A 57,671-nucleotide genomic window follows, 5' to 3' on the forward strand; every position below is an offset into this window, starting at 1 on the left:
GAAGATTAATTTTCTGGATTTAGTTTCATCATTTTTCACTTCATCAAAATGAAGATATAAACAGCAGAATTATTATAGCACATATGCTATAATTTATATATTTGTATTTATAATCTAAAAATGACCTTCAAATTAACTCAACCTACATTGCATGAAAAAAACTATAACAATAGGGATTCTTAGTATTGTTTTCGGCTGTAAAAAAATAGAACAGCAAACACCAAAAAATCAAAACATCACCAGAAAAGAAATAAAAAAAATAAGTAACGACGAAAACACAAAATCTAATATTGGAAGTGAGATAATAACTTTTAAGAAAATTGAATGTGTAGATGATTGTTACTACTTGTTTACGAACGAAAAAGGAAACGATGTTATAATTTACCTTCCAGACTATTGCAAGTATAATTTTGATGATGGCAATTATATTGGTCAAAAATTTAAAATAACCTACGAATTACCAAAAGTTTCCGAAGAAGATGTTTTGGCAAAATCGATAGAGCTGGTAAAAACTAGTGAAAATATTACCAATAATTCGAATTCTTCCAAAAAAACATTTGGAGAAATAAGAAGCCTTATTATTTCTGGGAATGAAAAGAATATGATTCGTCACTTAGGAAAGCCAGATGAAGAATACTCAGCTCACAATTTTCTTGAAAAATATTACAATTGGAAACCAATTAGCGTTTATACCTCCCAAAGACCAATTGGAATTGATGTATTTGTGTATCATGGAATTGACAATACGAACAGTACAATTTTGGTAATTTACAATTTTGAAAAGGGTCGTGTAACCGATTTGCTCTACAAATCTGATGTCAAATCATTTGAGGATGTCTGCGTCCATTAATATAACAATACTATCAAACTTTAATCATTATGAAATCATTAGTAATCTTGTTTTTATTTGGGAACGTCCTGTTATATTCTCAAAACAATAATGAAATATCAGAAATCGATGAATCTACACAGTTTAAAACTGCAATGGATGCAATGACAATAGACTCAATGGATAATTTTATAAAACTGTATCCAGAAAGTAAATTAAAAGAAAAAGCTGTCGAAATTAGAGATTCTTTGGCACTCCCTGAAAAAGGAGCGAGTTACTATAAATTTTCAGCTTATGTATCGAAATATCCAAATTCAAGATATTCTCCATCGATTGTAGAAAAACTTCCCGATTTGCTCGATAGGGATGTCCGATTTCAAGACTCCTATCAATCTACAATTGCAATATTAAAACATTTTGTTACTTTATATCCTAATGCACCAAACATAAAAAAGATTAAAAGAAATTTAGAATTGTACTATGCACGTTCATTAAGCTATAAATTCAATATTGAGGAGTATAAAGAGTTTAGAAAGTTATTTCCAGAAAGCAGAATTTACTATAACAAGACCACAAAAAAGATGGCTGAAAGAAATGACCCAAGAGAATCACCAGCCGCTACATATTAACGTACTTAATGCCCCTAGAGTAGCACGTGTGTACTCTATAAAGCCTGATAAATTTTTATTCAATTTTTCCACTCCCTCCCCCGTTAATGTCGGCTTTTTTAGATGTAAAATCGCTGATTTTGATTTCTCTGTTACTTCTCTTACATATGAAATCTAAGCATATTCAAGAGCTTCCTTTGATGGTGCAGATGAAATTTTTAGAAATTTTCACAATAATAAAAATTTGCTGTTTCAGATTGATACAGCATTTCTGTTGTAAAAATGAAAATATTTGCCAGAAAAAGTGCCAAAAAGCTACACTTTTAAATTATCTGTAGTATTTATTATTCAAGATACTTGATTTAGCCCCTTGTACGGAGTTCTTGTATCTGGTCAATAACATGAATACTAACAGATAATTTAAAATGGAATATGAAAATATAATAGAGTTTGAAAAAAGTACTAAAGCCAGCAAAAGCAAGATATACAGATTCTATAAAAAAAATGAAGAATTGTTTTCGGAAACTAAACTAAAAGGCGGTAAAAGATTATTCCCAATTGGTCACACAAGATACTTTGACAGTGAAGTGATGTTTGATGAAAACAAAAGCTTAAGGCAAGAGAATCATTCAATGCGAAATCTGATTGATTGTTTGTCGGATAAAGAAAGTTTGATACATACATTCTGGCAAATGGATTGGAGTTTTTTCTTTACTGTGGCTTACAAACTGGAACGCCAGAAAAAAAGCTGTTTTAAACAGATGCATGGTCTCTATAATTTTTTGCTTGAAAAACATGGAGATTCAACAGGGTTAAGAATGTTTTTCACTACTGAATCTTTCACGAATAGAAAGGGTTATCACAACCATTTTGTTATCCATATCGAGAACAGAAGATTATACGAACAAATCACTGCTGACATTCAAGAATATTTCAGCTATGACAGAATTGATTTTGGATTATATGACCGCTATAAGGCAGGGTTGTTTTATATGACAAAAGAAGGTCTTTCTGGGGAGGATTGGGATTTTTTAAGTGATTCTAACAAATAGTAACCATGAAAGTAATACTGACCTTATCTCAATTGAAAATGATTCTTAAAACAGAAACGTTAAAATTTCCAATAAGTTACAAAGGAAGAAACTTTAAAAGCAATGAACTGGAAGAACTTTCCCAATTATTACTATCACAAGAACGAGGCTAACAACCTCGTTTTTTTATTACAGAAATATCCAAAAACTTGTGAGCCCAGGAAAACCAGGATTTTTCTTGTTTAATCCAAAATAGACCTGGACATTTGTTTCACTTTCAGGAAGAAGTGAAAGCAATCATGTAAACGCAATAAAATCAATGGTTTACATTAAATAGAAAAAGAACCAGTTTCAGATACATATATTGAGTTATAAAAGTGAAACAAAAATCAAGAATTATGGCATTAAAAGGACAAAAGACGACAAGTGATTTTTTAGAGTGGGAAAAGATGCAGAGCATCGTTTTGAAGCTGGAGCGTGATAACGACCTGAAATTTGCGTTACTTATAGCAACAGGTTCTTATATCGGACTGAGAATCTCTGACCTGCTCCAGCTTCGTTGGAATCAGGTTTTGAATCAGGATTACTTCACGATTACGGAGAAGAAAACTAAAAAGACGAGAAAAGTGACCATCAACCCAGAGTTGCGGACTATTCTGAGCCGTCTTTTTGTTCAGCTCAAAGTCAGCGAAACTGATTTGATGTTCGCCAACCGTTCTGGAGATAAGCCGTTCAGCATCCAATACGTGAACAGCAAGCTGAAAGAAATTTTTGCTAAATACAGCGTTAGAGGTCAATATTCTAGCCACTTTATGAGAAAAACCTTGGGCAGGAGAGTTTGGGAAGTAAACAAGTACAGTGACCAAGCTCTATTATTATTGTCTCAGCTTTTCAACCATTCAAGCGTTTCGACCACTAAAATCTATCTTGGAATCAGGGAACAGGAAATAAGTAATCTATATTTGAGTGTATAAGCAAAAAATTATTCGCAAAAATTCAGTACGTTTTGTAGCGTTTTTGACTAAATATTTGTAAAAAATTGAGAGTCTATATCTAAGATAAGATTTAGAAATTATTTCACTGATAATCAAGTGTTTGAAAATCTATTAAAAAACACTGCTTGAGAATTCTATAATTGTAAGATTTTACTCTTTTTTTTGTTTTAATTAATCTCTATATCTTTGTAAAAGGAAATCAAAAAAGAAAATTCTTGCAAGAATTTATTCATCATTCTAATAGCTAAAGAATGAGGAAAGAGTGAGTTGTAAAGCTGAATAACCAAGCTCAAAAAATCACATTTAAATCCCAAATTTTCAATTCGGCGAAATACCCGAAGCGGGATTTCTATGTCCAAAAATTATCGTTTAATCAAAGAAAATCAAGTTTATGGAAAATTTAGAAACCTTATTCCAATCTTTTGAGACAGGCATTAGAAGTATTAAAGCAATAAAACCAAAAAACTATTTGAAAAATATAGGACTGGATTATGCAGAGCTGAGAATCGGTTTTAATTCTGGACAGTTTCATCATTCCAAAGACCAAGAGTACAAAGATAAATTTGAAGCATTAGGAGTGCTTAAAAAAAGTGATGCAGGTGTACGTGAAGATACATTGACCGCTTATACAGTTTTTGGCAGATATGGACTTATTTTTCCGCTGATGGATAAAGAGAATACCATTGTAAATTATTTCGCAGTACGTTTTGATTTGGATACTCCTAAAGAAGAATATCTCAATGAAAAAGGTATTTATCCAGCTTATCCAAACGCTTTGACCAAACGGCTTTATATCGTGCCGACAGTTATTGACTGTGCCAGTCTAATGCAATCCAAAACGCTTGAGAATAAAGAATCGGTTATAGCTCTGCATAACGGAGAACTCTTACCTCAACACCTAGAAATTATTAAATCATTGTACGAACTAGAAGAAGTTATAGTCATTAAACGTTAAGACCATGCAAAATATAAAAACACACATACAAAATATAAGACCAGAACTACCCGTAAGCACTATTCAACTTCCAGATGGACACAGTATGAATAATATGTGGCTTAACTACGGAGCAGATGGAATTTTAGAATTATTAAAAAATCCTACAAAGGAAAAGATAGCTCCAAGCTTAGAAATTCTTAACGATTATAAAATCAGTTATAAAGGAAGAACAGGAACTTTCTTTGTCATTGGAAATCTGCCGATGGATTTAGGGAATCTTAGGATTTCACTCCAAATTCAGGAAAAAGAAACCCAGATAAAACACCGATTAAAAATTGATTTATTTGATTTTGTCAATGTACAAAATCAGTGTACAGAGTTATCAGAGAAACAAGGCTTTGAATATCACTCTCTGCAAGCCGATATTATCCAACTGACGGATTTATTGGAACAGTATCGTGAATCATTGTTTGAAGCAGAATTAAACCCTATAACAGACCTTTATTCTGAAAAAGAACTGACGCCTCAAGCAGGAGAAAAAGCGGTCGAATTCCTCTCAAAAGCATCATTATTTGAGAGCATCGATATACTGCTGGAACAAAGCGGTATTGTGGGAGAGGAAGATAATAGACTGCTTCTTTTTATTCTGGCATCCAGTTATAAAATGCCGTATGAGATGCATGGGTTAATACAAGGTTCTAGTGGAGAAGGAAAAAGTCATCTCATCAATGGTATAGCGCAATGTATGCCTCAGGAAGATGTAATGAACATGACCAGAATTACAAGTAAGTCATTATACCATTACAGGGATAAGGAACTTATGAACAAGCTGATACTGATTCAAGATTTTGATGGCTTGGAAGAAGAAGCCCAGTTTGCCTTTAGAGAAATGCAGTCGGCAAAAATGCTAAGTAGTTCCACAGTGGTCAAAGATGTGTTTGGCAATACCAGAGGAAAAATGAAGAAAGTTGAAGCTCATTTTGCCAGCCTAACCGCCACAACCAAAGCAGAGGTGTATTATGATAATATGAGCCGTTCAGTAGTTCTCGGAGTTGATGAAAGTCTATCACAAACCATTAGGATTATCAACCTTCAAAACAAGAAGAATGCAGGGTTATATGATGATGATAAGGAGCAAGAAGCGAAACAACTTCTAAGAAATTCGATTCGTGTTTTAAAATCCTATAATGTGATTAACCCTTTTGCTGATAAACTCATGTTGCCAGATACCGCTAAGATGCTCAGAAGGTTAAACAGCCAGTTTCAAAATTTTGTTTCCCAAATAACAATCCTTCATCAATACCAGAGAAAAACCGATGATAAAGGACGATTAATAGCGACGAAAGAAGACGTGAGAAAAGCAGTTGAGATATTCTTTAGCTCTATCATCATAAAAGTGGATGAACTCGATAAAAGTACCAGACAATTTTTCGAAAACCTTAAAGGATTTGTAAAAAGCCAGACAGAAGGAACGACCTATCGTTTTACGACTAGAGAAGTGCGTCAGACACTAAATATCAGCAAAACATCGGCTTTTAAATATATTCAGCTTTTACATGAACTGGAATACATTCAAGCAATTGATGGTAATGTAAATAGGGGTTTTCGATACATAATCAGCTATTGGGATAATCTAGAAAAAATGAAAGCCAAGATTAAGGCAGACCTCAACAGACAGCTTGATGCATTGTAATTCGATAAAAGAACACCCCAAGCCCCGAAAACACAGCCAATATAACGCTGGTGTTCGCATTTTTGGAAAATGCACATAAGGAAGATTTTGAAATGATGATTTAAAGACCAGAATAAAGATGAAAAAAACAATTAATACGACAGCCTTTCAAGACCTGATAAAAGATTTTGAAAGTTACGTGAAAGTTAGGAATTACAAACAGGGAAAAGGAAGAATGTATCAGAATGCAGTATCGGAATTTCTTATCTGGCTGGAAGAATCAAGAGTAACCAAAATAAAGGATGTGACAAGCAGAGAGTTCGTAAATTATCTGGATTATCTAACTGTTAGACCAAAGAAATTAGGAAGCGGAACTCTAAGCGGTAAAACCATCAAATTCCATCTTTATGTTTTAGGGGTGTTTATGGGGAATCTGCTGGAAAACAAACAGATTGAAAGGGACTATTACATTCCAAGTTATTCCGATGACAGCGGAAAATCCAGAAATACACTGACAGTGGATGAAATTAAGATAGTTTACGAGAACTGCGAAAATGATTTGGAACGGGCTTTATTATCTGTTGCTTACGGATGCGGACTAAGACGTTCTGAAATTGAAGCCTTAAATGTAATGGATGTTCAGTTTTCTAGTGGAATGCTAATTGTCCGTTCTGGTAAGGGAAGTAAAAGACGTGAAGTGCCTATGTGTAATCTGGTTTTGGAACATTTAAAGAAATATGTAATTGACCAGAGACACCAGAAACTATTGGGTAAAAATCATATTGAAGATGCTTTTTTTATCTATGATAATGGAAAGCGAATGACAGGAGAATACCTCAACAAAACACTAAAAAAAATAATAGAACAGACGAGTAGATACGAACTCATCCAGCGAGGAATAACGCTCCATTGCCTGCGTCACAGTATTGCACATCATTTAATGGAAAATAACGCAGGAATTGACTTTATAAGAGGTTTCTTGGGACACTTGGAAATCAATACGACTTATATCTACGCCATACGAAACAAGAGATTAACGCCAAGAGTAACATTTTAAATGAATTGCAATGACAAAATTAACAATTGAACAATTTTTACTTCAAGACTACAGCGGACAGACTGTAAAAAGCTATTTGTTTGCAATCAATCACTTTTTAAAAATGAACCCTAAAGCCAAAAGGTATAAATTCAAAAATATAGTTGATTACATGGAAGAAATCAGTGAGCAACAGCCTAACAGAAAATACAGGGTTGTAATCCTATCAGCAATCAAAAAATATTATGATTATCTGGTCATGAGCGGATACAGAACAGACCACCCTTGCAAGCGGTTGAATATCAAAGTCAACAGCAATCAGGCGATTCAGGTGCAGGATTTGTTCAGTTCAGAGGAATTACAACTGCTCATGACCCGTGAGAACAGATACCAGAATCTGGATACCAGAAATAACGTTTTATTAAGTCTTTTGATTTATCAAGGTCTGACCAGCGATGAAATTGTCAGATTGACTGTAAATGATATTGATTTGGATGCTGGAACAATCTATATCAAAGCATCCCGAAATTTAAAGAATCGAAAACTGGAACTGCTGTCCAAACAGATAATCTTATTCTCAAAATACATCAACGAAATAAGACCACAGATGCTCAGAAGCACTACAGATAAATTAATCATAACCAAGCTTGGTAAATCTATTGCAGTAAACAGCATCCATGCCATGATTGAGCCGTTAAAGCCATTGTTTCCAGAGAAGAAACTTAATCCACAAACAATACGAATGAGTGTTATCTGCAACTGGCTTAATGAACAGAAACTGGCTCTGGAACACGTTCAGGCATTGGCAGGACATAAGTGGCCTGGAACGACTGAAAAGTATCTCAAAGTTGACAGTCATCAGCAAAGAGAAATGATTAATAAATTCTTTCCATTGTGAATATTTGACAGTGACAAAAAGTTTTAAAAATGAAAAAAGCTGTCAAAAAGACAGCTACTATGCTTTAATTTTATAATATAATAAATTTGGTCTAATTTTTGCGTTAATGAAATGCTAATCTTTCTCTAAGATTAAACGAAAAAGTTGATTTCAAAATTATTGTAAATTAGAGCCTTTGGGAGGGTGCAAAAGTACATTTAATTTTTATAAATCAAAATTTTTTCAAAAAAATATTTTGTTAAATTATAAATTTTAAAAAAGACATGGCAAACAAGAACATACATGTGGTTAAATCGAAGGATGGCGCTAGTTGGTCTGTAAAGACAGAGAACAGCCAAAAAGCTTATAGAAATGTAAGCACGCAACAAGAAGCAATTGAAATTGGAAAAAATGTTGCAAAGAACAACAGTTCTGAACTATTAATACACGGTGTTAATGGTAAAATAAGAGATAAAAATAGTTATGGTAGCGATAGTTATCCACCAAAAGGTTAATGGAAATGAGAGGATGTAATATTTCAATCAATCAGTTAGCCGATTTCTCTAAAAGCACACTTGCTAATAAGAGAAGTATAATAAATCAGCAAAAAATGCCTAATACTTTTAAGACGGCTTGGTACCAATTAGCAAAAGCAAGAATAAAAAAAGTAATAGCCAATAAGGGAGATATTAAACCTGTTTTGGATGGCATTGAAGAGTTAAAACGTAGAACGGTCACAAAAAAGAGGCAGGTTAATGATAGAATCGTTTCTTTGGACGCTTTACAAAGATTTGTTAGTTTTCAAATACCTAGTTTGTTAAAAAATTATGACTACAAGGTTTTGAAAAATGTTGAATCAAAATCAATTTTTATTAAAGGTGTAGAAGTAATAGTATCGCCAGATTTAATTATTGAAATTGACATTGATAATAAAAAATATTTAGGAGCACTCAAAACCCACATATCAAAAGGGAAAAAATTTGATAGAAAGCAACAGTTGTATGTTGCAACAGCTCTTCATAAATATTTGGAATCAGAGGTCGCCAAAAATGGAGAAATTGTTTTACCAGAATTGTGTCTTTCGATAGACATTTTTGGTGAAGGAATTGTAACTTCCCCAGTGAATATTTCCGACAAAATAAAGGATATGGAGGTAATATGTGAGGAAGTTAAAAAAATGTGGGACGCCGCATAATTTTTTTAGAGAAAAGATTAGTAAACCGAATCAATTATGATTCGGTTTTTTTATGCTGTAGAGGGAAAGAATTCAATATTTGTGGACTTGGATTTTAATTAAACTAAACTTACTTTCGTAATAAAAAGCAAGTTCTTTGAATTATGCCATGATGAGCAAAACCCACTAATTACCATTAAGGAAAATTTGTAAATCCCTATAAGTATAAGTTCAATGGAAAAGAGCTCCAAGATGAGCTTGGACTTAACATATACGATTATGATGCACGTAATTATGACCCTGCTCTAGGTCGTTGGATGAACATTGACCCTTTAGCAGAAAAAGGTCGCAGGTGGTCGCCTTATAACTATGCTCTTGATAATCCTGTATATTTTACTGACCCAGATGGAATGCTATCGGAATCCTTTATGAATATTTTAAAGAATTCTGCGAGTGGAACTACTTGGACTAATAATAACAATGGAACGTTTTCAAGTAATAATGGAGAAACAGTAAGTGACGGTGAAAGTGCAGAAAGTGCAGAAATTATTGACCCTCCAGCTTCTTCCATTCCAGCCTCAACTTGGTTTGGACTTGCAAGTTCGATTGCAGGGGGACCCGCAAGTTTCTTGAAATTTGCCATAATTGGTACATTCTCTTCTGCACACACACCAGATTGGAGTAAAGGTCCATTTATAGTAGGTGGGTTTGGAACATTTTCAATTGCAGATGTTAAAGCAGAAGCAAAAACTATAAATGCAACTTCAAAGAAAGGAAAAGAAGGTTCGTATACTATAACATTTAGTAATGGCAAAACTTATCATGGGAAAGGACAAATTGATAGAATGTTTGTGTCAGCATTGGAAAAAATGACATTATATAATGTAACAGTTAAGAAATTTGATTGGAATCCTGCTGAGTCAACTAGAGAAGCTTTTAAAGATGAATACCGAAGAATGCAAACTGAGGCAACAGATGTTTACCCAGAAGGTTATGCAAACCCAGTAAATTACAATATAAGACAATCACCAGGAAAAAACTATATTTTACAAGATGGACTTTAACATATATTTCAACTCCGACAAAAAAGGATTGATAGTGACCAACAATTTTGAAGAAATTCAAAAAAAGATGGATTTAGGTATTTTCCCTAAATCAACATACATAAAAACTGAGATTCATGATTTATCTAAATTTGATTTTCAAACAATTTCCTTAAACTATCTTAATTCTTTTGATTTTGAATCTTTCAAAAGCATATTTTCGAAATATTCATTTCAAATTGTATCAATCCACAATTCGACGATAGATTTGAAAGAAGTAGAAATTAATACTAGACATTTAGTCATTGGAGAGAAAGTGAAAGTAAATTTATTAGAGTGCAATTTTATAGGACTTGATGAGATAACATTCCTATCTGTTAAAACCTTTAAAGGAATGATTCTTGAATCCTTTGGAAATGTTGAAAAAATGATTTTGTGGCATGAAAATAACAAATCAAATGATATTTTAAAGTTGTTTCCAAATCTCTTGGAACTTCAAATTTATAATGGAAACTTAGTCGATTTATTTTTGACAGAAAATAGAAAACTTAAAAAATTGCAATTGCATAATCTTCCTAAATTACAGAAGGTAGAAATAAAACCTGATGATTTAGAGGAATTAATTGTTGAAAGGTGCAAAATGCTTACATCCATTGGATAAGACATCTGGTTAATGCATCAGATGTTTTAGTGGTTAATACCAAATGGATGAACATCAAAATAACAATATGATAAATAGAGAAACAATTATTGATTTTTTTGAAGATTTAAAAGAAGGGAACGATTTCAACATAGATGAAAAATTATTGTGGAGTTACTTTTTTTTGGATGAAAACAAAAATAAGTTGCAAGATTTTACGCTTAAGCTTGAACAACTTGGATATGAATTTGACAGTATTTTTGAAGCTGAAAAAGTAAATGAAGAAGATGATGCAGAGTATTATCTTCAAGTTACCAAAATTGAGCACCATACTATTGATTCGTTGAACGACGTAAATACGATGTTTTACAAATTAGCAGAAGATAATGATATTAATCATTATGATGGTTTTGATGTAGGTAATATCGAATAAATGAAAAATTAGCAAATAATCCTAAGAGCCATTCCTAGCGGAGTGGCTTTTGCTTTTTATAGGACTTTAAAGTGTACCAAACGGTTAAAATAGAATCCAAGTTATCCTGTATCTGCTGGGGAACCTCAATAAATTTGAAAAAACAGTATTCGGAACATCCGTCCTCCCTGTATCGGCTGTCCCGCTCCGCAAAGAGTTCACACAAAAAGCTGCGCAAATGTCTCTGACTTTGCACAATTTTTTTATTCCTTAGAAATTATAATGGTGCTAAAAGTCTCCTGACTTTTTACGATTGCTTTTTAAAAAATAAATAAATCTCTATAATTTGTATTAATTTAGTTTTAAAGTCAGAGACTTTTAGAACTTTACGTTTTTAAGAAGAAGATAAGGTAGCGCAAAGTCAGAGACATTTGCGTAGCGCTTGTCATGAACACTTTGCAGAGCAGGTAAAGAATTTAGATATGAAATTAACAATCGCCCAAATAAATAAAATAATTAGAAATTGTTTTTTTAAGTTGTTGATTATTGACTTTTTGTTATTATTGTCTTATCGATACTATCAACCTTTTTGTGAACCTTGTTTAGATGTAAATGATTGTCCACCATGTTTATCAGAAGAACAATATTTTATAATTTATTTAGGAATAGCATTAAATTTAATATTAGGTACATATTGTCTTTTTAAAAATAATATGAAAAAGAAAATGGATAATGCCCACTCCGCAAAGAGTTCTTATAAAAAGCTGCGCAAATGTCTCTGACTTTGCGTTTTTTTTTTATTTCTTAGAAATTATAATGATGTTAAAAGTCTCCCGACTTTTTACGATTGCTTTTTAAAAAATAAATAAATCTCTATAATTTGTATTAATTTAGTTTTAAAGTCAGAGACATTTGCGCAGCAGGGAAATTTGTATATTATGAATAAAAATAGGTTTTTAAAACTTTTAATAGCTTGTATTGCTTCTGTAGGAATTCGATACGTATTTAATTCTAGTAATTTTGACACAAGTGATTTTGTGTTCTCAATTATCTTCGGAATTATAATTTGGATTATTTTAATAATTCAAAGAAAAATATAAAGTTTTGCGGTAGTGTAGCCCGCTCCGCGAAGAGTTCCCCTGCTCCGTGAAGAGTTCTCATAAAAAGCTGGGCAAATGTCTCTGACTTTGCGCAATTTTTTTATTCCTTAGAAATTATAATGTTGCTAAAAGTCTCCCGACTTTTTACGATTACCCGCTCTCCGAAGTGTTCCTAATGAAAAGCTGCGCAAATGTCTTTGACTTTGTGCAATTTTTTTTATTTCTTAGAAATTATAATGGTGTTAAAAGTTTCCCGACTTTTTACGATTGCTTTTTAAAAAATAAATAAATCTCTATAATTTGTATTAATTTAGTTTTAAAGCCAGAGGCTTTTAGAACTTTACGTTTTTAAGAAGAAGGTAAGGTAGCGCAAAGTCAGTCCCGAAAGCTTTCGGGATTGCGCAGCGCTTGTCATGAACACTTTGCGGAGCAGGATAAAATCGATTTTTTTAGAAAATAAAATATTTAAAATGAATAGAATATTATTAGTTATCATATTGTTTGTATTTTTTAGCTGCGGTTCAGAAAGAAGAAGCAATGTCATTTATTTATATTCAAAAGATAAGTCGCAAGTCGTTTCAATAATAAGTAACTACAGTAAAAACGAAAGAATAATAGCCGTAGGAAAACATTTTTCAAAACCTAAAAATAATTATATAGAATTGGATATCTCTAAAATTACAGAATTAAATGACCAATTTGGAATATGCTGGAATTCTAATGGTTATAAATGGGAGATGGTAAATGACAAAGCTAAAATTGTTACAGTGAGTTTGGATACTACAAAATATTTTTTTAGAGAGAGCTGGTTTAAAGAAGAAGGAACTCCTAACACAAAATATTACATTAAAGATAATTGTTTTACTGTAGGAGCTTTAGATTATTCTAAATATTATCCAGAAGAAAATGGTTCAGTAGAAAGATTGAATTAGAGATTGAATACACCCGCTCTGCGAAGATTTCTCACAAAAAGATGCGCAAATGTCTCTGACTTTAGGCATTTTTTTTATTCCTTAGAAATTATAATGGTGCTAAAAGTCTCCCGACCTTCACTTTCCAACCAAAATCAATAAAAAAAGCTCCAGATTTCTCTGAAGCTTTAATGAGTTTAAAATGCAAAATCGAATAACAATTGTGCAATGTATGTGATAAATAGTGATCTTTAAAAATTGGTATTTACTTTTTTAGAGCGGTCGGCAATGTAAGAGATCAACCAAGTTACCTGTCCTTCTTTTACAAAATATATTTTCTTTGTTTCTAAATTTGGAATACTTTCTAAACAGGTCACCAATATGTTATTTGCCGAAATAAGGTATTTCTGGTCATAAGTGCTTAAAACTCTCGCCATTTCTTTGTTGGTTTTGCCAAGGTTTGTAAATTTTCCAAAGTTATTTTTCAGAATAGCATCATAATCGATAACATCTTGAAGCGTCAAAGGAATGTAATGATCTTTACCGTTTTCATCATAGTACAACGTTGAAAACGCCCAAACAGCACCACCAGACAAATATAATTTGTCTTTTTTCATTAAAAGCGGATTTGCGTCAAACAGCTCTTTAGTTTTCTTACGTAATTTTGGATTAAAATCAAAAGACTTTTCTTGATAGGTTGACATATCATTTAACTGACTTTTATTGGTTACTGTTTTTTCTACAGCATCGGTAAGCGTCATGGTGCCAAAATCAAGTTCTAGAGGAATAAACTCTAATTTATTGTCTTTAAGTTCGTCAATATAACCGCCTTTAGTAGTTTGAGCGCCAATATCCAAAAGAAAAGCATTTGCATAATCAACAGGCGGTATTGCGCCTTTAACTAAGGTTTTGGCTTCTTCAGTACCATCAAGTATTTCAAGTTCTTTACTGGTAAGAGAAGTGATTTTGCTTTTTAAAACATCAAAGTTGCTTGCAGAAGCAAATACAGGAGCCGCAACGATAAAGATATTTTCGTCCAGCATTTTATAGTCGGCTTTAATTTTTTTTAATTGATCGACTATAGTCAGACTGGTTTTGTTAATGTCTTCAGGAGTAAGTTTTCCAGAAGCGCTAATATGATCGGCAAACGGAATTCTTTCTGTCCAGAAAGAAAGTATTTTATAATCAGCTTTTTTAATGTTATTTACATCAACAACAGACACTTTAATAGCTCTGCGTCCAATTTCGATTCCGGCATAAATACTTTTTTGAGCAAACGAGTTGAGGGTGAAAAATAAATTTAAAAGAATAAAAAATAGAACTTGGGGTTTGTTTTTTTTAAGCATTGGATTTTAATTACGATTATAATATAATTTATTTTTTATCGAACAAAGACTGTAGGTAGTCTATTGATTCTAATAGTTTAAGTCGTAGTTTAAAAAAAAAGCCTCAGATTTCTCTGAAGCTTTGTCTTAGTAGCGGGAACAGGACTCGAACCTGTGACCTTCGGGTTATGAGCCCGACGAGCTGCCTACTGCTCTATCCCGCGATGTTTCGGGTGCAAAGATAAGCACTAAATACGGTTATGCAAAGAAATAACTGAAAAATTTTGAATTATTGCTTTTTAGTTTCTAATTAATTGTATTTTAATGTGTTGTATTTGGCGTTTATTCTGGGTTAGATTTTATAATCCAGTAATTCAGCATAAGGATCGTTTTTTAAACCCAATAATTTACCAAAAGCAGGTTCTGTTTTGTAACCATTTTGTTTAAGTGCTATGATTTTTAATCTGAAATTCTCATCTTTTGACTGTAGAATTTCATGTTCAATAAGCATATGTTTATAGGCGTTTTGATTTTTAGTCGGAGTATTTTGCCCGAAGATCTCTATTTCAAAACCATCAATTTTAAAATTTGCAATTACAGATTCATTGTTATTGATCAAACGGTTTCTAATTTTAAACTCAGGTTTAGTACTAAAAGCTGCGGAAATTTTGGATATAAAATCAGTTTTGTTTGTCCAGTAACAAATAATATCGAGATCGCTGTTTTCAATATCAATATTTATAGGAATAGTGCCGGTTAAAATAGGATCAAATTCAGATAGGATTTCTAAAATCTTATTTTGGGTTAAGATTTCATAAACTCGAACTTGTTTTGAATTTCCTGTTTTTAAATAGGTAATAGAAGTAAAATCAATCATTTTTTAGTCGGCATAATTTTTTTCTTCTTTAATTTCCTGCTCCAGTCTTTTGTTGATGTTGATTTTGGCGTTCGTAAAAACAAATAGGGTTGTTTTGTATTCTCTTGCGTATTGATTTGTTATTTCACCGGCAATAAAAGCAGTTTCAAAATACGGACTTGTTTCTGCGAGTTCATTGCTGTTTTCTTCAAATTCCTTAACTCTAATCAAGTTTTGGTATTTGATATTCAAATTAAACCAATTCACATAATCAGCATTAAAAGAAACAGCTTTTATTCCCTTTTGAGTATAAAAATTTATGGCTCCAGCTTGTCCGTAATTATCGCAAAGCACTAATGTATTTTCTGTTTTTGGAAATAATGCATAAACAGAATCTGTTTTTCGAGCGAGTTCTTTCCAGCCCAGCATATCGGCAAAATCTTGCGGCAGTTTATGATCTTTTCCATCTTCCCAGCGCAACATTCCTAATTTTTTGTACTTCTCAGGATGTTTTACAATGTATTCTGACGATTTGTTTGGAAACGCAATATTGTACATCGGAATAAACAATAATATCGGAATCGCTGCAAATACATATCGCAAATAATATTTCCAACCTTTTTGCAACACTTCAGAAAGGTATACGGCTCCAAAAGCAATGTAAATCGGATATAAACCAATGGCGTAATACGCTTTGGCTTTGAAATAAATAAAGACAATGAGCGTAAAAAGTATCGACCCAAAAAAGAACCTGTATTTTGCAAAAGGCTTATAAAATAATAAGCTGTATAAAGCGGCCAAAAGAACAAAGATAGATCCTATAAAAAACAAGAGTTGTTCTTTTAGAAAATCGAGACGATCTACATTTACCAATTGTGTTTCTGCCAATTCTTTCATGTGATGTACAATTGGAAAATGATTGTTATACTGCCATAATAAGTTTGGAAAGATTAAAAGAAGTCCTAAAATCAAGGCAGAATACAGCTTTTTTTCGGTCAGTATTTTTCTTTGGTTTGACAGTAAAAGTGCAGGTAAAAGACCAATCAGCAGAAAAAGGATATTGTATTTGTTTAAAAATCCAAAGGCAAATACAATTGCGCCTATATAAAACCATTTTGATTTTTGAGTGGTGATATATTGAATTATGATATAATAAAATAGTGTCCAGCACAAAACGTCGAGCGAGTTGGGCTGATATAGCATATTGAGTCTTAAAAGAGACGAAAACAAAATGCATATGGCGCCAAGAACCAATGCATAAAAACTTCCTTTTAAAACCTCAATTGTTTTCCAAATAAATAAAAGTGTCAGTGCGCCAAAAAGGGCAGGGAAGAACTTGACCCAAAAAACGGAATTTCCGAGTTGAAATATTAGATAAGAAAACCATGAAGTAACGGGAGGAACAGATAAATAGCCCCAAGCCAAATGATGCGCCTGATCGAGATGCAAATATTCGTCGCGCTGTAAATCATATTCCGGGCTTAAAAGCGTGTACTGTAAAACAAATTTTAAAATGATAAATCCAATTAAAACAAGTGTTTTTTTTGTCATGGGATTTTTGGTTTAGTGTGCAAGTGCTTTTAGATCAGTTTTGTAATAACGAATATATGATTTATTTTAATTTTATAATTAATAGAACTGCGTTGCGTGTAATTATTTTTAACACATAGAAACATAGTTATGGCAACCTAAAATTAGGCGTTTCACTTTTTTAAAAAATACATAGCATTTCTATGAGAAAGAAATATGTTTCTCTTTTTTTGCATTCTTTTTAATTTGAAAATCTATCCCGATAGCGGTCGGGACAATGTGTTAAATTTTGTGTTGGCTGATAAAAAAAAGCTCCAGATTTCTCTGAAGCTAATTTGTAATTTTAATTTTTTGGAGTTTAAGAAATTTATTCCTCTGATGCAGTTTCAAATTCCATGTGATCAATTGTTTCTTCATCTGGTTTTACAGTTTTAGAAGCTTTTAGAGCATTGAATCTTTCCAGCATTTCGGTTTCTCCTTCTTCACCGCTGAAGTATGGGAAAACATCCATAATTGGCGATTCAGAAATGGCAGGAATCGAATATTCTCCCATAGTGTTTTTCATAACATGAATCGTATTGTCATAAGCTTCTCTCACATCATTTGCCTGAATCAGCATATACATATTCGATTTTCTTTCTTTTCCGCTTTCTTCGTCATAAGCGATCAAAGAAACTTTTGATCTAAACCAGCGATCTGTATTTTCAAAAGGATGAATCTCAGCGTAATTTGCCACTTTTATGTTCGTGATTTTGAATTCTTCACTTATATAAGCAGCCATTTCTTCATTGATTCTTTTTTCAGCTTCTGTATAAGATACTGCATCTACCAAATAAGGTTCTGTTAGTACTTTTTGGCCTCCAGTTTCATCTGTTTTTCTATATTTTACTTTGCATTCGTACCAAATTGCGCTCATCTCTTTAATTTTTTTAAGGATGCCAAAGATAGATTTTACAGGAAAAAAAACTCATAAAATACACAAATAGATATTCACAATTTGAGTATGATTTAGATAAAGTGTTGAGTGTTTTGTTTTTAAGTCAGTTTTAGAAACGTATTTATTTCTCGGCCGCAGATTAGAAAGATTTTCAGGCATAAAAAAAAGTCTCAGAGATTCTGAGACTTTCCTTTTTTCAAAAAATAAGAATACGGAATTATGGTAAATTTAAATCTTTAAATCCTGAAACTTCTGTTGAAACTTCTCCAAGCCATCCGCCTTCAGCACGGTTAGAATTGTATACTTTAATAAAATCAACTCCTTTTAGTTTTACTGATTCACCTTTTGCATTTACAGCCCAGCTTATGTCGATTTGACCTCTCGCATCAGCATTAGCCCAGTTGTCAGTATACCCCCATTCGTAAGCAGGATTTGCCCAGTTGTTTCCTTTTCCGCCAGATTTATCGTAAATATTAGATTTTAAGAAAGTTCCTTTAAAGGTTACACTATTCCCTTTCCATAAAGGGAAAAACGTTTGTTTGTGGAATTGGTTTTTTGCTATATAACCAGTTTGTCCTTGATTGTCAGTCCAACGAATGTAATTTGGTTCATTCGGATTAGTTGGTTCAGCTTCTGGCTTATAATACGTCATTTCGTAATTTTTGATAGTCGTGGTTTTATTGTGTTCAGAACCTGCAATTTCAAACCATTCATCATCCGCTTTTCCGTTACCATTTGCATCATAAGAAACCATTACAATTCCTGGTTCAGCCCAATCTGTAAAAGCATTTCCAAGAACAACAAAATCATTTCCTTCTTTATTGATAATCGTATGGTCAAAACCAAATTGCACATATCCTCCAAATCCTCCAAGGCTGATCATGTTTCCTGCTGTTAAAGCTGTTTCGGCTTTTACACGCATTGTTTCGTCAGTATCTGCGGCAGTAGCAGCAGGCAGCGCATTTACAAATTGTCCTGGAGCAGGAAAGAAGTCAAAAACACGTGTAATTTTGTTTAAATATGCTTTTTCAGCAACAGTAACAGTAAAAGATTTAGAGCTTTCGCCAACTCCATTTTTAGCTTTAAACTCGATATTATAAGTTCCTGCAGCGCTAAAAATATAGAATAAATCAGTTGTTGCAGCAACTTCTTGGCTGTTTACAATCCATTTGTAAGTTGCATTTGCAGCATTTGTTAATTGAGGCTGAACTTTAAACCATTGCATTTTATCTACAGCAAAACCACCAGCTGGATTAGGCAGTGTAATTTCTGGAGCGCTTGCAACTATGCTGATTGTACGGCCATCGGCAAAAGTAAAAGTCATAATTCCGTTTGCCAATGCAACCGATGTAATTTCTGCAGCGTCTTTTCCTTTTTGACCAGAAGCAGAAACGCCAGTGTCTACATTATCAACAAACCAGTTTCCGTTAGTTCCAATAGTGATTTTTGCAGCTTCGCCTTTAGCTCCGCTTTCCCCTTTGGCAGATTTTCCAGTGTCAACACCATCGATCCACCAGTTTCCGTTTTCACCAATTTTTATAAACGATGAGGTATTGCGGACATTTAATTTAGATCCGTCGCTCATTGTAATTACATAACTTCCGTCTTTAGTTTCGTAGTTTACCACATACAACCTTTTGTTTAATACATCAAGCAGGTTCTCGTATTGTGCCATTCGGTTTTTCAAATCATTGACATCATTTTTTAGATCATTAATATCGTCTTTATAACAGCCCGAAAGAAGCAGGACAACTGACAATGCAAGTAGAATTTTCTTCATTTTTAAAATTTATGGATTAATTATTGTTTTTTTTGTTTTAAAGGCAAAATGTGCCGGAATATCTCCAGTTGTAACCGTGAATTTTGTATTCCCGTTTTTGTCAATACAGTATAATTTTCCGGGCGAAACATAATCTCCAGCATCCGTTATAAAAACATTTAGAGAAACAGGATCAACCGCAAACCCGTATGGAGTTTTAATTTCGTCGCTGACCGCTTTAGGTAAAAAGCTCTCTGTAAGTAAAGTTTCGGTTTTAACATTAATCAAATTGTAGTTTATGATATAATCGAAGGTGCTGTAACTAAATTCAGATCCAATTATATAAGCTTTGTCACCAACGATAGTAAGATTGGAGCAGGCAATATCAAAAGTTTTTTTGATGAGGTCAGTTTTAGTATCAATTACAAATAGTTTGGAAGGAATATCATAATAATCGCCGCGAGAGCTTACATACAAATCTCCATCTTCATCAGCCTCAAGTCTGTGCAGATTTATGGCAACATCAATATCTTTTGTTTTAGTAAAAGTTTTTAAATCGATTACAGAAACGGTTCTTTCGTAATTTGGCGGACTATATCCTCCTGAATTGGCAACATAAAGTTTATTACCTACAACAGCCATTTCTTCGGGCTGACGGCCTACTTTCACCGTTTTTGTGATCGAAAGCGAAGTGGTGTCGATTTCGGCAACAAAGCCATTTGGAGAATTTTCTCCCAATTGTACTTCGCCGTCATAGGCGCTTGCGTAAGCTTTTCCATTGGCAAAAGTTATGTATCGGCAATTTTTGATGTCAATTACTTTAAGACGTTTTGCGGTAACCACATCCATAACTTCAATTTTGTTTGAATTGTTGATAACCGAATACAATTTTGAACCGTAAATACCAATGTCGTTTCCTACATCGCCTAAACCTAAAGTCGCATCAGGATTTGCCTGACCGTAAACATTACGCTTGTAACTTCCAGTTTCATAATCGTAATAATCTAATGAAGCTTTGTTCATGTTCATATTCCCCTCGTTAAGAAGATAAAAACCTTGTACGGTCGTAACAGTTTCGGGCGGTAAAACTTCTACTTCTTCACGAATAATAGGATCATCTTCCTGACATCCTTGAAGAGCTATTGCCGCAAAAGCGAGTAAAAGCCAAAATTTGAAATTTGTTTTCATTGCTGAGAATTTTTTAGTGTTGCTGTTTTATTTTAAAAATTTAGAGAAAGACTTAATCGATAGTTTCTGCCCGGCATAGGAAAATTGAGTACCACATCATAATATTGATTGAATAAATTATTGACTTCGCCGCTTAATTTTACAGGGATTTTTGAGAATTTTCCATTCCAAATAAGAGCCATATCGTTGGTGTACCAAGGCTTAACATAATTAACAGGAATGTTTGCTTTTTGACTGTAACGCTCGCCGGTATATATAAAACTGTAGTTAAGATTCCAGTTTTTCCAGTTGATCGATGAGGTTATTATACCACTGTTTTCTGGTGTATAAGGAATTTGATCACCGTAAGTTGTTCCTTTTGCAGTAATGTCAATTGCTTTTTGATAGGTATAACTTAAACCTAAATCTAGAAAGATTTGCTGCGGGAATTTAAAAACGAAATTGGTGTTTAGTTCTAAGCCGCGAATATCGACTTCGCCCAAATTCATCATAGTCCATCTAAAAAGGTTAGATGACGGCATTGCGATAATTTTATCTTTTACACGATTGTAATAAACATCGACTTGAAATGATATTGATTGCAGCATTTTTTTAGGCTCAATACTGTAAGTTGTTCCCACATCGTATTGCGTTGTAAATTCTGGACGCAAAGAACTGTTGCCTATAAAAGTGTAATACAGATCATTGAAAGTCGGCATTCTAAAAGACTCTTTGTAAAACGCTCGAACTCTGAAATTCTTTATCGTAAAAGGTTGATAAGAAGCGGATACAACCGGACAGAAAACATGCTGACTATCGCCTTGCTGATAATATTTAACCTGCTCGTCGATATAAGCTCCAAGCAAATTGGCTTGAATATCAAGTCGTTTCCAATGCATTTCGCTGGAAATAACGCCTAGATAAGAATATCGGGTAGGATAGGGAAAACGGTACAAATTAGCATCAAGCGTATTAATGGAGAAATCTGCTGCAAACGACATTTTCCACCAATCTTTTATAGTGTAGAGATTGACAATCGAAGCGTAAAATTCGTTTTGATAATATTTATTATCCAATGCGCCTTCAAGGGTTTTATAATCAGGATCGATATAACGGCTGTAGTCTCTGCTGAATTTTACATTGGTAAGCATTTCATGTTTTTCGAAAAAGGAATTCTGTACAGAACCATGAATGAAAAAATTACGATCCCATTGCCTTTGCACATGTTCGTATCTATTGGCTAGAATTGCGCCCGGAAGTCCTCTTTCAGAATCGTAATAATAAGCCTTAAAGTTTGCAATAGCGTTTGAACCAAATTTGGTATGCAGGTTCAATTCAGCCCGAAGTGCAGTTATATCTCCGTTTTGGCGAACAGCCGTTGTATCGTAACCGTCTTTTTTCTGATAGCGGTATTTGTATTTTCCATCGGCTTTAAGCCATTCAATATTGGAGGAAAGCGCTGTTCTGGAAGTTATTTTTTGCTGATAAAGAACAGAAGGATTTACTAATCCAAAAGAACCAGTTTTAAAAGAAGTTCTAATATTTGTGGTTTTACCCGATTCAAAAACAGGAATTTTTGTTTTTAGTAAAAGTGTACTTGAAGCGAAAAAACCTCGTGCAGGCTGAAAAATAGTCGATTTTTGACCATTATAAAGTTCGATGGCTTCAATATTATCCAAAGAATATTTTCCTAAATCGACTTGACCGTTTTGCGCATTTCCAACCGTCATTCCGTCATAAAAAACTGCCGTATGAGCGCTTCCTAAACTTCGAACGTTTATGGTTTTTAAACCGCCAATTCCGCCGTAATCTTTCAGTTGAACGCCCGAAAAATAACGAACCGCATCTGCAACCGAAAGACTGTTTAGTGCTTCGAGCTGTTTACCCGATAAAATCTGAACAGGCATAGGCGATTCGATCCTAAACTCGCGTTTGCTCGCAGTTAGAATCACTTCGTTTAACACAAGTGGTTTTAAAGAGTCTCGCTCCTTAGTTTTAGGATTATCCTGTGCCATAATCGGATTCATAAATAAAATCCATAATAAGGCACATAATCCACAATGCAGCAGGCTTGAATGCCTGTTTTTACATACGTGCATAGCAAAATAGTCTATTTGTGACAAATAGTTTTAAACGGAAAAAATGAAATCAAATGTTTAGTTTGATAAATGTGTTTGTCTTTAAAACTCTGGTCCGCGAGAGCCTAAAATTATATGCAGTGGCAGGTCTCCTGACTTATTCCCATTTTGAGCCGCCTTCCCACATTTGATAAAAATGCAGTGGCAAAAGATTTGATTTCGAAAGCCAAAAAAACTCTCCTATATCTGTCAAAATGTTGCATGGAATTTACAGTAACGGGCTTGTTCAGGATTTGCACCTGATTCCCTCTTCGTTAACTGCACTTGAAAAGTTGCAGCTAAACCATTGCGGGTGCAAAAGTAAATAAACTCTTTATGGTTATGGTTATGTTTTTGAAAAAAAAGCCGAAAAGTATTCTTGAAAAGCAAAGTAATTGATTTTGCTTTTGTTTGATTTTTTATTTTGAGAAATCGAAATTTTGTATATTTATAGTGTTATTTGCTTGATTGTTAATTGTTTGTGTTTGATGAAGTGAAGATGAAAAAGACTAAAAATACACTGCCAAACGAATCTGAAGATTTGTTTTTAACTGATGGAGGACTCGAAACAACATTGGTTTTTCTAGAAGGTTATGATCTGCCTTATTTTGCTGCCTTTGATATATTAAAAGATCAAAAAGGATACGACAGCATGAAAAACTATTATTCTCGGTATTTAAAAATTGCCGAAAAGTATAAAACCAATTTTATTTTAGAAAGTCCAACTTGGCGCGCAAATCCAGAGTGGATTGAAAAAATTGGATACCCAAAAGATTCCTTATTTGAGTTGAATAAAAAAGCAGTTTCGCTTTTAACAGATTTAAAAACAGAATTTTCGAATACTGTAAAATCTATTCTTATAAGCGGCTGCATTGGTCCTCGAGGCGACGGTTATGTGCCGGATAATTGTATGAATGTTGAAGAAGCGAAAGAATATCATTTGGCACAAATAAAAGCTTTTAGTCAAATGCCGGTTGATTTTGTTTCGGCACTTACCATGAATTATATCGAAGAAGTGATAGGTATTGTTCAAGCTGCAGAAACTGTAAGTTTGCCTGTAGTTATTTCGTTTACAGTTGAAACCGATGGAAAACTGCCAACTGGAATGAGCTTAAAAGACGCAATCGAAAAAATAGACAAAAGTGTAAATATTCCTCCGTTATATTATATGATAAATTGTGCGCATCCTACGCATTTTGTAAACGAACTGAGAGCGAATGCAAACGAAAATTGGGTAAAAAGAATAAAAGGTTTTCGAGCAAATGCATCTTGTAAAAGCCACGCCGAATTAGACGAAGCCACAGAATTAGACCGAGGAATTCCTAAGGATTTGGGTAAAGAATACAAAAACTTAAAAGATACTTTTAGCCACTTAAATGTATTTGGCGGCTGCTGCGGCACTGATGAAGAACATATGCACGAGATTGTAAAGCAGTTGAAAGTAATTTAAAACAGCTTTATAATTCTAAACTTAAATAATTTGCCTCTTTGATTGCAGAATTTTTTATTTGTTTTGAAAGCTCCAGCGGAGCGGAATATTTATAGCACAATTTATTTCCATGCACAAAAAGCTCCAGATTTCTCTGAAGCTCTGTTTTTGTTGCTGCAATTAGTTTATTCTATTTCTTTCGTCTTCGTTTCCAAAATCGCGCTGTTTTGATTTAATATTTTGATTACCAAATTTATAACTTAACGAAATTCTAAAACCTCTAGTGTCACCGTAACTTTTTATATTTGTTTTTATTCCGTTTGAAGTGTAGGTAATTAATGGTTTTTGTGCATTCAATACGTCTTCGGCTAGAAATGTAATTGACAGGTTTTTTTTGAAAGTGAGCATTTTAACTGAAATATCTAAAATGTTCAAAGTCGAAATATTAAATATTTGATAACGTCCAGGAAGCTGTAAACCGTAATTTAATCCAATAAATACTGTTTTGTTAGTGTTTACAGTAAAGTCATTATTGCTGTAAATATATCCGTTGTATCCATCTATAGAACTAATGAAATTTGTTCTTGATTTTACATTTTGATAGTTTAAATTAAAACCTGTAAAACTATTCCACCAAGAATATTTATTGAAGTTGTACGAAGTAGAAAACCCTATTTGATACGTATTTGCATAGTTTAACGGCATTCTTTTGGTGCTGTTTGTTTCAGGATCGATGATAGATAATTCCTGCCCGAAATCTGAAACCTGAGAAAAATAAACAGAGTTAACCCATTTTTGATTTCGGATAAACGAAAATTCAAAATTATCAATTAACGAAGGTTTTAAATATGGATTTCCCTGCGAATAAGAATAAGGACTTGTTTGAATTACAAAAGGATTTAAATACTCAAACTCAGGTCTGCGGATTCTTCGACTGTAATTTAAAGAGAAAGAATTGTTTTCATTTGGCGCATAAGTCAAATAAGCCGTTGGGAAAAATTTTATATAATTATTTTCAGTTGTTTGATTTAGATTTTCAGAATAACCTTTGGTTTGTGTAGCTTCAATTCGCAAACCCATTTGTGTCTCCCATTTAGAATTTATCTTTTTGCTTCCCGAAAAATATAAAGCCTGATTGTACTCTTTGTAATTAAAAATATTCGACTGGTTTGTATTGAAAACCGCAATTCCTGTTTCATTGTTGTATACGGCTAAATTGTTATCAGTATTGGTATGAAAAGCTTTTGCTCCAAAACTAATGTCTGCCCATTGATACGGTAACGAAACGTCGACATTTGCAGAGTAATTTTTGATTGTATTGACATTGCTGGTGGTCGACGAAAAAAAAGTGTTAGGAATAACATTTTTATTGCGATCTAATTCATTTCCAGAAAAGAAACGATAATCATTTTTATTGTAATTGAAGTAATCCAGATTAATCGAAATATTTTTCCCTAAGCTGTCTAATACAAAAGAATTTTGAAAATTAACAGTATTCATTTTCGGATTGTTGGCTGCATTAACATCCGAAGCGATATAAGAATCTGCCGTTCCGCTATTATTATATATAGTTGTAAACGGGTTATTAGTTGAGGTTTTGTCTGTAAAACTGCCAAGATATTGAATTCCTGCTGTCCATTTATTAGTTAGTTTGTAATCAAGACCAAATCCTAAACTCAATACATCAATTACAGATTTGTTTTTAATATCTTCTTTCCATAACTCGTTTGTGTAAAATATAGCACTTTCAGAAGTAGAGCGTAATTTTTGTTTTCCTTTGTTAACAGAAGCCTGCACCGAAATTTTATCATAGTTGTAAGTAAATAATCCATTTAGGTTTTCGCCTGCATACGTTTTTTGTGTGTATGAAGTTCCAATATTCGCATTCCATGAATTTGCTTTAGCATTTTTTAATTTGATATTAATAAGTCCGCTGTTGCCCTCTGCATCATATTTTGCCGGCGGAGTAGTTATCACTTCAATACTTTTAATGTTATCAGACGGAATTGATTTTAGAAACGCAGCTAAATCTTCTTGCGGCATTTTTTGCAAGCGATCATCAATCATGACAAAAATTTCACCTTTTCCAACAATCGAAATAATTTCATTTTGAACTCTTACCGTTGGCGTTGCTTTTAAGGCATCTAAAGCTGTTCCGCCTGTGGCAGTTACAGAATTTTCGACATTAAAAACAAGTCGATCGACTTTTTGTTCAACCAGTTTTTTTCTAGATTTTATGGTTACTCCTTCAAGGTTTATTGATTCTTTAATTTCAATTACAGCTAGATCAATGTTTTGGTCAAGAGTAATTTCTTTGTTCAAGTATTCTGTTCCAAATTGTTCCAGCTGCAATCTATAGCTTCCTTTTTCAGTTTTCATTTCAAAATTCCCCAAACTGTCAGTCGAAACAGATGTAACCATTTTGTTGTCCTTAAATAAACTGGCAATTACAAATTCGACTTGCTCTTTGTTTTGATTTATTACTTTTCCTTTAATAGAAAATTGCTGGCTGAATGCATTAGTTTGACTAAGAAGAATAAACAATAGGATGATAACTTTTTTCATAGGTTTTGATTTAATTACCATGCAAAACTGTGCTGAAAAAATGCCTAAAACTAGTTTTATCGACAAACCCCCGTGAATAATCTACAAACCCGTTTTTAGACTTTTTTATGAATGTATATCTTTGAAAAAAATAAATATCAATATGCGTAAGGAAACATTATCACTAAAGGCAGAGATTGTCATTCATGTTATATATTGGCTTTTGATGGCGTATTTTATATTTGCCAAAAATCCAATACAAACAAATGTTTTTGTTCCAGATTTGTTTTTTATAACCTATTGTATTGTTTTTGTTTTTACCTTTTACTTTCATTATTTGATTATAATGAAAAGGGTTTTTAAAGCCTTTCAATGGAAAATATTTTTTGCAGGCGTATTTGTTTCTTACCTGTTTTTTACCTTATTAAGATGGCTTACTGAGCAAGTTATAACAGCAGTTTTGTTTGATAAAATAAACTATATAAATCCTGAATTTTTTAACTATATGTTAGATAATTTGAATTACTGCAGTATGGCCGTAATTTTGAGTTCACTGCTTTGGTTTGTAATTTATTTTATTCGTCTTTTAGAGTACAATCAGATTATTTTGGAAGAAAATAAAAATACCGAAATCAAATTTCTAAGAGCGCAGATTAACCCGCATTTTGTTTTTAATACACTAAATAATATTTACTCGATGGTCTATTTTCAATCGGATAAATCTTTGGAGGCGATTGAAAAATTAAGTCAAATTATGCGTTTTACGACTTATGAATCTCAAAAAGAAAAAATTAGATTGCAAGATGAAATCGATTATATAAAAGCCTACATCGAACTTGAACAATTAAGGCATCAGGAAAATGCTTATATCGATTTTCGAATTGAAACGGCAGACGTTTCAGAAGAAATTCCGCCTTATGTTTTATCTCCATTAATTGAAAATGCTTTAAAACATGGATTAACTTCAAACGAAAATCCGATTTTAATTAATTTGAATTTGAAAGACAAAAAGCTCAATTTTAAGGTCGTAAATAATATCGCAATACAAAAGAAAGATAAGCTGGGCGGAATTGGGCTGGATAATTTAAAGAAGCGATTAGAATTTCATTATCCTCAAAAACATCAATTAAAATTAGTGAATCAAAATAATCAGTTTACAGCTGAACTTGAAATAGATTTAAAATGAAAAAAATAAATTGTATTATATTAGACGATGAGCCGTTTGCAGTAAAACTTATGGCAGATTATGCATCAAAAGTTCCTAGATTGAATGTTTTGTATGCTGATTCGGATGTTTTTAAAGCAATAGAAATATTGAACAATGAAACAGTCGATTTGGTTTTTATTGATATTCAAATGCCGCAGCTTACCGGTATCGAACTAATGCAGATGTTTAATCAAAAGCATAACTTTATTGTTACAACTGCTTATACAGATTATGCCTTAGATGTTTTTCAGTTTCACGTAATTGATTATTTACTGAAACCTATAGTGTTCAATAGGTTTTATCAAAGTGTTGAGAAATTTATTCGTTGGCAGGAAACTTTTCAGAACCAAGATTCTGAAGATTTTTTACTTGTTAAAGCCGACAGGAAGCATTATAAAATTGCGACAGATAACATTCTTTACATTGAAGGATTAAAAGATTATATCCGAATACACACAAAAGGCGAAAAAATTATGGTTCTCGAAAATATGAAAGATATTCTCGAAAAACTGCCTGTAAACCAATTTGTACGCATTCACCGTTCGTATATTATTCCAAAGAACAAAATAAAAATCATCGATGGAAACCAAATTCAGTTGATTAGCGGAGAGCAGCTTCCAATTGGTGAAACCTACCGAAAATTAGTGTCTGATTGGTTAAATTAAAAGTAGTGCAAGTACCTAAAAACAAAAAAGCTTCAGATTTCTCTGAAGCTTTTTTTGTAGTCCGTGGGGGAATCGAACCCCCCTTACCAGGATGAAAACCTGGCGTCCTAACCGATAGACGAACGGACCTGTTTTGCTATTGCGGGTGCAAAAATGCAACTATTTTTGAAATACACAAAAAGATTCCGAAAAAAACTTTTTAAAATTAGGCTTGAAATAACACGTTTTGAGCTAGAAAATCACAAACGAAATGAGTTAGTTTAAGTGTATTTATTTGGTTAATAACAGGTTATTTTACACTAAAAAATAAGGTAAAGAAGGTTTTTATTCGAATAAAAATTTTTAATAAAATTTAGAAATGTTTTGTTTTAAAGAATATTCTTGCGGATTTTTCATAGTTTTTTTGAAAAGTCCAGCTGAAAATAAATGTCAATATCTCCTTTTTTAGACAATTGTATAGTTTTTCTTCGTCCATAATTCGAAAGAACACATCAAAAACGGACAGATGTGTTTTTCTAATTTCTTAGATCTCCATTTTTCAGACAATAAGATGGTTAATGATTCTAATTTGTTCAAAAAGTATTAGTCGTTCAAAAAGTACTTAAATAAAGAGATGCAAATTGTTTAAATGTTATTCGTTATCAATTAAAATTTTGATTCATTATTATATATTTATACCCAATTATGGATACAACTTTAGAAATATTTGGCGCATTTTTCGGCTTTATGGCTGTTTATTTTACTATTAAACAAAATATCTGGTGTTGGTATTTTGGTTTACTTCAAGTAATATTATATTGTTTTATTTTCTACACAGCCAAATTATATTCAGATATGATTTTGCATGTTGTTTATGTTTTTCTGCAAGTATTTGGCTGGTATAATTGGAAATATGGTGGTTCAAATCACAGTACATTGCGTATAACATCGATAAAAAACGAAACGTTTTGGATTGGTTCAACGATTTTATTATCCTTTTGTTTAGGTTATATTATGCAGACAAAAACGGATGCATCTTTTCCTTATGAAGATGCTTTTATAACCATTGCAAGTCTTGTTGCTCAATATTTAATGATTAAAAAAGTATTGCATTCTTGGATGTTTTGGATAGTTGTAGATGTAGTTGCTATAGGCGTATATTGGTACAAAGGTTTGTATTTTACAACAGGGTTGTATGTGCTTTTTTTAATAATGGCAATAATTGGTTATCTAGAATGGAGAAAAGTATATAATGAAGAATTTGAATATGAGCGAGCATAAAGTTGGATTAACACTAGGTAAGTTTGCGCCTTTTCATAAAGGGCATCAATTATTAATAGAAACTGCTGTTAATGAAGTTGATGAATTAATAGTGTTAATTTATGATGATCCAGTAATAAATATTGCTTTAGCGACCAGAGCAGCTTGGATACGTGAAATATACCCGAAAATTGTAGTCATCGAAGGTGTGAATTCGCCAAATGATACTGGTTATACGCCAGAGATTATGAAAATTCAGGAAGATTATGTTTTAAGTGTTTTAGGTAATCGTACTATCTCGCATTTTTACTCGAGTGAGCCTTATGGCGTACATATGAGTATTGCGCTGAATGCTGTAAATCGACAAGTTGATGTTAGTCGGAATATTATTCCAATCTCTGCCACAAAAATTAGAAAAGATTCATTTGAAAATAAGAAATTTATTCATCCCATAGTTTATAAAGATTTGATAACAAAAGTGGTATTGCTTGGAGCTCCATCAACTGGTAAAACTACGTTAGCAGAAAAATTGGCTCTTCATTTTGATACGCAATGGATGCCTGAATACGGAAGAGAATATTGGGAGAAGCATCAAATAAATAAAAGACTAACTTTAGAAGATCTTTTAAAAATTGCTGAAACACACATTGAAAGAGAAGATGCTCTTGTGCTGCAGTCAAATCGAATTTTGTTCTCAGATACTAATGCGATTACGACCTATTTGTTTTCGCTGGATTATCATGGAACGGCACTTGCAGCCTTAGAAAATTTAGCAAAAGCAGCAGAGAACAGGCACGATATTATTTTTGTCTGCGATACTGATATTCCTTATGATGACACTTGGGATCGATCTGGTGATGTGAAGAGAAAGGAATTTCAGCAAAAAATAATAGAAGATTTAAACAATAGAAATCTTAAATATTATATGCTCAGCGGTACTATCGATGAACGAATTGAACAAGTATCAAAAGTATTATCTGCCTCAGAGAATTGTAAATTTTAAATAACTTAGAATCAAAATATAGCTATGTCTGATTTATTAAATAAAACGATGGGATTTTTTAAGAAAGTTCCAGAATCACCAACAAATCCGCAAGATGCCAAAAGCAATAATAAATTTCAAGTAGAAGATCTTTATTCAGCTGATGATTTTCAAAAAGAATCTGGTGATGCAATTACTTTAGATGAGAAATTGCGCCAAGCGTATTTTTGGATCGCTAATACGGCCATTATCAGTCCGTATTATGATATCGAGTTTAATGACAGCGATCCTAAAAAGTTTTTATTTGGAGACAGTAAAGTACCCGTTTATCTGCCTACAGATCAAAGCTATTCTAGTTTTGTATTAATGCCTCTGTTAAATTTAGCTGTAAGAGGTAAATGTCTTATTGTTGGCGGGCCAGGCCGCGGAAAAACAGCTACTTCTGTTTTGATGGGTTTGCTGGCTGGATATGATAATAAAGATGTAATGAGAGCCATTCAGCATGGTCAGCCTCAAATGACAATTTCAGATTTATTAGGACATCCATTGCCTTCGGATATGGTAAAGGCCGAAAAAACTTCAGATATTCGAATTGCTTGGCGAAAATGGCTGGGCATGAGAGTAAAAATTATTGATGAATATAATCGAATTCCAACCAGAACGCAATCCGCTTTATTAACTGTGCTGGCCGATAACTATGCTGAAATTTTTGATCAGATTTATGAATGTCCTGATGGCGCATGGTATCTGACTGCTAACGATGATGCAGGTGGAGGAACTTATCAGGTTATTGAAGCCTTAAAGGATAGAATTGATATTGTTATTAGAGCTATGCACTTTAATACAAGGTTTATTGAAGATTTATTGCAGCGCATTGAGCTCAATTTTAAGCCAGAAGCAATAATTCCTGAAGAAATTATTTTTACAGAAGAAGAATTAACGACTGTAAATAAACAAATTAGAGGGATTCAAATAGATCCAGAATTACGTAAACGTATCGAGTTTTTCTGCCGCCAGTTTGAATTTTTTGAACCTGCGTCTAACCGACTGGAATATATGACCAAAGACACGGCAAAATTATCTGGTATGGATATGCGTGTTCTTTTTAGAAAAGAAACAGGAAAAGATCCAATTAAAGATTTAGGTTCGCAGGCAAAGAATGGTTTGTCTGTTAGAAAAATCATGACATTACTAATGTTTTCTAAAGCATTGGCTTATTTTAGAGGAAATCGAAAAGTAGAATTAGAAGATATTAGACAAGTTCTGCCATTTGTTTTACACGACAGTTTGACGCCGCATTTAGAATCTCCATTTTTCGATCAAATAGGCAATGAAGTATACAGAGTAGATCGAATTGTGTGGCTGCGAAACTTATTCGATTTGTCTTGCGATGAATATGTGAGTCAGGATTTGGATAGAAATGATCCAGTTGATCGATTTGAAGAGGAATTTAAAAAAGGTCTTGAAAATATATCTTCAAAAGAAATTGATAATCGACTTTTAAGTATTGAAAAGCAGCTGCAAAAGTGGTCTGAAGAGAAAAAGCTGTACGGTTATCGAGCTGATGATATTTTAAAACTAAAATATCTGCATCAACGATACACCAATTACAAAAGATGGCTGCAATGGAAAAAATAAGCTTTCAACCACTTATTGCAGAATTAAGCGAAAAAAGTACGTTGTACAATCGATGGTACAATGAGAGCGAAATGAAATATGGCAATTTGCCTGCTCATGCAATTACGAGTTGGATGGTAGAAGTTGTTGAACCAATTGTAAAAGAAACGACTGCTTTAAATTCTGCTCCAGAAAAAATTCATGAAATTGTAAAAGCGCTTTATCAAGAATCATTGAAGTTAATTGGAAACGGATCTGCAATTCGCTATAAAGACGAATACAAAGAGGCTTGGCTCTTAATGGTGCAAATGCCAAACTTAGTCGTGAAATTTCCTGTAAAAGTAATTTCATTGTTAAATGACGTTCTTTTTAATCTGCATATATATGCACCAGAAAAAATAATAGATTGGTGTACTCTAATCAAGCTCAGCAGCTCTGAGATTAAAACTATTGAAGATTTTAAAATTGCAGGACGTATTTATGCGTGGAGATGCGGTTTGGCACATTTGAGGATTCGTTTAAATACAGATTTCAAAGAACTTTCTGAGAATCTGCAAGAAATAGTTAGCAATGCCATAAGTTCCGACAAAAGTTCGATTCAACTTTTTAAGAATCCGTGGGCGGATGAAAAACCAAAATTTGAAGGCGTACAAGGCGGTTTTAAAGACACAGATGGATTTTTTGAAAATCCGCCGAGACTAGCAAAAATTGATGGAAACATATTTGTAACCGATTCGAAAAGCAGTTATGCACTTTTTGCAGACCAATTTGGAAAAGTTTTGGTTCCTGCAAATTCTGTTGATGCATCTCTAATTTTATCAAATTCTAATCGATTAGATAACTTGGAGAAATGGCTTGGAAAAGGCAACGAAAAAATTGACACAAAAAAGATTTCATCTTTTGCGACAACAGAAAACACATTGGTTTTAACGTTGCAAAATTCCTATTTTTTATACTTATTCAGTCTTGGAAATGCATAATCAATCTGAAATAAAAGAAACATTAGCCGCTTGGAAATCGTGCTGGCAGCAGGCAAAACTGGAGTGGAATCCTTTGCTGCGCTTGCAAGAACCTATTTGGTGTTTGTCGCATCAGGAAGCTCAAAAAGAAGGGCTTTCGGGCAGCTTTGCAATGATTCGGTTAACAGATCATCGCATAGTGATAAACTTAGAAGAAATTGTAGAACGCGGTATTGTCGATTACGCTGTTGAGGTATTAGCACACGAAATAGGGCATCACATTTTTGCACCTGCAAATTTATACGACAACGCTGTTTTGTTGAACCGAATTCGTTTTGCTTTACCCGGTATTGAGGATCGAGCACCGATGGTGTCAAATTTATATACTGATTTTTTAATCAATGATAAATTACAGCGTGTCAATAAATTAAAAATTTCAGAGGTTTATAAAGCGATTAATTCAGAAGATAATTTTTCTGAATTATGGACATTAATGATGCGTACTTATGAATATTTGTGGCGTTTGAAACGCGGCGAATTAGCAGTGAATTTATCATTTCACAGTAAAAAAATAGATGCTGATGCTTCATTATTAGCTTCTTTGGTTAGAAGTTATTCAAAAGGCTGGATTCATGGCGGCGGAAGATTTGCTGTAATGTTATATCCCTATTTAATGGATGATAAAACGTTTAAAGATGCACGCAAAAAGATTTTGATACTATTAGATGCGGAAGATGCAGGCAAAGGAGCTATGGATATCTCGGGCATGACAGAACTTGATTTAGAAGGCTATGATGAAATAGTCGATATGCGAAAAGAAGCGATTAGTTTAAAAGAAGACGGCGGCAAGAAAAACATCGATGTTTTAGGTTTAGATGAAAATAAAAAAGGCGGATTTGGACCAAGAAATGGATATATGGGTCCGGGAAATTATATCGACTTAATGCAGCAAGTCAACCCAAATGCTGATGAGCAGAGTTTGGTTAATGCCTATTATAAGGAAATTGCTTTATCTCATTTAATTGATTTTCCTGTAGAGACTTCAGAAAATGTTTCTATGGATTTACCAGAAGGATTGGAAACGTGGGATATTGGAGATGCAATAGAAGAAGTAGATTGGCTGCAATCGGCTATTTTATCACCTGCAATTATTCCAGGATTAACCACTCAAAAAAGAACTTATGGTGCAGACTCTGATAATAATATTTCAGAAGGACCTTTAGATGTATATATGGGGATAGACTGCTCTGGTTCGATGATGAATCCAAAAGAAAATTTTTCATGGCCGGTTCTCGCAGCAACAATTATTGGATTATCTGCTTTACGTGCTGGAGCATCCGTTATGGGGTGTTTATCTGGTGAACCAGGAAGTTACTTGGAAACAGATGGTTTTATTTCTGATGAAACAGATTTGCTAACTACCTTAACCTCTTATTTGGGAACTGGTTATGCCTATGGAATTGAGCGATTGCGAAAACCGTTTGGAGAAAAACCAAATAAAAAATCACATATTGTAATCGTTACAGATAATGATATATTCAGCATGTTAAATTCTGATACACAAAAGAAACAAACGCACTGGGAATTGGCCGAAATTGCATTAAAAAATGCTGGCGGGCACGGAACTATGGTTTTGCATTCTTATCCAGATTACCAAAAAGATTTAGTAATACGGTTAGAAAAAATGGGTTGGAAAGTATATTATGTCACAAATGAAGCTGAACTTTTAAAATTTGCATCAGAGTTTTCACAACAAAATTATGCCTATGTCTAAATATGATGTTTTTGAACTAGTTACCTATTTAAGAAAATGTCCAGACAGCTTTTTAAAGTCTTCGGATTTTCTTCTTAAAGATGGATTGAATTCAACAGCCTTAATTTGTGATACATACAGAATTGTAAGTAATGATTTTTTAAGAACGGAATTTAACATACCGACCAATACTGATTTAAATCTTATTAAAGATAATCATTGGCTGGCAATTCATATTTCGGTATGGCTTCTTAGTCATCAAGATTTTATAAATAAGCCATTTATTGCAGATAAACTCTATAATTTTTGGTTTGAAGAATTGCGTGAAGCTGCTGCATATGTAAAATTTAATGAATGGATTAATGATGATGAACGTGCGGAAGAAATGGTGCGTTTGCTGCTAAATTGTTGTGAGATCATACCTAACGGCGAAAGTTATGATGAAGCGGCAGATAAATTATCTTCATTAAGCAGTGCAGACAGGCATAAAGTTTTAAAACAATCTTATGAAGCGCACGAAAGAATAATGGCCATTAAAAGAGAAATGGCAGAGAAAAAAGCCAGAGAAGCAGCAAATACCTATGGACGCGAGTAGTAATCCACAAATTGCATTAACAGATGAGGAGCGTTTTCCGCTGCTTGATGATTTAAGTTTCTTAAATGAACTTAGACAAGATGCTTTTGCTCCAAAATTTAATTTTAAAAGCGGTGATCGATTAAACGCAGTACAACTTTTAAAAGTCCATTCCTATAAAAAAAAGTACTATGATAAAACAGTATTTTGGAACGAAGGACAAACGCCAATTTGGGTAAATGACTATTTAAAATGGTGTCTTAAAACAGTACCTTTTTATGAAAAAAAAGGCACTGATTTAGATTCTTTTCCAACCATTTCCAGAGAAGACATTAGAAAATATCCTTATTTATTTGTTTCTAATGAAGCAAATTTAGAGGAGTTGTTAGTGTATCATACTTCTGGATCTACAGGACCAAAGTTAGATGTGCTTTTTGATGCCGTTTCACAAGCCAATTGGCTGCCGCAAATAGAATCGGTTCTAAAAGATTTCGATATTCATATAAAAGAAAGTAAAAATACAGCAGCAATTGCTTTGATTTGTGCACAGCAAAAAACATTGACATACGCTTCTTTATCAACCTATTTAGAAGGAGCGGGTATTTTAAAAATAAATCTAAATCCGTCAGATTGGAACCATCCTGATGATTGTAAAAAATACCTTGAGAAATATAATCCGCAAATTCTTACTGGTGATCCAATCGCTTTTACAGCATTATTAGATTTAAAGCCTAAACTGAATCCGAAGGCCTTAATATCCTCTGCTATGAAGTTAACAAAAGGCACCAAAAGCAAATTAGAAAATTATTTTAAATGCCCTGTTATCGATCTTTATTCGTTAACAGAATGTAGAAACATAGCTTATGCTTCAGAAATTGGACATAAGATTATTCGGCCGGATTTGTATTTAGAAATTTTTGATGAATATCAAGATGTGAAGCTTCCATATGGCGAAAGAGGAGAATTAGTAGTTACCGGAGGCAGTAACCCTTTCTTGCCCTTAATACGATATAGAACAGGTGATTTTTGTAGTTTAAAGATAGAAAATGGAGTTCCGTTTTTAATAGATTTAGAAGCTCGAAATCCAATAGTTTTTTTAACAAAATCAAACATGAAAATCAATAATATTGATGTTTCTAATCGTTTGTCTCAGTTGTCTTTGGCAGGATTTAAAATGCATCAGCAAAAAGATAAACTGATTCAATTTGTAGGATATTCTAATGAACATACTTCGGAGGAAGTTGCTGAAGTATTGAACACAATTTTTAAAAATGATATTGATATTCTGGTAGATATTCAAAAAATATCTCAAAATAATGCTGTAGAAAAGACTCTGTATTCTTCAGACCTGCAGACAGATTTATAATTATAAAATAAAGTGTCAATCAAGAAGCTGTCCTTTTAAAATACAAATGTTTGTGAGTAATGTACTTGAATTTATGTTTTATGAATTTTAGAAACGTAACACGACTGGAACTTGTATTTATCAATACGGATATGATTTTGCTGAATCTGAAATAGAAAAAAAACACCAGCTTTTTCAAGTGGTGTTTTACTTAGTTTCAGGCAACGTTAAAATGTCTGACCAGTTTTTTTAAGATTTTGATAATGTTGTTACAAGAATTTGAATTCCTTTTTAGACCAAATCATAAGCTTTAGAAAAAGAAATAACCAACAGATACTTGAAACAGTCCGTTCTTATTTTTGCTAGAAGAATTATCTACATTATTAATGTCAGTTAATCCTAGATTATATCTTACGCCAAAATTAAGTCCGTTTTCAAGTTTATAGCCTAAACCAAAATTAACGCCAAAATCAAAAGTATTAAACGAATCTTTTACGTTTATTTTTTCATTTTTAGCATCAAGCAAAAAGCCTATTTGCGGTCCGGCTTCAACACTAAATCCTTTAGTTAGGTAATATTTTCCCATTAAAGGAAGGTTCAGGTAACTTAAAGCAATTGTATTATCATTGAAACTGTATCCTTGACCAGAATACATTAATTCAGGCTGAAAAGAAAATTTATCTGAAATAGGAATTTCTGATAAAACACCTAAGTTAAATGCTGTTACATAATCAATGCCTTTGGTGTTATCTCCGCTGACAGTTGCGAAGTTTAAACCTCCTTTTGCACCAAATTTAATTTCTTGGGCATTAACATTTGCAAAACCTAAAACTGTAAGAACAGCTAGTAATAATAGTTTTTTCATAAAAAGTGATTTGAATTATTTGAGTACAAAATTGATTTTAAAAAAAGTAGAAAAGGTTTCAAAAACTTAAAATTGCACAAATCGGTACTTATTTAATAGTGTTTTTGTATTCATTAGGTGTTTGACCGGTTACTTTTTTAAACGCCTTATAAAAAGTGGTTTTTGAAGTAAACCCAGACTCTAATCCCATTGCCAGCAAATTGTAGTTTTCATAGTCAGAATTTGAAATCATTTCCTTGACCGCTTCAACTCGATAGTTATTTATATAATTGGCAAAATTGTCTCCAGTAATCGTATTTATAATTAGTGAAACATAACCTGCACTTATGCCAAGTTGTTCGGCAACTTTTTCTCTGTTTAATGTGCTGTCAGTATAAATATGCTGCTCTTTGCAAAGAAGTTCTAGTTTTTGAAAATAAAGATTATCTGCCGTGATAGATTCTTTGTATTCTTCCGAGGTATTATTTTCTTCTGTCGGGCCGCTTTCTATAATTTGAAGGCTGGCAGATGAAAGCGCTAAATCATTGTTTAGAAAATGATAAATAGCATCTTTGTTCTTGGCAAGTTTGTATTTGTAAATGCCGGCATAAGCTGTCCAATGAATTATAAAGGTAGCGCATATAGCCAGCCAGCTCATGGCAGCAGAAATATCTAATTGAAAAAAATAACCAGCCAAATAAGTAGTCAGCCATGTAACCAACAGCAAATGCATGAAGGTTAATATGGTAATGACCCATTTTTTCTCCTGAGGGTCTTTTAAATGCCTTATCATAAAATAAGAATAAAGGGGCAGAAACAGGACAATGATAACGGCCATTAAAAGCTGAATAATCCTGAGTATATTGATTACAGGTATGTATGCCTCGGGAATTTTATAAATTCCTGCTATAATGTCAAGACAAACAGCAACATTAAGAATGCTGTTAAAGACAAATGGAATGTAATACAAATACGTTTTTTGTTTGTTTTTTACTGTATCATCAATGCGGTTTATAATAAACTGGAAAGTGAAAACGGGTAATAGAAATATCCAATCGACAGCGTCTGTAAAACGTATTAAAGGATAGGATTTAAACACATTTTCAAGTTCAAAAACATAGTTTAGTAAAACGATTGAAAGTGCAAATAGCAAGTAGGCTAGATATTTATTTGAATTACTATTGAATAAGGAAGATTTTAGAATAATGATGCCCAAGATTACTCCTTGAAAAATCGCAATATTTAAAATTGTGGTATAAATCAATTTTTTAAAGTAAAAGTTATTTTTAAGATTTGTTTTGGGGAACAATGGTATTTAGTTGTTTTTTAAAACATAGCTTATTTCATACTAAATTACAGAACGAATTTAGGTTAATGCAAATGATTTTTTGAAGGGATTAAGAAATGATTAACTAAAATGTAAATTAGAAATCTGATCTAAAAGAAACTTTTTTTAAAATAATTAAGTAAAACATACAAATATAATTGATATATCAATTATATTTGTATCAATAAAAATGATTTACTAGAAAGCAAACAGACTAAAACAATCTCAAACGGAAAAAAAATAATATGAAAAAAAAATATCTAATCAATAAATTGCTGCCAAGTTTGATATTCATTCTTTTCTCGACACTAATTTTTGGACAAAAAAAAGAAGCAGTTAATCTGGCAAATTATATGCAGGCACAGGTTGACGTAAATAATTTTAGCGGTACAGTCATAGTCACAAAAAATGGCTCAGTTTTACTAAAAAAAGCATATGGTTTGGCAGACTACGAGTGGAATACTAAAAATACAATTGATACTAAATTTCAGTTGGCATCTGTTACAAAGCAATTTACGGCAGCTGCTATTCTCTTACTAGTCCAAGAAGGGAAGTTGTCACTTACCGATAAGTTAAGTAAATTTTTTCCAGATTATCCAAAAGCAGATAGTGTTACCATTCATATGTTATTATGTCATTCTTCAGGACTGGCGTTAGGTTTTAAAGAATTGACATTAACTACTGTTTCTAGTGATGTTGCGTACGAAGAAATAAAAAAAATACCCTATGAGTTCTCGCCGGGAACTCAAAGTGCTTATAGTAATATTGGCTATTACTTATTGGGGAAGATTATTGAAAAAACATCTGGTGAAAAATACGCGGTTTTTTTGAAGAAAAATATATTTGACAAAGCAGGAATGAAAAATACAGGAGTAAGTAATAATGATTCGATAATTTCAAAAAAAGCAAGAGTTTATTATAGAACCGAAACAGGATTTGTTCAGAATCCTTATATCAATTGGGGATTTAATGTTGGACACGACGGCATTTATTCTACTATTGAAGATTTGGCATTATGGGACAATATACTTTATGGAACAACAATACTAACAGCTGAAATGAAAAAGTTGATGTTTACTTCCTATAGTGATGAAGGTTTTGGATATGGATTTATGATTAATCCATTTTATAATCATGGACATCAGCTAATTGGACATGATGGAGGTTTTTTTGGTACAATGACTTCTTTTAATCGGTTTACAGAGGATAAAATTTTTGTGACAGTACTTTCAAACAACGAATCATCTTCGCAGATTATAGCTTACGGTCTTTCAGCAATTGCATTACAGATGGAGGTTGAACTTCCTTACAAACATCATCAAACGAAAGCAGATAGTGCTCAGTATGATAAATACGCAGGCAAGTATGGAAAAATCGAAATAATCAAAATTGGAGAAAAACTATTTTATAACAGTTCAGAAATGGAGCTTTTGCCTGAGTCAAAAACAAAATTTTTTAGAGCGGATAATAATGATAGGACGATAGAATTTATACGTGATAAATCAGGTGCTTACAATTCAATATTTCTAACAAAAGGAGGAGTGAAAGAAATTGTAAAGAGAAATGGCGCACTTACCAATGAACAATAATCCTTTGTCGATGCGAGTATTTTATTGGTGGATATAAAGTTATTTCAAAGTGTAAACAGACTAAAATAAAAAAAGCTTCAGAGAAATCTGAAGCTTTTTTAGTAGTAGAAATGGTCGATTAGTCAGCCAAATATAGTATTGCAGAATAAGAATCTTAGTTTTAAAATATCGTGATTGTTTGTGTATAGAATAGAAAGAAAACTTTTTTTGTTTTCATGTCCGGATTCATTTTATGCATCAAAAACAGCAGTAAAATAAAAGTCCATATGATGATTTATAATTGAAAAATTATATATTTGAGAATTAATATTGTGAGATATTTATATCACAATATTAGCCCAAATTTGCATGGATAAGTATTCATTTTCCAAATGTATAATAAGTTGTGCTATTTTATAAAACAAAGACAAAAACAAATTAATCAGAGAATATTTTAACCAAAAACTATGCAAGAAGAAGTACAAAAACACACTCAAAGAATTTACAAAGCGGCGAAAAATAAAGAGCACTCATTGGGAGATAAAGTGAAAGAAATCCTAATAGAAATATTCATAATTGTTTTTGCAGTAACACTTTCAATATCGCTGCACAGTTGGAGCGAACATAAACATCAACAAGAAGAAGTAAAGGTATTTCTTGAAAATTTAAAGAATGATTTGCAAAATGATGTAAAAAGCATCGACATTGAAAAGGAAGCATACAAAAAATCAAACATGGATTATGAAAAAATTTTAGCGCTAACGCCTCACCAACTTGACAGTATTTACAAGTCTAAAAATAAAGTTGAGTTCCCAATTTATTCACATGGACCAAAAATGAATATTGGTAATTTTGAAGGTTTTAAGTCTAGTGGTAAAATTGGGTATATTGAAGACGAAAAATTAAAACAGAAAATCTTAAATTATTACCAAATATATGTACCGGCAATCAACGAGGTCGATAAATATTATAATGATTTTCTGTTTAAGTGTTTTGATAAAATGATAGAAAATGCAGATAAATCAGAACAAGAGATGTATGCAGACCCAAAATTTAAAAAGACAGTTGAATTTCTTGTCAAACTAGGTAAGAATAATATAAGGGTTTATGATCAAAACACAAGACCACTAACAATTGAACTTATTAAAGAAATTGAAAAAGAGCTGAATAAATAAAACACACATACCTGAGTCAGGCAATAGATAAACAAAAAAGCTTCAGAGAAATCTGAAGCTTTTTTGTTGTTTTTTAAAGTATAAAAAATAAATTATTTCATTTCTATAAGTTTAAGTGTAAATTCCATTTGCGTATCCTTATGTTGAAAAAAGTCATCTAGTGAAGGCCATACTTCATGATCAGGCATAATGCCGTGACCTTCTGGCTGGTTATCCTTCTTTGGGGCATCCTGAACCAGATTTACAATTGAAAATTGTGTTTTTATCTTTGAATTTGGAAGCTCATAGACCAATGGTGAATGTCCGTTGTGACGATAGTAACCGCCTACAGTTTCTACGCCCACTATAGTAACATTTTCAACATACGCTTTTACCAGAGAAGCAAAATGTGAAGCAGCTGATGCCACATTTTCATTAATCAAAAGATAAATTTTGCCTTTAAACCTAGGTGATTTGGGATAATAAACTGGATTGTATTTTTGGTTTTGTACGCTTACATTGTTTTTGAAAACCGGATACACATCTTTTAAGTATTCTTTTCCCATTTTTTTGGTAATACTATCCATGCGTTCCGATGTCGAAACGCCCCAGAAATATTTCTCGAAAGGCAAAAAGTTGGGATCAAAGATTATGGTAGCCTTTACATTTTCTTTGAATGGTTTATCTGTAAGATACATTACAGGTTGTTCAAAGTTAGGATCACTTCCGCCTGGATTATTTCTAACATCAATGATCAGATTAGCAACCTTGTTTTTATCTAGTTTTGTAAAAACACTGTCCAAAAATTGAACATACGTTTGAAACTTAGGATCGTCAGATCCGTACGCCATGCCAAACCATCTTAGATTTAATAAACCTGCAGCAGGATTAAGCATGCTAAAGCTGTAAGGAGCCTGCTTTTTGTAATCGATCAAATCAGTAACAGGAGCACTAAATCTATTTTTAATGTTTGCTTCTCTTTGCTTCAGTGTTACTGCAGAAAGCACCTTTTTTTCAAGAGATCCAGATTTTGGTGCATTGTATTCTATGACGAATTCATTACAAAGACCATATTCCAGCAGATAGTTTATTCCAAACGATTTATTTACGCTTGCCGATAATTTTTCTGTACTATTATGACCATCCGCCGTATAATATTTATAAAAAGATCGCATCAATTGTGCGTCATTTATACCGTTTATGCTTCTTATTCTCGAACCAGCAGGTATATCTGACGATTGACCATCGAAAATAATTTGTCCGTTAATATAAAGAAGAGGATAAGGGAAAAACGATTTCTGCCGATTTAAAAAATTTATTAAATCAAGATCAGGGATAGTATAGTTATGTACACTGCCTTCATAATCTGCCAAACGAAGCATTATTTTGTAAAACTCAGTAACGCTCAAAGGCTTTTTAATACTTTTGATGGCTGCGCTATAAATGCTGTCTATTTGTTTTTTAGAGCGGTATTGATATAAGCCCGAATTTGCTTTTTCATTTATGGCAAGAAGTAGTTTAAGATCCTCATGCATCTGTTTTTCTGAAAGCATTTTGTTGTAGATCATTACACTATCCTTCGTGTTCTTATCAAATCCTTGCGCCTGAATTTTACAGGAAAAGAAAAATAATAGTGCGAAAATGGAGATCAGATTTTTGTTTTTTATGTAATACATTAGTTATAGGTTATGGTTTATGGGGTTAATTTTTAGAGTTTAATCAATCATTTTTTACTTTGTTTTTTTAGTGGTATTCTTGTGATAAAAGTAAGATAAAATTGCATTATAATAAAAGAAAAATGATGCTAAGAGATTTAATGGAAAGCAATTAAATTAAATAGAGTAGGGTTGTAGTGTTTTGATTAATAGTTGTTTAGTTTTTATTTGTGGAAAATTATCATGCGAGAGTCAGCGGCATTTGTCTTTGCTTTGGATTTGATAAAAAACTTTAGAATTAAAAACTGAATTCGTATATTGTTCTGCTAAAATTAACGATGCCAGGCATATCCATTTTAAAATTGCTTTTTCAAACGTTTTTTCAGTTCATTTTAATAGAAACCATCTAGCTTATGAAAAAATCCTTAGTGCTCTTTATTGCATTCTTAGCTTTTACAGCGTGTTCAAAACATCAGGAGAAAAAAAATGTCGTCATCACTGGAATAGATTCCACATTGACACCTGGTAATGATTTTTTTAAATATGTAAATGGCAAATGGTACGATTCTGTATCGATACCACCATCTCAAGCCGGAGTAGGCGCCTATATGTTTATGAATTTCCCGCAGCGAATGCGCCTGCAGCGAATATTAGACAGTATTTCTAAAAGTGAGAATTCAGCAGGAAGTATAGCGCAAAAAGTAGGCGATTTTTATGCATCAGGTATGGATACCGTAACCATTGACAAACGTGGTTATACACCAATTAAACCCTTGCTTGCTAAAATTGAAGCCATTAGTGATTTACCGTCTTTAATGAAATTTGTAGCTAATGAAGAAAAAGCAGGCAATTCTTCTATTATAGCTTTTGGAGTGTCACCCGATGATAAAAACAGCAGCATGAATATTGCTCAACTTTATCAAACTGGGATTGGCTTGCCAGACAGGGATTATTATTTCAAATCAGATTCATCGACTGCTGCTATACAAGAATCATATAAAAAATACCTTACTGTATTATTTCAACAAACAGGCAGCAGTGCCGAAGAGGCTAAAAAGAATGCTGATTTAGTTTACGATATTGACAAACAAATTGCTGTTTCGCATAAAACAAAAGTTGAACTTCGAGATGTGCAAGCCAATTATAATAAAACGGCTGTGGCAGATCTTGTAAAAAGACATCCGAACATAGACTGGACTGCTTTTTTAAATAATTTAGGTGCTAAAACTGATTTTATTAATGTAGGTCAACCAGCCTATTATGACGCTCTAAATAAGCTTTTGAAAACCATTCCTATTAATAATTGGAAAATTTACTTGAAAGCAAATGCTGTAGAAAGATATGCAGATGATTTAAGTAAACCTTTTGCAGATGCCTCATTTGAGTACACCAAAGTGCTTTCTGGTCAAGCTGTACAAAAAACACGCGGAGAAAAAATGGCTAATGTTGTCGATAATTACTTAGGCGATGCGCTGGGTGAATTGTATGTAAAGAAATATTTTTCAGAAGATGCTAAAAAACGTATGTTAATCCTCGTGAATAATTTGCAAAAAGCGTACGGCAAAAGAATTGATAAATTAGAATGGATGAGTCCTATTACGAAACAAAAAGCCAAAGAAAAATTATTTGCCATTACTAAGAAAATAGGATATCCAGATAAATGGAGAGACTATAGCAATGTACACATAGCTAGAAACACCTATTTTGAAAATATGGTTTCGGCCGCTGCGGCTGCATATCAATTTCAATTGGCAAAATTGGGCAAACCAGTCGATAAATCAGAATGGTATACTACAACTCCAACAGTTACGGCATATAATAATCCCACTGCAAATGAAATTGTTTTTCCTGCAGGGATTTTACAAGCCCCATATTTTGATAACAATGCAGATGATGCACTTAATTATGGCGGTATCGGAATGGTTATAGGTCACGAAATAACCCATACTTTTGATGATCAAGGTGCTCAATATGATAAGGATGGAAACCTGAAAAACTGGTGGACAAAAGAGGATTACGCGCAGTTTAAATCTAGAATACAACAGGTTATCAATCTGTACAGTACCTATACTGTTTTGGGGGATTTACATATTAATGGCGCAATGACAGTTGGCGAAAATACGGCAGATATTGCTGGAATAGCAGTTGCTTATGATGCTTTTAAAATGACGGAACAAGGTAAAGGGAATACAAAAATCGACGGTTTTACTCCAGACCAACGCTTCTTTATTTCTATAGCTAAAATATGGAGAGTAAAAATGAAAGACGAGTTCCTGCGTTTATGGATCAACAATAATCCGCATTCGCCGCCAAATTGGCGTGTTAATGGTCCTTTAATGAATACGACACCTTTTTACAATGCATTTAATGTAAAACCTGGGGATAAAATGTTTTTACCAGAGAAAGATAGAATAACGATCTGGTAATACCCTTTCCAAAATCTTCAAATGAAAAGCAAAAGCTTCAGAGAAATCTGGAGCTTTTGTCTTAGTAGCGGGAAACATTCAAATATCTAATTGGACTATTGCACTTGCTTCTTAATTTAACTTTAAAATTACTGGTATTGTTAAGCTATATAGTTTTTTACCAATTAGAGAACTGTATTTTTTGTTTATACATTACCATTTTTTTTGTTTTAATTTAGCTGTTAATATTATAATGAATATTCGATTCAAATTATTTAATTTTAGATTTAATATTCAGATTTTTTTTTTTTGTAATTTAGTTTTTGAAGCTGCAATATTGTTCAACTTAAAAAACTATTTATGAAAACAACTCTCTCTCTAATCCTTCTCTTTTTTATGTGCACTATCTCTGCACAAACATCGACTCAGCTTATTGGTAAATGGCAACTGGTAAAACTAACAAAGAATGGCAAAGAGAAAAGTATAAAAGAAAAATTTAAAAGTGACCAGGTTTTCCAAGTCTTTACTGAGGATGGAAAATTTACTGGAATTGTTGGGGATAAGAGTACAAAAGGTAAATGGAAATTATCAAAAAACAATGAGGTGCTTACAGTGATTGTTGATCTTATATCTGTAAAATTTCAAATAGAATATTTTGACAGTGATAAACGTATTATAACAAATGATCAGTTGGGGACATTGGAATATAAAAAAGTAAATTAATTATCTAGCACATGAAAAAACAATTATTACTTTCAATTTTTATTGTATTTGGTTTTGCGATAACAGGACAAGCGCAAGAAAAAGGTACCAGCGACATTAGCTTTAGTGTAGGTGCAGCGACATCAACAGACTTAGCAAACCTTTTTACAGATGTCCTTACAGGAGGCTTTACAGGTGGTCAAATTACAACCCAGAATATGAATGCTGGTCCCACCTTTGGGTTAACGTATCGTTATGCTGTTGCAAAGAGATGGATGGTATATGCAGATGGTTTTTATCAAAAAATGTCACAAGATGTATATGTAAGTGGAGCAAAAAACGGAGAGCTTGATTATTCTTATATTACTGTAGGGTTGGGTACGGATTACCGTTATATTTCCAGTAGTTTTTTTCAAATGTACTCAGGAATTGCAGTTGCTTATACTTCTGAAAGTGTAGATTATTCAGGTCCGGGAAGCTCTCCTAATGGTGATGGTTTTGTAAACTATCAGTTAAACGCCTTAGGATTTCGTGTAGGAAAATCACTTGCAGGTTTTGCAGAATTTGGTTTTGGATACAAAGGGATCGCTAGTGCCGGTATATCGTACCAGTTTTAGAAATTATGATTTTGTAACTTGATGTAATATTGCTTTCCATCCTTAAAAGCACTTGGGTAATATTAATCAAACAAACAAAAAATCATGAAGAAAGAATTTCCAACTATAAAAACAGAAAGACTTTTACTGCGACAATTTGCAGATAGTGATATTGAAAATGTTTTCAAAGGACTTTCGCATCCAGAAGTTATTAAATATTATGGAGTGAGTTTTCAAACATTGGAAGCAACCAAAGAGCAAATGCTTTTTTTTGCCGACCTTGAAAAAAATGAAACAGGAATTTGGTTTGCTATTTGCTCGGCTGATAACAAAACATTCTACGGAGCGGGTGGATTAAATAATTTAAGCAAAGAACATAAAAAAGCAGAAATAGGTTTTTGGTTAATTCCAAATTTTTGGGGACAAGGAATTATGAAAGAAGCAATGCCCTTAATTTGTCATCATGGATTTGAGAATTTAGACCTTAACAGAATTGAAGGATTTGTTGAGTCGGAAAATATGAATTGTAAAAACGCAATGGCTAAACTTGATTTTCAATACGAAGGAACTATGAAAGACTGCGAAATTAAAAATGGTAAATTTATAAGTCTTGATATTTATGCTAAAAGAAAAGATAATTTATTAAAGCCTGAGTAAGAAATCAAGTAGAAAGTTCAAACTGCTAACGGCGCTTTCCATCAGTTAGCACTAGCATTTTTCTACGTTTTGCAAGTAATTTTAAACAGATCAGATGAAAACACAAATACTTATAATTTTTCTTGGATTTTTTGCATTCACTTCCTGTAAAAAAGACAATATTGATTGGGTTTTTGTAGAAGGAGGGACTTTTGAGCAAGGAAAAAACCAAATTATTATTACTCCCAAAGGTGATACAATAAATGGTTTTACAAGTCCACACCGAATGGTTGAACTTGATAACTTTTACATAAGTAAATATGAAATAACGGTTAAACAGTTTAAAGAGTTTTGTGAAAAAACAGGCAGAAAAATGCCTGACGCACCTATTGAAAATGCCTATGGAAAAAAGGTATATTATAAATGGATAGATAATAATCCAATGCTTGCAACTTGGGATGAAGCAAATGACTATGCAAAATGGGCAGGAGGAAGATTGCCAACAGAAGCAGAGTGGGAATATGCTGCCAAAGGTGGAAAGAAAACTAAAAACTACAAATATAGCGGCAGCAATAATCCAATCGAGATTGGTTGGGTAAAAGAAAACTCAGACAGCATTTTTCATAAAGTTGGACTTCTTAAACCTAATGAATTAGGACTTCATGATATGACTGGAAATGTTGGTGAATGGGTTTCTGATTGGTATAATCCTGAAAAGGATAGCTTGGTAAGCAAACAGAATCCTCAAGGACCAATAGAAGGAGAAGGAAAATATAAAATTTCGAAAGGCGTTAGTTGGTTTTACGAAACCCAAAGTGCAGATGGAAAACCATTAGAATATGGAATTCATATGCCCGAAGTGAGATACCAATCTCCGAAAGACACACGAAATGACGGTTTTGGATTTAGAATCGCGAAAAGTAAATAAAAAGAACCGCCGCTTATAGAAACATTTTTTATCTCAAATTTGAGCTGAATTATCTTTATATATTTTTACTTCTTGTGTAAAATTATTTTAGAACAAGATAAGCAAATCCGTTACTTTCGGGTCGTAAATTTTTCTCTGGATCTTACAAAATAGAGTAATGATATTTTTTGCTTTTAGCAATGCTTTATGCTATAGGCAGCTTAATCTTTTTCATTAAAACGGTTGCACCAAAATGATTTTTATGTCTTATAATCGGTATAGATTTGCTTAACATATTTTGTAAAAGGAGTAATAATGTTTTTTTTAATTTGTAGTAATGGTACTGTTAATCATTGTTGCGGCTATTATAGATGAAATAGGAACTTGAAGATTGTTAAGCAAAAAAAACTTATTAAAATTGTAAGATTTTATAGAGATATGTTTGAAAATTTTATAAATTTATATAAAATATAAAACATTTCGTATGAAAAAATTTAACATTTTATCGGTTGTATTTTTTATGGTTGTTTTTGGCAAAGCCCATGCTCAAGACACTAGGACAGATTTTCACACAGTAGGAATTACAATTCCCACGGTCGCTATTGTGGATATTGAACCAGCGTTGTCAAAAAATATTACGATGGCTTTTACTGCTCCCGTAGAGGCAGGTTTACCTATTGTAGCTCCTGCTAACAATGCTAGTTTGTGGCTCAATTATTCTTACATTCCAACAGCAAGTGCAAAAACGGCTAAAGTATCTGTCAAAATGGATGCAGTTGTACCAGGCTTAGATGTAAGAGTTCAGGCAGCTACAGCTACTGGATCAAATGGCGGAGGAACGCTGGGAACTATTGCCGGCAGTGCAATTACTCTTACCGCTGCTGACCAGCAAATTGTATCAGCAATTGGAGCTTCATATACTGGAGATGGTGCTTCAAACGGACACAATTTGACTTATTCATTACATGCTAATAATTACACAGGTTTGTTTGCCTCGACGCCTTCGGTAACAGTTACTTATACTATTGCTGAAAACTAAAAGCAGTATTTTTTACAAGATCTTTGAGCAAAAATAGTGTCGCTTATGTAAAATCAGGAGGCACTTTTTTTGTTTACCCCAACTACCAGAATATCTTAAATACCTACTACAATGACTTTAAAAAAAACACTCTTTTTTATTGCAGTTTTCTTTGCGTATACTAATTTATTCGCAAGTATTGTTATTACCAATGGTTTGACGCATAATTACAGACTAAAAGAAGGAACACTGCAAAAAGGAATTATCACAATCGAAAATACTTCTGATATTCCTCAAAATGTAAGGCTTTATCAACAAGATTACAGCTACAATGCGACAGGTACTTCATTTTATGAAGATTATGGAAAAAATAAGAGGAGTAATTTAAAATGGATTAAATTAAATACTGATTTATTAAAAATAGAAGGTAAAGGTAAGGCCAGTGTATCTTATGAAATCATTATTCCAGAAAACACTCCTGGCGGCAGCTTTTGGAGCGTTGTAATGGTCGAGCCTGTTGACGATATTGTTCCAAATAATGTCAAAAATGGTATTCAGCTGCGAACACTCATTCGTTATAGCATTCAGATCATTACAACAAATGAAAAACCAGCAAGTGCTTTAATGACTTTTGATGCTATTGATTTAAAGAAAATTACTGGAAAGAATATTTTGGAACTTTCAATTTCAAATAATGGAGAAATATTTCATCTTGTTGAAGCCTCCATCGAGATATTTGATAGTAAAGACGGCAGTAATAAAGGAAAATTCAAGAGCGATATAATGAGTTTATTGCCTAATAATTCCAAACTATTTACTATAGATTTAAGTTCAGTTCCTGCTGGAAAATATAATGCTTCGATACTCGCGAGTAGTAGTGATGATCATGTTTTTGGAATAAATATTGAACTAAATATACCAAATGAATAAAATAATAATTATATTATTATTTATTATTCCTTATTTTTTTCAGGCGCAAAATCTCGCGGTTAATTTAGTAAACCAAAACGAGTTTCTTACCCCGGGAAAAGTACAAACATTGGTTTTTAAGATTACTAATCCATTTTCAAAAGATATTTTGGTTACTCCAAAAGTCACCCTTCCAAAAGACTGGATTTTAGCTGCTGCTCCTTATGATTTTGATTTAACAGCAAATGAAACTAAAATATATTTAGCGGCTATTCAAGTACCAATTAATGAACCAAAAGGTAAAGACAGCATACATTTAATTATTAATGATAAAACAAATGCTATTTTGTATTCTCAAGAGTTTGCGTTAATGGTAAGTCAAGTACAGCGGATAACATTAGATGTTATTTCTACGCCAAGCTATGTAAAAGCCGGAGATACTATTAATAGCTTTTTTATTCTAAAAAATGAAGGAAACGTTGAAGAAAATATCTTTATCGAGACCTCTGCAGCAACTTTTGTAAAAGGAGATAATCCTATTTTGTTATCACCCGGAATGGCAGCAACAATAAACGCATATCAATCTACTGATCTTAAACAACCCAAACCTTCTCAAAATTTAATTAAACTTACAGCTTCTGTAAAAAGCGACACTACGCAATCCGTTTTTGCTTCGCAGATTACAAATGTTATTCCCGCTTTTCCTGTAAATGAAGATGTCTGGCTTCGTTTTCCTATTAGAGTAGCGGCAACGTATATTGGGAGACAGCAGCGAAATGATTATGAATCTGGTTTTCAGGGAGAAATTTATGGAAGAGGAGCTTTAAATGAAGAGAATACAAAATTTCTTGAATTTAGAGCAGTCGGTCCAGATCGTTTCGGATTAACTGTCTTTTCTCAGTATGAAGAATATTTTGTTAATTTTAAATCCAATAATTTTTATGCTCATTTAGGAGATAAGATCTTTTATTCGTCATTTTTGACCGAGTTTTCAAGATATGGGAGAGGTGTAGAGTTAAGGCAAAAATACAAGAAGTTAGAGGTAGGAGGGTTTTACAATAAACCACGTTTTTTTAAAGATATTAAAGAAGAGATTAATGTTTATGCTAAAGTGAACTTTAATGCCAAAAATAATATACGCTACGGATATTTATTGAAACGAAAAGATAGTCATCAAGAGGATCATTTGCATTATGTTTCTGCTGAGACAAATGTTTTTGATAAAATTGGCATACAAGGAGAATATGCTGTAAGTAATAACGAAAAAACACAAGGAAATGCATGGCAGCTGCAAGCTCAAACTTATTTTAATGATCTAAATGTTAGTGCCAGTTATATATATGCATCTCCTCATTTTTCTGGTTATTATACAGATACGCAATTTTTTACTTCCAACGTTAATTATCGGATTTTACCCAAACTAAATCTTTCGGCTAATTATCAAAAGGATGCGAGAAATTTTGAAAGAGATACGCTCTATGGTGCGGCTCCATTTAGAGAAGCTTTTCAAATAGGAATACGTTACAACTATTTAAAAAGTGGTGCAGTTTCTTTGTTTAGTGGAACTCAGGAATATGAAGACAGAATGGAGCATAAACAGTTTTTTTATAAAGAAAGATTTAATCGTATCGAATTATCTCAGGATATTTATAAATTTTCGGTCAATTTTCAAATGTTTTTCGCAGAAACAACTAATTTTTTGATTAATTCAACAGGCAAAACATCAATACAAACTGCAAACGTCAGCTATAATTACAAACGAAATTCTATAAGTCTTTATGGCAGTTATTCTACCGTGAGTCGATATGCAGCAAAGGATGAGAAACTGTTTTTATATGGAGGACGCATAAATGCGACTATTTATGATCGATGGTATTTGAGTTTATTCTATCAAAATACATATTATCTCGAGGAATACTATAGAGATAGAAATCTTCTGGAACTGGCATTAAATTACAGAATATCACCAAGACAGCAAATAAACCTGCTTTCTCGATATGCTTTAGCACAAAATCAACTTGAGAATAAAGATTTTTCATTTTCTGTACGGTATGCGCTGGATATTCATGCGCCCATAAAAAAAGTCAAAGAGTATGGTTTTTTTGAAGGAAATATCACTACTTTAGAGAGTACACAAATACAAGGTGTAAAACTTCATTTGGGGCCTTACTCTGCTATTACTGATGAAAGAGGTCATTTTTTGTTTAAAAATGTAAAACCCGATACTTACTTTCTTGAGATAGAACAAGGAACACTAGGGGTAAAAGATATTACAGATATTGATATTCCTGCTAAAGTCACAATAGCAGAAGGAGGAAATTATCTCAATTTTGGTATTACAAAAGCCTCAAATATTAAAGGAATTATAATTCTCGATGACAAAGATACTGCCGACAAAGAACAAAGTGTAATTGTCGAAATAACATCAGATAATCAGGTTTTTAGAAAAATATGTAAAATAACCAAGCCTTTTGATTTTACATATCTAAGACCAGGAGATTGGAAGTTAAAAGTATATCGCAACGCATTAGACAGTAAATATAAAATTCTTACCGATGATATAAATTTGACACTTAACCCTAATGAAGATAAGCAGGTTCAGATTAAGATAAGTAAAACAGAAAAAGAAATAAAATATTTGCAAAAACCAATGAAAGTAGGTTTTAACACTTCAAAAGATAAAAAATGATTTTTAATTCAATTCAATTTGTTTTTGGGGTATTGCTGTTTTTTTGTGGTACTTTTTTTCTTTCAGCGCAAACGTCTGGAAATCGTAATATTAATATAAATCTTTCAGAAGTTGCATTGCTTGATGTTGAACCAAGTATGACCGCTATTTCTTTTAGCTTTTTAGCTCCAACAGAAGCGGGTCGTCCGCTGACGATTCCTGCTGTTAATACCACAAAATGGTTAAACTATACTTCTGCTAAAAAAACAACAACGCCGCCAAGATTTGTTACTGCCCAAATTGATCAGTCCTTTGCGGGACTATTTGTAAAGCTTCAAGCGGCTGCTGCTACTGGTAGCGGCGGAGGTACTCTTGGGATTTCGGCCGGTAAAGTTACACTAACAACTTCTCCTACTACGATTATAACGGGTATTGGTGGTGCTTATACAGGAAATGGCATTAATAACGGACACTTGCTGAATATTTCTTTAGAAGTTGATGATTATAAGAAATTGGTACAAACAACGAGTAAAATAATTACGATAACCTACACTATTAGTAACTAAAAAGATGGTGAAACAATCCTGTATAAAAAATCGAATAAATGCATCTATAAGGTTATTGCTTTTAGCGGGTGCTTTATTGGTATGTATAGCTGCTAAATCTCAAACGATTACAGTAGTAGGTACAGATTGGAGTCCTGTTATTCCAACCATTACAGAAGCAGGGTCTGATTATGCAGGAACCTATGAAAGTACCTCTACTCAAATGAGTTTAAATTTGACAGTGCCGGCTCTTTTAGGTACTGGTAAGATTTCAGTACGATATGAACCCAATCCTACCTGGAATAATGCGCTAAAAATTGATGTAAGAAAACTAAATAACGGATCAGGATTATGTGTGCTTTGTAGTATGACTCCAAATCAAGCGACGCCCTATCAGGAGGTTCTTACAAATGATACAGAGTTATTTAGAGTAGTTGCTGTTTTATCATTAGCAGAAGTAACTAATATTGGTTTAAACCTTCGAGTACGCGGAGTGTCTGTTACAACTCCGGTTGATAACTACACTGCTCGTATTGTATTTACTATTGGTCCGCAATAAAAAACGTCAGATATAAAAAAAGCCTCAGAATTTCTCTGAAGCTTTGTCTTAGTAGTGGGAAGCATTCAAATATCTAACCAGTTTATGGATGATTTTAATAAAGTTGTCGTAAGAATTTGACGTTTTTTTAGATTGAATCATAAGTTTTATTAAAATCTATATCCAGCAGTAAGCCCAAATTTTGCAACAATAGTATGATCTGTTTTATCTGCATTGATTAATATACCACCATAACCAATATTTGCTTCAAAAAGAAATCCGCTTTTACTGACCCATTTCCAGCCTCCGCCGGCACCGAGAGCAAAATTAATAACGTCGGGATTTTCAGTATATATAGAATGATCTTCTGAAGCGTATATTTTTTTTCCATCTGTTGAAGCCAGCATTCCAAATCCTTCAACAAACCAGCCTGATGCGTATTTTTTACCAAAATATCTTCTGTAATACGGAGATATTGAATAATTTAAATCCTTTTCATTCTTTTTATTGTCAAACACATAATAAAAAGAAATTCCTAATGACGAATTATGATTTAAATGTCTTTCATAACCAACCTGAAAAGATTGCCATAAAGGAGCAAGAGCATTTAATTTAATTTCATTATTTTTCTGATAAAGATCAGTTCCATTTTGAGCATTGGCAGAATAAAAGGCAAATAAAATGATCAGTAGTAAAAAGTTTTTTTTCATAAAAAGTGCTTTGAATTATTTAAATCCAAAATTCATATAAGAAAAATTAGAAAAGGTCTCAAAAGCTCAAAACTGTATAAATTGGTACCTATTTGCTTGTGGTTTTATATTCATTTGGCGTCTGGCTTGTAACCCCGCTCTTCGAAGATTTCTTGGGGAAAGCTGTCCGAATGTCTCGTGATTTCGCGCCCGCAAAGAGAATCAAGGTATAAACAAAAAAAGGCTCCAGATTTCTCTGAAGCTTTGTCTTAGTAACAGGAGCGGTCAATTATCTCACTAGTTTATTGAGGTTATTATGCGATTTTTGCATTAACATCTTAAAATTAATAATTAAAAAAAATAATATAAATTGACTTGATTTAAATCCAAGCGGTTTGCAGCTTGGCTAACTGGTGGAAATTGAAGCGGAAATATTCAGTTTTGCATTAAAGTTCAATTCAGAAACTAAACTCGAATTTAGCACTTAGTTGTTATGCGTTATTTATTTATGTCATCATACAATTTATCAACTACTTTTTCTAAAATTTCGCCTGTTTCATTAAAGCTGGTGTTTGTCAATATGGATATTCCTATATTTTGTTTTGGATAAATCACAAACCAATTCTGCATTCCGTATATACCTCCGTGATGTCTATAAATTAATTCGTCATCATTTTCTATGATGTACCAATGAAAGCCTTCCCAAAAATCAGAACCTTCTTTGTATAATTTTTTATGAGATTCGTTTACAATAGGATTTGATTTGTCTAGTTGCAATTTCATATATTTCACTAAATCCGTAGTTGTCGAATGCAATCCCGAAATTCCACCCCATAAAGTTCTATTGAAGTTAGGCATTAACTCGTTTTTGTCGTTATAACCTTTTACCAATCTTGTTTTGTCATTTTCATTTAGTGTAAATTTGGTTTGGGTCATTTTATTTGGCTTCAAAACAAAATCCATTACCAATTCCTCATATGGTTTTTGATATACTTTTTCAAGTATATATGCTGTCAACTCTGGTGCCGTGTTTGAATAGTAATATACTTCTCCAGGTTTTGTTTCAATTTTGATTAGTTTTAGTCCTTCAAAAAAAGCTTTTTTATTTTCGCTTTTTATAGGGAAATTCGGAAATCCACTTGTATGCGTAATGAGGTGTCTGATTTTTATAGGTTCACCTTTAAATTCAAGATTAGGATAAGGTTCATCAAGGTAGATTCTAATATCATCATCTAAATTTATTTTTTTGTCAAGTACAGCTTTCGCAGCTATATACCCTGTAAAAGTTTTAGTTACAGAAGCCAGTTCATATAGTGTAGAATCGTTTGGTTTATTTCCTTTTCCGATAGTTAATTCACCAAAATGTTTTATTGTACTTTTTCCATCTTTAAGCACTGCAACGGAAACAGAATGAAATCGTTTGTCCTCTAATAACTGAACAGCATTATTTGTAATCGCATTTTCAACAGTTTGTTTATTGGTTTGATGCACACTTTTACAGGCAAGTAATGTAAAAAATAAAATAGTGGTTAAATATTTCATTGTCGTAATTTATAGTTTGATTCCCTGATTAAAGGGTTAAATAGCTGAGAGAAGAAGGAAGATGAAAATACTTTGTATTATGACTTTCGGTGCTTTTATCATTTTTTAAGATTATTAATAATAAGTGCAAATATCCGGAATGCAGATTGTTTCTTGGTTTTAATTTATAAGATAGGAGTTCAATTCTATAATATTGAACTCATTTTAGGGAGGATTTTTGATATTCTGCAGGAGTTTGCCCTGTAGTTTTTTTAAATGCAGTAAAGAAGGAGAATTTTGTACTGAAACCCTGATCGCTCCGATATGTAGACAACGATAGCGCAGATTTGTAATCTTTATTCGCAAAATAATCAGAAAGGCATAAATAAAAAAAGCTCCAGATTTCTCTGAAGCTTTTACAGTCTTATGATTTACCATTCATTTTCTTGCTCTAAAGGTGTATTAAGAATTTTCTCTATCATCAAAATCTTCTTTGGCATTTCAGAATAAATAAAGTCTTTAATTTCGATCCATTTTCTTTTACGAAATTTTAAGTAATCTTTGTCAGTATGAGGGTATTCTTTGTCTTCAGTAATAGCACCCATAGATATACCCATACCAGTATGTGTAATATTATCAATTAATACCTTGCATCGTCCTTTTTTAAAAAATACATTTATATTAAAATCAATAACACCGTTAGCGCTATTCATAAACTC

General features: G+C 32.8%; 52 protein-coding genes, 2 tRNA genes and 1 riboswitch (2 of these 55 only partly in view). Of the genes, 37 read left to right on the plus strand and 17 right to left on the minus strand.

All coding sequences use genetic code 11. From position 1 onward, the window contains the following. A protein-coding gene (locus ACHRV0_RS11450; protein ID WP_395440919.1) for a helix-turn-helix transcriptional regulator crosses the window boundary here: on the minus strand, window positions 1-39 show its beginning. It extends 216 nt beyond the left edge of the window; only the first 39 of its 255 coding nucleotides appear in the window; it begins with the start codon at window positions 37-39; its stop codon lies beyond the left edge, outside the window. A 112-nt stretch (window positions 40-151) separates the two neighbouring features. Between ACHRV0_RS11450 and ACHRV0_RS11455 the strand changes: the two genes are divergently transcribed. The 15 genes from ACHRV0_RS11455 to ACHRV0_RS11525 all read left to right on the plus strand — a co-directional run bounded on the left by ACHRV0_RS11455 (window position 152) and on the right by ACHRV0_RS11525 (window position 13,286). Further along, on the plus strand, window positions 152-850 hold the full coding sequence (locus tag ACHRV0_RS11455) for a hypothetical protein (RefSeq protein WP_395440920.1): 699 nt from the start codon (window positions 152-154) through the stop codon (window positions 848-850). 29 nt (window positions 851-879) lie between these two features. Next, window positions 880-1,458 (plus strand): hypothetical protein, encoded by a 579-nt coding sequence (locus ACHRV0_RS11460; RefSeq protein ID WP_395440921.1) that lies wholly within the window; start codon window positions 880-882, stop codon window positions 1,456-1,458. A gap of 404 nt (window positions 1,459-1,862) precedes the next feature. Beyond that, window positions 1,863-2,489, plus strand: a complete 627-nt coding sequence (locus tag ACHRV0_RS11465) for a hypothetical protein (RefSeq protein WP_395440922.1) — start codon at window positions 1,863-1,865, stop codon at window positions 2,487-2,489. A gap of 5 nt (window positions 2,490-2,494) precedes the next feature. After that, on the plus strand, window positions 2,495-2,641 hold the full coding sequence (locus ACHRV0_RS11470; RefSeq protein ID WP_395440923.1) for a hypothetical protein: 147 nt from the start codon (window positions 2,495-2,497) through the stop codon (window positions 2,639-2,641). A gap of 225 nt (window positions 2,642-2,866) precedes the next feature. Next, entirely contained in the window at window positions 2,867-3,442 is a 576-nt protein-coding gene (locus ACHRV0_RS11475) for a tyrosine-type recombinase/integrase (RefSeq protein WP_395440924.1), read from the plus strand. A gap of 412 nt (window positions 3,443-3,854) precedes the next feature. Continuing rightward, a complete protein-coding gene (locus tag ACHRV0_RS11480) occupies window positions 3,855-4,418 on the plus strand; it encodes a hypothetical protein (protein ID WP_395440925.1) in 564 nt (187 codons plus the stop codon). A 4-nt stretch (window positions 4,419-4,422) separates the two neighbouring features. Next, window positions 4,423-6,093, plus strand: a complete 1,671-nt coding sequence (locus ACHRV0_RS11485; RefSeq protein WP_395440926.1) for a hypothetical protein — start codon at window positions 4,423-4,425, stop codon at window positions 6,091-6,093. A gap of 118 nt (window positions 6,094-6,211) precedes the next feature. Further along, a complete protein-coding gene (locus tag ACHRV0_RS11490; protein WP_395440927.1) occupies window positions 6,212-7,129 on the plus strand; it encodes a tyrosine-type recombinase/integrase in 918 nt (305 codons plus the stop codon). A gap of 10 nt (window positions 7,130-7,139) precedes the next feature. After that, complete coding sequence (locus ACHRV0_RS11495; protein WP_395440928.1) at window positions 7,140-8,006, plus strand: tyrosine-type recombinase/integrase; 867 nt, start codon at window positions 7,140-7,142, stop codon at window positions 8,004-8,006. 263 nt (window positions 8,007-8,269) lie between these two features. Continuing rightward, window positions 8,270-8,500 carry a DUF2188 domain-containing protein gene (locus ACHRV0_RS11500; RefSeq protein WP_395440929.1) on the plus strand — a complete coding sequence of 77 codons (231 nt, stop codon included), beginning with the start codon at window positions 8,270-8,272 and terminating at the stop codon, window positions 8,498-8,500. Beyond that, entirely contained in the window at window positions 8,500-9,180 is a 681-nt protein-coding gene (locus tag ACHRV0_RS11505; protein ID WP_395440930.1) for a hypothetical protein, read from the plus strand. The genes ACHRV0_RS11500 and ACHRV0_RS11505 overlap by 1 nt, the downstream gene beginning before the upstream one ends. Window positions 9,181-9,428: 248 nt before the next feature. Beyond that, window positions 9,429-10,223: an RHS repeat-associated core domain-containing protein gene (locus tag ACHRV0_RS11510; RefSeq protein ID WP_395441028.1), complete on the plus strand. Its 795-nt coding sequence runs from the start codon at window positions 9,429-9,431 to the stop codon at window positions 10,221-10,223. A gap of 67 nt (window positions 10,224-10,290) precedes the next feature. Next, entirely contained in the window at window positions 10,291-10,863 is a 573-nt protein-coding gene (locus tag ACHRV0_RS11515; protein WP_395440931.1) for a hypothetical protein, read from the plus strand. A gap of 67 nt (window positions 10,864-10,930) precedes the next feature. Beyond that, window positions 10,931-11,275: a ribonuclease E inhibitor RraB gene (locus ACHRV0_RS11520; RefSeq protein ID WP_395440932.1), complete on the plus strand. Its 345-nt coding sequence runs from the start codon at window positions 10,931-10,933 to the stop codon at window positions 11,273-11,275. Between the two features lie 1,549 nt (window positions 11,276-12,824). After that, window positions 12,825-13,286 (plus strand): hypothetical protein, encoded by a 462-nt coding sequence (locus tag ACHRV0_RS11525; RefSeq protein WP_395440933.1) that lies wholly within the window; start codon window positions 12,825-12,827, stop codon window positions 13,284-13,286. Between the two features lie 230 nt (window positions 13,287-13,516). On the opposite strand, the gene ACHRV0_RS11530 is transcribed toward ACHRV0_RS11525, so the two are convergent. From ACHRV0_RS11530 to ACHRV0_RS11565, 8 genes are all read right to left on the minus strand, one after another. Next, window positions 13,517-14,611 (minus strand): exopolyphosphatase, encoded by a 1,095-nt coding sequence (locus ACHRV0_RS11530; protein WP_395440934.1) that lies wholly within the window; start codon window positions 14,609-14,611, stop codon window positions 13,517-13,519. A gap of 130 nt (window positions 14,612-14,741) precedes the next feature. Continuing rightward, window positions 14,742-14,814: transfer RNA gene (locus ACHRV0_RS11535), tRNA-Met, on the minus strand. Between the two features lie 128 nt (window positions 14,815-14,942). After that, window positions 14,943-15,467, minus strand: coding sequence for a DUF4269 domain-containing protein (locus ACHRV0_RS11540; RefSeq protein WP_395440935.1), 525 nt, complete (start codon window positions 15,465-15,467; stop codon window positions 14,943-14,945). Window positions 15,468-15,470: 3 nt separating this feature from the next. Then, window positions 15,471-16,997 carry a glycosyltransferase family 39 protein gene (locus tag ACHRV0_RS11545; protein ID WP_395440936.1) on the minus strand — a complete coding sequence of 509 codons (1,527 nt, stop codon included), beginning with the start codon at window positions 16,995-16,997 and terminating at the stop codon, window positions 15,471-15,473. A gap of 346 nt (window positions 16,998-17,343) precedes the next feature. Further along, window positions 17,344-17,892, minus strand: a complete 549-nt coding sequence (locus ACHRV0_RS11550; protein WP_129023266.1) for a DUF4494 domain-containing protein — start codon at window positions 17,890-17,892, stop codon at window positions 17,344-17,346. Window positions 17,893-18,130: 238 nt separating this feature from the next. Continuing rightward, a complete protein-coding gene (locus ACHRV0_RS11555; protein ID WP_395440937.1) occupies window positions 18,131-19,693 on the minus strand; it encodes a PKD-like domain-containing protein in 1,563 nt (520 codons plus the stop codon). Between the two features lie 9 nt (window positions 19,694-19,702). Continuing rightward, on the minus strand, window positions 19,703-20,860 hold the full coding sequence (locus ACHRV0_RS11560; RefSeq protein ID WP_395440938.1) for a YncE family protein: 1,158 nt from the start codon (window positions 20,858-20,860) through the stop codon (window positions 19,703-19,705). Between the two features lie 32 nt (window positions 20,861-20,892). Further along, a complete protein-coding gene (locus ACHRV0_RS11565) occupies window positions 20,893-22,962 on the minus strand; it encodes a TonB-dependent receptor (RefSeq protein ID WP_395440939.1) in 2,070 nt (689 codons plus the stop codon). Window positions 22,963-23,041: 79 nt separating this feature from the next. Next, window positions 23,042-23,280: riboswitch (cobalamin riboswitch) on the minus strand. A gap of 175 nt (window positions 23,281-23,455) precedes the next feature. On the opposite strand from ACHRV0_RS11565, the gene ACHRV0_RS11570 reads away from it, so the two are divergent. Continuing rightward, entirely contained in the window at window positions 23,456-24,406 is a 951-nt protein-coding gene (locus ACHRV0_RS11570; RefSeq protein ID WP_395440940.1) for a homocysteine S-methyltransferase family protein, read from the plus strand. Window positions 24,407-24,565: 159 nt separating this feature from the next. Here ACHRV0_RS11570 and ACHRV0_RS11575 read toward each other — a convergent pair whose 3' ends face one another. Beyond that, window positions 24,566-26,950: an outer membrane beta-barrel family protein gene (locus ACHRV0_RS11575; protein ID WP_395440941.1), complete on the minus strand. Its 2,385-nt coding sequence runs from the start codon at window positions 26,948-26,950 to the stop codon at window positions 24,566-24,568. A 142-nt stretch (window positions 26,951-27,092) separates the two neighbouring features. On the opposite strand from ACHRV0_RS11575, the gene ACHRV0_RS11580 reads away from it, so the two are divergent. Next, complete coding sequence (locus ACHRV0_RS11580; protein ID WP_395440942.1) at window positions 27,093-28,115, plus strand: sensor histidine kinase; 1,023 nt, start codon at window positions 27,093-27,095, stop codon at window positions 28,113-28,115. Beyond that, window positions 28,112-28,801: a LytR/AlgR family response regulator transcription factor gene (locus ACHRV0_RS11585; protein ID WP_395440943.1), complete on the plus strand. Its 690-nt coding sequence runs from the start codon at window positions 28,112-28,114 to the stop codon at window positions 28,799-28,801. Before ACHRV0_RS11580 ends, ACHRV0_RS11585 begins: the two co-directional genes overlap by 4 nt. A gap of 57 nt (window positions 28,802-28,858) precedes the next feature. On the opposite strand, the gene ACHRV0_RS11590 is transcribed toward ACHRV0_RS11585, so the two are convergent. After that, window positions 28,859-28,930 (minus strand) — tRNA-Glu (locus ACHRV0_RS11590). Between the two features lie 555 nt (window positions 28,931-29,485). Between ACHRV0_RS11590 and pnuC the strand changes: the two genes are divergently transcribed. Genes pnuC through ACHRV0_RS11625 form a run of 7 tightly spaced genes read left to right on the plus strand, consistent with a single transcriptional unit; the run spans window position 29,486 to window position 37,291 of the window. Next, on the plus strand, window positions 29,486-30,061 hold the full coding sequence (gene pnuC / locus ACHRV0_RS11595) for a nicotinamide riboside transporter PnuC (protein WP_395440944.1): 576 nt from the start codon (window positions 29,486-29,488) through the stop codon (window positions 30,059-30,061). Further along, on the plus strand, window positions 30,048-31,043 hold the full coding sequence (locus tag ACHRV0_RS11600) for an AAA family ATPase (RefSeq protein ID WP_395441029.1): 996 nt from the start codon (window positions 30,048-30,050) through the stop codon (window positions 31,041-31,043). The genes pnuC and ACHRV0_RS11600 overlap by 14 nt, the downstream gene beginning before the upstream one ends. A gap of 24 nt (window positions 31,044-31,067) precedes the next feature. Further along, on the plus strand, window positions 31,068-32,660 hold the full coding sequence (locus ACHRV0_RS11605) for an AAA family ATPase (RefSeq protein ID WP_206734760.1): 1,593 nt from the start codon (window positions 31,068-31,070) through the stop codon (window positions 32,658-32,660). Then, a complete protein-coding gene (locus ACHRV0_RS11610; RefSeq protein ID WP_395440945.1) occupies window positions 32,648-33,619 on the plus strand; it encodes a hypothetical protein in 972 nt (323 codons plus the stop codon). Before ACHRV0_RS11605 ends, ACHRV0_RS11610 begins: the two co-directional genes overlap by 13 nt. Then, window positions 33,612-35,372, plus strand: a complete 1,761-nt coding sequence (locus ACHRV0_RS11615; protein ID WP_395440946.1) for a hypothetical protein — start codon at window positions 33,612-33,614, stop codon at window positions 35,370-35,372. Before ACHRV0_RS11610 ends, ACHRV0_RS11615 begins: the two co-directional genes overlap by 8 nt. Then, a complete protein-coding gene (locus ACHRV0_RS11620) occupies window positions 35,365-35,946 on the plus strand; it encodes a hypothetical protein (protein ID WP_395440947.1) in 582 nt (193 codons plus the stop codon). The genes ACHRV0_RS11615 and ACHRV0_RS11620 overlap by 8 nt, the downstream gene beginning before the upstream one ends. Beyond that, window positions 35,933-37,291: an AMP-binding protein gene (locus ACHRV0_RS11625; protein WP_395440948.1), complete on the plus strand. Its 1,359-nt coding sequence runs from the start codon at window positions 35,933-35,935 to the stop codon at window positions 37,289-37,291. The genes ACHRV0_RS11620 and ACHRV0_RS11625 overlap by 14 nt, the downstream gene beginning before the upstream one ends. A gap of 289 nt (window positions 37,292-37,580) precedes the next feature. Here ACHRV0_RS11625 and ACHRV0_RS11630 read toward each other — a convergent pair whose 3' ends face one another. Further along, window positions 37,581-38,135, minus strand: a complete 555-nt coding sequence (locus ACHRV0_RS11630; RefSeq protein WP_129056210.1) for a porin family protein — start codon at window positions 38,133-38,135, stop codon at window positions 37,581-37,583. A gap of 88 nt (window positions 38,136-38,223) precedes the next feature. Then, complete coding sequence (locus ACHRV0_RS11635; RefSeq protein WP_395440949.1) at window positions 38,224-39,378, minus strand: helix-turn-helix domain-containing protein; 1,155 nt, start codon at window positions 39,376-39,378, stop codon at window positions 38,224-38,226. A gap of 308 nt (window positions 39,379-39,686) precedes the next feature. Here ACHRV0_RS11635 and ACHRV0_RS11640 point away from each other — a divergent pair, with 308 nt between their 5' ends. Together ACHRV0_RS11640 and ACHRV0_RS11645 are read left to right on the plus strand one after the other, a co-directional pair. After that, window positions 39,687-41,030 (plus strand): serine hydrolase, encoded by a 1,344-nt coding sequence (locus ACHRV0_RS11640; protein WP_395440950.1) that lies wholly within the window; start codon window positions 39,687-39,689, stop codon window positions 41,028-41,030. Window positions 41,031-41,476: 446 nt separating this feature from the next. Then, complete coding sequence (locus ACHRV0_RS11645; RefSeq protein WP_395440951.1) at window positions 41,477-42,184, plus strand: DUF6090 family protein; 708 nt, start codon at window positions 41,477-41,479, stop codon at window positions 42,182-42,184. Window positions 42,185-42,276: 92 nt separating this feature from the next. Here ACHRV0_RS11645 and ACHRV0_RS11650 read toward each other — a convergent pair whose 3' ends face one another. Then, a complete protein-coding gene (locus ACHRV0_RS11650) occupies window positions 42,277-43,839 on the minus strand; it encodes a S41 family peptidase (protein ID WP_395440952.1) in 1,563 nt (520 codons plus the stop codon). A 392-nt stretch (window positions 43,840-44,231) separates the two neighbouring features. Between ACHRV0_RS11650 and ACHRV0_RS11655 the strand changes: the two genes are divergently transcribed. The 10 genes from ACHRV0_RS11655 (at window position 44,232) to ACHRV0_RS11700 (ending at window position 54,763) form a co-directional block, all read left to right on the plus strand. Then, on the plus strand, window positions 44,232-46,244 hold the full coding sequence (locus ACHRV0_RS11655; RefSeq protein WP_395440953.1) for a M13 family metallopeptidase: 2,013 nt from the start codon (window positions 44,232-44,234) through the stop codon (window positions 46,242-46,244). 339 nt (window positions 46,245-46,583) lie between these two features. Continuing rightward, on the plus strand, window positions 46,584-46,946 hold the full coding sequence (locus tag ACHRV0_RS11660; protein ID WP_129023249.1) for a lipocalin family protein: 363 nt from the start codon (window positions 46,584-46,586) through the stop codon (window positions 46,944-46,946). Between the two features lie 11 nt (window positions 46,947-46,957). Continuing rightward, entirely contained in the window at window positions 46,958-47,542 is a 585-nt protein-coding gene (locus ACHRV0_RS11665) for a hypothetical protein (protein WP_395440954.1), read from the plus strand. 84 nt (window positions 47,543-47,626) lie between these two features. Beyond that, window positions 47,627-48,178, plus strand: coding sequence for a GNAT family N-acetyltransferase (locus ACHRV0_RS11670; protein ID WP_395440955.1), 552 nt, complete (start codon window positions 47,627-47,629; stop codon window positions 48,176-48,178). A 94-nt stretch (window positions 48,179-48,272) separates the two neighbouring features. Further along, the gene (locus ACHRV0_RS11675; protein ID WP_395440956.1) at window positions 48,273-49,085 is read left to right on the plus strand and encodes a formylglycine-generating enzyme family protein; all 813 of its coding nucleotides are present in this window, start codon (window positions 48,273-48,275) and stop codon (window positions 49,083-49,085) included. Between the two features lie 463 nt (window positions 49,086-49,548). Then, window positions 49,549-50,103: a hypothetical protein gene (locus ACHRV0_RS11680; RefSeq protein WP_089053910.1), complete on the plus strand. Its 555-nt coding sequence runs from the start codon at window positions 49,549-49,551 to the stop codon at window positions 50,101-50,103. Between the two features lie 111 nt (window positions 50,104-50,214). Further along, on the plus strand, window positions 50,215-51,012 hold the full coding sequence (locus ACHRV0_RS11685) for a hypothetical protein (RefSeq protein ID WP_395440957.1): 798 nt from the start codon (window positions 50,215-50,217) through the stop codon (window positions 51,010-51,012). Then, a complete protein-coding gene (locus ACHRV0_RS11690) occupies window positions 51,005-53,680 on the plus strand; it encodes a hypothetical protein (RefSeq protein WP_395440958.1) in 2,676 nt (891 codons plus the stop codon). The genes ACHRV0_RS11685 and ACHRV0_RS11690 overlap by 8 nt, the downstream gene beginning before the upstream one ends. Beyond that, a complete protein-coding gene (locus ACHRV0_RS11695) occupies window positions 53,677-54,225 on the plus strand; it encodes a hypothetical protein (protein WP_395440959.1) in 549 nt (182 codons plus the stop codon). Before ACHRV0_RS11690 ends, ACHRV0_RS11695 begins: the two co-directional genes overlap by 4 nt. Window positions 54,226-54,229: 4 nt before the next feature. Next, the gene (locus tag ACHRV0_RS11700; RefSeq protein WP_395440960.1) at window positions 54,230-54,763 is read left to right on the plus strand and encodes a hypothetical protein; all 534 of its coding nucleotides are present in this window, start codon (window positions 54,230-54,232) and stop codon (window positions 54,761-54,763) included. A gap of 149 nt (window positions 54,764-54,912) precedes the next feature. Here ACHRV0_RS11700 and ACHRV0_RS11705 read toward each other — a convergent pair whose 3' ends face one another. The 3 genes from ACHRV0_RS11705 to ACHRV0_RS11715 all read right to left on the minus strand — a co-directional run. Beyond that, window positions 54,913-55,452, minus strand: a complete 540-nt coding sequence (locus tag ACHRV0_RS11705; RefSeq protein WP_395440961.1) for a DUF3575 domain-containing protein — start codon at window positions 55,450-55,452, stop codon at window positions 54,913-54,915. A gap of 477 nt (window positions 55,453-55,929) precedes the next feature. Beyond that, window positions 55,930-56,973, minus strand: coding sequence for a serine hydrolase domain-containing protein (locus ACHRV0_RS11710; protein ID WP_395440962.1), 1,044 nt, complete (start codon window positions 56,971-56,973; stop codon window positions 55,930-55,932). A 410-nt stretch (window positions 56,974-57,383) separates the two neighbouring features. Continuing rightward, a protein-coding gene (locus ACHRV0_RS11715) for a DUF4468 domain-containing protein (protein ID WP_395440963.1) crosses the window boundary here: on the minus strand, window positions 57,384-57,671 show its 3' portion. It continues 252 nt past the right edge of the window; the window shows 288 of its 540 coding nt (coding positions 253-540); the start codon falls outside the window, past its right edge — the gene reads right to left on this strand; it ends in the stop codon at window positions 57,384-57,386.

It is taken from the genome of Flavobacterium sp. FlaQc-30, from assembly GCF_044005885.1.
In the GTDB taxonomy this organism is placed as follows: domain Bacteria; phylum Bacteroidota; class Bacteroidia; order Flavobacteriales; family Flavobacteriaceae; genus Flavobacterium.

Bases quoted from the DNA above. Each gene is read 5' to 3' on its own strand.
- ACHRV0_RS11455 (WP_395440920.1), top strand. From the start codon at position 152: ATGAAAAAAACTATAACAATAGGGATTCTTAGTATTGTTTTCGGCTGT.
- ACHRV0_RS11460 (WP_395440921.1), top strand. From the start codon at position 880: ATGAAATCATTAGTAATCTTGTTTTTATTTGGGAACGTCCTGTTATAT.
- ACHRV0_RS11465 (WP_395440922.1), top strand. From the start codon at position 1,863: ATGGAATATGAAAATATAATAGAGTTTGAAAAAAGTACTAAAGCCAGC.
- ACHRV0_RS11470 (WP_395440923.1), top strand. From the start codon at position 2,495: ATGAAAGTAATACTGACCTTATCTCAATTGAAAATGATTCTTAAAACA.
- ACHRV0_RS11475 (WP_395440924.1), top strand. From the start codon at position 2,867: ATGGCATTAAAAGGACAAAAGACGACAAGTGATTTTTTAGAGTGGGAA.
- ACHRV0_RS11480 (WP_395440925.1), top strand. From the start codon at position 3,855: ATGGAAAATTTAGAAACCTTATTCCAATCTTTTGAGACAGGCATTAGA.
- ACHRV0_RS11485 (WP_395440926.1), top strand. From the start codon at position 4,423: ATGCAAAATATAAAAACACACATACAAAATATAAGACCAGAACTACCC.
- ACHRV0_RS11490 (WP_395440927.1), top strand. From the start codon at position 6,212: ATGAAAAAAACAATTAATACGACAGCCTTTCAAGACCTGATAAAAGAT.
- ACHRV0_RS11495 (WP_395440928.1), top strand. From the start codon at position 7,140: ATGACAAAATTAACAATTGAACAATTTTTACTTCAAGACTACAGCGGA.
- ACHRV0_RS11500 (WP_395440929.1), top strand. From the start codon at position 8,270: ATGGCAAACAAGAACATACATGTGGTTAAATCGAAGGATGGCGCTAGT.
- ACHRV0_RS11505 (WP_395440930.1), top strand. From the start codon at position 8,500: ATGGAAATGAGAGGATGTAATATTTCAATCAATCAGTTAGCCGATTTC.
- ACHRV0_RS11515 (WP_395440931.1), top strand. From the start codon at position 10,291: ATGGATTTAGGTATTTTCCCTAAATCAACATACATAAAAACTGAGATT.
- ACHRV0_RS11520 (WP_395440932.1), top strand. From the start codon at position 10,931: ATGATAAATAGAGAAACAATTATTGATTTTTTTGAAGATTTAAAAGAA.
- ACHRV0_RS11525 (WP_395440933.1), top strand. From the start codon at position 12,825: ATGAATAGAATATTATTAGTTATCATATTGTTTGTATTTTTTAGCTGC.
- ACHRV0_RS11530 (WP_395440934.1), bottom strand. From the start codon at position 14,611: ATGCTTAAAAAAAACAAACCCCAAGTTCTATTTTTTATTCTTTTAAAT.
- ACHRV0_RS11540 (WP_395440935.1), bottom strand. From the start codon at position 15,467: ATGATTGATTTTACTTCTATTACCTATTTAAAAACAGGAAATTCAAAA.
- ACHRV0_RS11545 (WP_395440936.1), bottom strand. From the start codon at position 16,997: ATGACAAAAAAAACACTTGTTTTAATTGGATTTATCATTTTAAAATTT.
- ACHRV0_RS11550 (WP_129023266.1), bottom strand. From the start codon at position 17,892: ATGAGCGCAATTTGGTACGAATGCAAAGTAAAATATAGAAAAACAGAT.
- ACHRV0_RS11555 (WP_395440937.1), bottom strand. From the start codon at position 19,693: ATGAAGAAAATTCTACTTGCATTGTCAGTTGTCCTGCTTCTTTCGGGC.
- ACHRV0_RS11560 (WP_395440938.1), bottom strand. From the start codon at position 20,860: ATGAAAACAAATTTCAAATTTTGGCTTTTACTCGCTTTTGCGGCAATA.
- ACHRV0_RS11570 (WP_395440940.1), top strand. From the start codon at position 23,456: ATGAAAAAGACTAAAAATACACTGCCAAACGAATCTGAAGATTTGTTT.
- ACHRV0_RS11575 (WP_395440941.1), bottom strand. From the start codon at position 26,950: ATGAAAAAAGTTATCATCCTATTGTTTATTCTTCTTAGTCAAACTAAT.
- ACHRV0_RS11580 (WP_395440942.1), top strand. From the start codon at position 27,093: ATGCGTAAGGAAACATTATCACTAAAGGCAGAGATTGTCATTCATGTT.
- ACHRV0_RS11585 (WP_395440943.1), top strand. From the start codon at position 28,112: ATGAAAAAAATAAATTGTATTATATTAGACGATGAGCCGTTTGCAGTA.
- pnuC (WP_395440944.1), top strand. From the start codon at position 29,486: ATGGATACAACTTTAGAAATATTTGGCGCATTTTTCGGCTTTATGGCT.
- ACHRV0_RS11600 (WP_395441029.1), top strand. From the start codon at position 30,048: ATGAGCGAGCATAAAGTTGGATTAACACTAGGTAAGTTTGCGCCTTTT.
- ACHRV0_RS11605 (WP_206734760.1), top strand. From the start codon at position 31,068: ATGTCTGATTTATTAAATAAAACGATGGGATTTTTTAAGAAAGTTCCA.
- ACHRV0_RS11610 (WP_395440945.1), top strand. From the start codon at position 32,648: ATGGAAAAAATAAGCTTTCAACCACTTATTGCAGAATTAAGCGAAAAA.
- ACHRV0_RS11615 (WP_395440946.1), top strand. From the start codon at position 33,612: ATGCATAATCAATCTGAAATAAAAGAAACATTAGCCGCTTGGAAATCG.
- ACHRV0_RS11620 (WP_395440947.1), top strand. From the start codon at position 35,365: ATGTCTAAATATGATGTTTTTGAACTAGTTACCTATTTAAGAAAATGT.
- ACHRV0_RS11625 (WP_395440948.1), top strand. From the start codon at position 35,933: ATGGACGCGAGTAGTAATCCACAAATTGCATTAACAGATGAGGAGCGT.
- ACHRV0_RS11630 (WP_129056210.1), bottom strand. From the start codon at position 38,135: ATGAAAAAACTATTATTACTAGCTGTTCTTACAGTTTTAGGTTTTGCA.
- ACHRV0_RS11640 (WP_395440950.1), top strand. From the start codon at position 39,687: ATGAAAAAAAAATATCTAATCAATAAATTGCTGCCAAGTTTGATATTC.
- ACHRV0_RS11645 (WP_395440951.1), top strand. From the start codon at position 41,477: ATGCAAGAAGAAGTACAAAAACACACTCAAAGAATTTACAAAGCGGCG.
- ACHRV0_RS11650 (WP_395440952.1), bottom strand. From the start codon at position 43,839: ATGTATTACATAAAAAACAAAAATCTGATCTCCATTTTCGCACTATTA.
- ACHRV0_RS11655 (WP_395440953.1), top strand. From the start codon at position 44,232: ATGAAAAAATCCTTAGTGCTCTTTATTGCATTCTTAGCTTTTACAGCG.
- ACHRV0_RS11660 (WP_129023249.1), top strand. From the start codon at position 46,584: ATGAAAACAACTCTCTCTCTAATCCTTCTCTTTTTTATGTGCACTATC.
- ACHRV0_RS11665 (WP_395440954.1), top strand. From the start codon at position 46,958: ATGAAAAAACAATTATTACTTTCAATTTTTATTGTATTTGGTTTTGCG.
- ACHRV0_RS11670 (WP_395440955.1), top strand. From the start codon at position 47,627: ATGAAGAAAGAATTTCCAACTATAAAAACAGAAAGACTTTTACTGCGA.
- ACHRV0_RS11675 (WP_395440956.1), top strand. From the start codon at position 48,273: ATGAAAACACAAATACTTATAATTTTTCTTGGATTTTTTGCATTCACT.
- ACHRV0_RS11680 (WP_089053910.1), top strand. From the start codon at position 49,549: ATGAAAAAATTTAACATTTTATCGGTTGTATTTTTTATGGTTGTTTTT.
- ACHRV0_RS11685 (WP_395440957.1), top strand. From the start codon at position 50,215: ATGACTTTAAAAAAAACACTCTTTTTTATTGCAGTTTTCTTTGCGTAT.
- ACHRV0_RS11690 (WP_395440958.1), top strand. From the start codon at position 51,005: ATGAATAAAATAATAATTATATTATTATTTATTATTCCTTATTTTTTT.
- ACHRV0_RS11695 (WP_395440959.1), top strand. From the start codon at position 53,677: ATGATTTTTAATTCAATTCAATTTGTTTTTGGGGTATTGCTGTTTTTT.
- ACHRV0_RS11700 (WP_395440960.1), top strand. From the start codon at position 54,230: ATGGTGAAACAATCCTGTATAAAAAATCGAATAAATGCATCTATAAGG.
- ACHRV0_RS11705 (WP_395440961.1), bottom strand. From the start codon at position 55,452: ATGAAAAAAAACTTTTTACTACTGATCATTTTATTTGCCTTTTATTCT.
- ACHRV0_RS11710 (WP_395440962.1), bottom strand. From the start codon at position 56,973: ATGAAATATTTAACCACTATTTTATTTTTTACATTACTTGCCTGTAAA.